Annotated in this window: 50 protein-coding genes (2 of these 50 running past the window's edge); 32 read left to right on the top strand and 18 right to left on the bottom strand. The window is 51.9% G+C overall.

Translation table 11 applies throughout. The annotated features are described in order from the left end of the window. On the top strand, positions 1-430 hold the final stretch of the coding sequence (locus ACFQ88_RS15185) for an AbrB family transcriptional regulator (RefSeq protein WP_379454649.1). It extends 695 nt beyond the left edge of the window; the window shows 430 of its 1,125 coding nt (coding positions 696-1,125); its start codon lies beyond the left edge, outside the window; it ends in the stop codon at positions 428-430. 2 nt (positions 431-432) lie between these two features. Here ACFQ88_RS15185 and ACFQ88_RS15180 read toward each other — a convergent pair whose 3' ends face one another. Continuing rightward, on the bottom strand, positions 433-1,281 hold the full coding sequence (locus ACFQ88_RS15180; RefSeq protein WP_239627336.1) for a helix-turn-helix domain-containing protein: 849 nt from the start codon (positions 1,279-1,281) through the stop codon (positions 433-435). A gap of 230 nt (positions 1,282-1,511) precedes the next feature. Between ACFQ88_RS15180 and ACFQ88_RS15175 the strand changes: the two genes are divergently transcribed. The 3 genes from ACFQ88_RS15175 (at position 1,512) to ACFQ88_RS15165 (ending at position 6,078) form a co-directional block, all read left to right on the top strand. Next, complete coding sequence (locus ACFQ88_RS15175; RefSeq protein ID WP_379454648.1) at positions 1,512-3,011, top strand: tagaturonate epimerase family protein; 1,500 nt, start codon at positions 1,512-1,514, stop codon at positions 3,009-3,011. Between the two features lie 135 nt (positions 3,012-3,146). Further along, positions 3,147-4,559 (top strand): glucuronate isomerase, encoded by a 1,413-nt coding sequence (uxaC, locus tag ACFQ88_RS15170; protein WP_379454647.1) that lies wholly within the window; start codon positions 3,147-3,149, stop codon positions 4,557-4,559. A 157-nt stretch (positions 4,560-4,716) separates the two neighbouring features. Further along, complete coding sequence (locus ACFQ88_RS15165) at positions 4,717-6,078, top strand: multi antimicrobial extrusion protein MatE (protein WP_379454646.1); 1,362 nt, start codon at positions 4,717-4,719, stop codon at positions 6,076-6,078. On the opposite strand, the gene ACFQ88_RS15160 is transcribed toward ACFQ88_RS15165, so the two are convergent. The 4 genes from ACFQ88_RS15160 to ACFQ88_RS15145 form a co-directional block, all read right to left on the bottom strand. Beyond that, positions 6,062-7,144, bottom strand: a complete 1,083-nt coding sequence (locus ACFQ88_RS15160; protein WP_379454645.1) for a Ger(x)C family spore germination protein — start codon at positions 7,142-7,144, stop codon at positions 6,062-6,064. The genes ACFQ88_RS15165 and ACFQ88_RS15160 overlap by 17 nt on opposite strands. Further along, complete coding sequence (locus ACFQ88_RS15155) at positions 7,137-8,225, bottom strand: GerAB/ArcD/ProY family transporter (protein WP_379454644.1); 1,089 nt, start codon at positions 8,223-8,225, stop codon at positions 7,137-7,139. The genes ACFQ88_RS15160 and ACFQ88_RS15155 overlap by 8 nt, the downstream gene beginning before the upstream one ends. Continuing rightward, a complete protein-coding gene (locus tag ACFQ88_RS15150; RefSeq protein ID WP_379454643.1) occupies positions 8,218-9,549 on the bottom strand; it encodes a spore germination protein in 1,332 nt (443 codons plus the stop codon). Before ACFQ88_RS15150 ends, ACFQ88_RS15155 begins: the two co-directional genes overlap by 8 nt. Positions 9,550-9,864: 315 nt before the next feature. Next, entirely contained in the window at positions 9,865-10,623 is a 759-nt protein-coding gene (locus ACFQ88_RS15145; protein WP_379454642.1) for a 3'-5' exonuclease, read from the bottom strand. Between the two features lie 223 nt (positions 10,624-10,846). Here ACFQ88_RS15145 and thrC point away from each other — a divergent pair, with 223 nt between their 5' ends. Further along, positions 10,847-12,238, top strand: coding sequence for a threonine synthase (gene thrC, locus ACFQ88_RS15140; protein ID WP_379454641.1), 1,392 nt, complete (start codon positions 10,847-10,849; stop codon positions 12,236-12,238). A gap of 144 nt (positions 12,239-12,382) precedes the next feature. Here the strand turns inward: thrC and ACFQ88_RS15135 are convergent, their stop codons facing one another. After that, entirely contained in the window at positions 12,383-13,630 is a 1,248-nt protein-coding gene (locus ACFQ88_RS15135) for a CynX/NimT family MFS transporter (protein WP_379454640.1), read from the bottom strand. Positions 13,631-13,743: 113 nt separating this feature from the next. Here ACFQ88_RS15135 and ACFQ88_RS15130 point away from each other — a divergent pair, with 113 nt between their 5' ends. After that, on the top strand, positions 13,744-14,322 hold the full coding sequence (locus ACFQ88_RS15130) for a helix-turn-helix domain-containing protein (protein ID WP_379454639.1): 579 nt from the start codon (positions 13,744-13,746) through the stop codon (positions 14,320-14,322). A 15-nt stretch (positions 14,323-14,337) separates the two neighbouring features. On the opposite strand, the gene ACFQ88_RS15125 is transcribed toward ACFQ88_RS15130, so the two are convergent. The 3 genes from ACFQ88_RS15125 to ACFQ88_RS15115 form a co-directional block, all read right to left on the bottom strand. Next, positions 14,338-15,486 (bottom strand): TolB-like translocation protein, encoded by a 1,149-nt coding sequence (locus tag ACFQ88_RS15125; RefSeq protein WP_379454638.1) that lies wholly within the window; start codon positions 15,484-15,486, stop codon positions 14,338-14,340. Between the two features lie 476 nt (positions 15,487-15,962). Beyond that, positions 15,963-17,417, bottom strand: coding sequence for a sensor histidine kinase (locus ACFQ88_RS15120; RefSeq protein ID WP_345774013.1), 1,455 nt, complete (start codon positions 17,415-17,417; stop codon positions 15,963-15,965). Beyond that, positions 17,414-18,112, bottom strand: a complete 699-nt coding sequence (locus ACFQ88_RS15115) for a response regulator transcription factor (protein ID WP_239627309.1) — start codon at positions 18,110-18,112, stop codon at positions 17,414-17,416. Before ACFQ88_RS15115 ends, ACFQ88_RS15120 begins: the two co-directional genes overlap by 4 nt. Before the next feature lie 174 nt (positions 18,113-18,286). Here ACFQ88_RS15115 and ACFQ88_RS15110 point away from each other — a divergent pair, with 174 nt between their 5' ends. Beyond that, positions 18,287-18,790 carry a hypothetical protein gene (locus ACFQ88_RS15110; protein WP_379454637.1) on the top strand — a complete coding sequence of 168 codons (504 nt, stop codon included), beginning with the start codon at positions 18,287-18,289 and terminating at the stop codon, positions 18,788-18,790. 165 nt (positions 18,791-18,955) lie between these two features. Here ACFQ88_RS15110 and ACFQ88_RS15105 read toward each other — a convergent pair whose 3' ends face one another. The 3 genes from ACFQ88_RS15105 to ACFQ88_RS15095 form a co-directional block, all read right to left on the bottom strand. After that, complete coding sequence (locus tag ACFQ88_RS15105; RefSeq protein WP_379454636.1) at positions 18,956-19,990, bottom strand: endonuclease/exonuclease/phosphatase family protein; 1,035 nt, start codon at positions 19,988-19,990, stop codon at positions 18,956-18,958. Between the two features lie 214 nt (positions 19,991-20,204). Continuing rightward, on the bottom strand, positions 20,205-21,467 hold the full coding sequence (locus ACFQ88_RS15100) for a hypothetical protein (RefSeq protein ID WP_379454635.1): 1,263 nt from the start codon (positions 21,465-21,467) through the stop codon (positions 20,205-20,207). A gap of 102 nt (positions 21,468-21,569) precedes the next feature. Beyond that, positions 21,570-22,478, bottom strand: coding sequence for an AraC family transcriptional regulator (locus tag ACFQ88_RS15095; protein ID WP_239627298.1), 909 nt, complete (start codon positions 22,476-22,478; stop codon positions 21,570-21,572). Between the two features lie 181 nt (positions 22,479-22,659). Here ACFQ88_RS15095 and ACFQ88_RS15090 point away from each other — a divergent pair, with 181 nt between their 5' ends. The 9 genes from ACFQ88_RS15090 to ACFQ88_RS15050 all read left to right on the top strand — a co-directional run bounded on the left by ACFQ88_RS15090 (position 22,660) and on the right by ACFQ88_RS15050 (position 32,716). Next, positions 22,660-24,465, top strand: a complete 1,806-nt coding sequence (locus tag ACFQ88_RS15090; RefSeq protein ID WP_239627296.1) for a cache domain-containing sensor histidine kinase — start codon at positions 22,660-22,662, stop codon at positions 24,463-24,465. Then, positions 24,443-26,026 (top strand): response regulator transcription factor, encoded by a 1,584-nt coding sequence (locus ACFQ88_RS15085; RefSeq protein WP_379454634.1) that lies wholly within the window; start codon positions 24,443-24,445, stop codon positions 26,024-26,026. Before ACFQ88_RS15090 ends, ACFQ88_RS15085 begins: the two co-directional genes overlap by 23 nt. Before the next feature lie 77 nt (positions 26,027-26,103). Beyond that, positions 26,104-27,438: an ABC transporter substrate-binding protein gene (locus tag ACFQ88_RS15080; protein ID WP_379454633.1), complete on the top strand. Its 1,335-nt coding sequence runs from the start codon at positions 26,104-26,106 to the stop codon at positions 27,436-27,438. Positions 27,439-27,457: 19 nt separating this feature from the next. Continuing rightward, positions 27,458-28,336, top strand: a complete 879-nt coding sequence (locus tag ACFQ88_RS15075; protein WP_239627288.1) for a carbohydrate ABC transporter permease — start codon at positions 27,458-27,460, stop codon at positions 28,334-28,336. Positions 28,337-28,367: 31 nt separating this feature from the next. Further along, on the top strand, positions 28,368-29,255 hold the full coding sequence (locus ACFQ88_RS15070) for a carbohydrate ABC transporter permease (RefSeq protein WP_379454908.1): 888 nt from the start codon (positions 28,368-28,370) through the stop codon (positions 29,253-29,255). A 92-nt stretch (positions 29,256-29,347) separates the two neighbouring features. Beyond that, on the top strand, positions 29,348-30,124 hold the full coding sequence (locus ACFQ88_RS15065; RefSeq protein ID WP_239627285.1) for a phytanoyl-CoA dioxygenase family protein: 777 nt from the start codon (positions 29,348-29,350) through the stop codon (positions 30,122-30,124). A gap of 191 nt (positions 30,125-30,315) precedes the next feature. Next, the gene (locus tag ACFQ88_RS15060; RefSeq protein WP_379454632.1) at positions 30,316-31,329 is read left to right on the top strand and encodes a ketoacyl-ACP synthase III; all 1,014 of its coding nucleotides are present in this window, start codon (positions 30,316-30,318) and stop codon (positions 31,327-31,329) included. A gap of 97 nt (positions 31,330-31,426) precedes the next feature. Next, positions 31,427-32,401: a peptide-methionine (S)-S-oxide reductase MsrA gene (gene msrA, locus ACFQ88_RS15055; RefSeq protein WP_379454631.1), complete on the top strand. Its 975-nt coding sequence runs from the start codon at positions 31,427-31,429 to the stop codon at positions 32,399-32,401. A gap of 105 nt (positions 32,402-32,506) precedes the next feature. Then, complete coding sequence (locus ACFQ88_RS15050) at positions 32,507-32,716, top strand: CLC_0170 family protein (RefSeq protein ID WP_239627277.1); 210 nt, start codon at positions 32,507-32,509, stop codon at positions 32,714-32,716. On the opposite strand, the gene ACFQ88_RS15045 is transcribed toward ACFQ88_RS15050, so the two are convergent. The 4 genes from ACFQ88_RS15045 to mgrA all read right to left on the bottom strand — a co-directional run bounded on the left by ACFQ88_RS15045 (position 32,709) and on the right by mgrA (position 37,506). Further along, entirely contained in the window at positions 32,709-33,854 is a 1,146-nt protein-coding gene (locus ACFQ88_RS15045) for a Ger(x)C family spore germination protein (RefSeq protein ID WP_379454630.1), read from the bottom strand. The two genes, ACFQ88_RS15050 and ACFQ88_RS15045, sit on opposite strands and share 8 nt — an antisense overlap. Continuing rightward, the gene (locus tag ACFQ88_RS15040) at positions 33,851-34,942 is read right to left on the bottom strand and encodes a GerAB/ArcD/ProY family transporter (protein WP_239627273.1); all 1,092 of its coding nucleotides are present in this window, start codon (positions 34,940-34,942) and stop codon (positions 33,851-33,853) included. The genes ACFQ88_RS15045 and ACFQ88_RS15040 overlap by 4 nt, the downstream gene beginning before the upstream one ends. A 2-nt stretch (positions 34,943-34,944) precedes the next feature. After that, entirely contained in the window at positions 34,945-36,354 is a 1,410-nt protein-coding gene (locus ACFQ88_RS15035; RefSeq protein ID WP_239627270.1) for a spore germination protein, read from the bottom strand. Between the two features lie 162 nt (positions 36,355-36,516). Beyond that, positions 36,517-37,506 carry an L-glyceraldehyde 3-phosphate reductase gene (gene mgrA, locus ACFQ88_RS15030; RefSeq protein WP_379454629.1) on the bottom strand — a complete coding sequence of 330 codons (990 nt, stop codon included), beginning with the start codon at positions 37,504-37,506 and terminating at the stop codon, positions 36,517-36,519. 265 nt (positions 37,507-37,771) lie between these two features. On the opposite strand from mgrA, the gene ACFQ88_RS15025 reads away from it, so the two are divergent. The 6 genes from ACFQ88_RS15025 (at position 37,772) to ACFQ88_RS15000 (ending at position 43,471) form a co-directional block, all read left to right on the top strand. Continuing rightward, positions 37,772-37,948, top strand: coding sequence for a hypothetical protein (locus ACFQ88_RS15025; protein ID WP_239627265.1), 177 nt, complete (start codon positions 37,772-37,774; stop codon positions 37,946-37,948). A gap of 308 nt (positions 37,949-38,256) precedes the next feature. Beyond that, the gene (locus tag ACFQ88_RS15020) at positions 38,257-38,619 is read left to right on the top strand and encodes a hypothetical protein (RefSeq protein WP_239627263.1); all 363 of its coding nucleotides are present in this window, start codon (positions 38,257-38,259) and stop codon (positions 38,617-38,619) included. Positions 38,620-39,004: 385 nt separating this feature from the next. Beyond that, the gene (locus tag ACFQ88_RS15015) at positions 39,005-39,412 is read left to right on the top strand and encodes a VOC family protein (protein WP_239627258.1); all 408 of its coding nucleotides are present in this window, start codon (positions 39,005-39,007) and stop codon (positions 39,410-39,412) included. 76 nt (positions 39,413-39,488) lie between these two features. Beyond that, entirely contained in the window at positions 39,489-40,457 is a 969-nt protein-coding gene (locus ACFQ88_RS15010) for an aldo/keto reductase (RefSeq protein ID WP_379454628.1), read from the top strand. Positions 40,458-40,479: 22 nt separating this feature from the next. Beyond that, positions 40,480-42,498, top strand: coding sequence for a GTP-binding protein (locus ACFQ88_RS15005; protein WP_379454627.1), 2,019 nt, complete (start codon positions 40,480-40,482; stop codon positions 42,496-42,498). Positions 42,499-42,592: 94 nt separating this feature from the next. After that, positions 42,593-43,471: an aldo/keto reductase gene (locus tag ACFQ88_RS15000; RefSeq protein WP_379454626.1), complete on the top strand. Its 879-nt coding sequence runs from the start codon at positions 42,593-42,595 to the stop codon at positions 43,469-43,471. 181 nt (positions 43,472-43,652) lie between these two features. Here ACFQ88_RS15000 and ACFQ88_RS14995 read toward each other — a convergent pair whose 3' ends face one another. Continuing rightward, the gene (locus tag ACFQ88_RS14995) at positions 43,653-44,507 is read right to left on the bottom strand and encodes a heparin lyase I family protein (protein ID WP_379454625.1); all 855 of its coding nucleotides are present in this window, start codon (positions 44,505-44,507) and stop codon (positions 43,653-43,655) included. A gap of 240 nt (positions 44,508-44,747) precedes the next feature. On the opposite strand from ACFQ88_RS14995, the gene ACFQ88_RS14990 reads away from it, so the two are divergent. The 3 genes from ACFQ88_RS14990 to ACFQ88_RS14980 are packed head-to-tail and all read left to right on the top strand — an operon-like array spanning position 44,748 to position 47,692. Continuing rightward, on the top strand, positions 44,748-45,476 hold the full coding sequence (locus ACFQ88_RS14990; RefSeq protein ID WP_345774079.1) for an FHA domain-containing protein: 729 nt from the start codon (positions 44,748-44,750) through the stop codon (positions 45,474-45,476). Between the two features lie 51 nt (positions 45,477-45,527). After that, on the top strand, positions 45,528-46,850 hold the full coding sequence (murA, locus tag ACFQ88_RS14985) for a UDP-N-acetylglucosamine 1-carboxyvinyltransferase (RefSeq protein WP_239627245.1): 1,323 nt from the start codon (positions 45,528-45,530) through the stop codon (positions 46,848-46,850). Positions 46,851-46,879: 29 nt separating this feature from the next. Next, positions 46,880-47,692, top strand: coding sequence for an inositol monophosphatase family protein (locus ACFQ88_RS14980; RefSeq protein WP_239627243.1), 813 nt, complete (start codon positions 46,880-46,882; stop codon positions 47,690-47,692). A gap of 133 nt (positions 47,693-47,825) precedes the next feature. Here the strand turns inward: ACFQ88_RS14980 and ACFQ88_RS14975 are convergent, their stop codons facing one another. Continuing rightward, positions 47,826-48,689, bottom strand: coding sequence for a helix-turn-helix domain-containing protein (locus ACFQ88_RS14975; RefSeq protein WP_379454624.1), 864 nt, complete (start codon positions 48,687-48,689; stop codon positions 47,826-47,828). 174 nt (positions 48,690-48,863) lie between these two features. On the opposite strand from ACFQ88_RS14975, the gene ACFQ88_RS14970 reads away from it, so the two are divergent. The 7 genes from ACFQ88_RS14970 to metG form a co-directional block, all read left to right on the top strand. Next, positions 48,864-50,246 carry a sulfatase family protein gene (locus tag ACFQ88_RS14970; RefSeq protein ID WP_379454623.1) on the top strand — a complete coding sequence of 461 codons (1,383 nt, stop codon included), beginning with the start codon at positions 48,864-48,866 and terminating at the stop codon, positions 50,244-50,246. Between the two features lie 257 nt (positions 50,247-50,503). Further along, on the top strand, positions 50,504-52,027 hold the full coding sequence (locus ACFQ88_RS14965; protein ID WP_379454622.1) for a sulfatase family protein: 1,524 nt from the start codon (positions 50,504-50,506) through the stop codon (positions 52,025-52,027). A 153-nt stretch (positions 52,028-52,180) separates the two neighbouring features. Continuing rightward, complete coding sequence (locus ACFQ88_RS14960; RefSeq protein WP_379454621.1) at positions 52,181-53,839, top strand: glycoside hydrolase domain-containing protein; 1,659 nt, start codon at positions 52,181-52,183, stop codon at positions 53,837-53,839. A 19-nt stretch (positions 53,840-53,858) separates the two neighbouring features. Continuing rightward, a complete protein-coding gene (locus tag ACFQ88_RS14955) occupies positions 53,859-55,268 on the top strand; it encodes a sulfatase family protein (protein ID WP_379454620.1) in 1,410 nt (469 codons plus the stop codon). Positions 55,269-55,454: 186 nt separating this feature from the next. Continuing rightward, positions 55,455-56,750, top strand: a complete 1,296-nt coding sequence (locus tag ACFQ88_RS14950) for an ABC transporter substrate-binding protein (protein WP_379454619.1) — start codon at positions 55,455-55,457, stop codon at positions 56,748-56,750. Between the two features lie 261 nt (positions 56,751-57,011). Then, the gene (gene yidD, locus ACFQ88_RS14945; protein ID WP_239627225.1) at positions 57,012-57,260 is read left to right on the top strand and encodes a membrane protein insertion efficiency factor YidD; all 249 of its coding nucleotides are present in this window, start codon (positions 57,012-57,014) and stop codon (positions 57,258-57,260) included. A gap of 364 nt (positions 57,261-57,624) precedes the next feature. After that, positions 57,625-57,671: the 5' end (the start) of a methionine--tRNA ligase gene (metG, locus tag ACFQ88_RS14940; protein ID WP_379454618.1), read on the top strand. The gene runs 1,969 nt beyond the window's last position; the window shows 47 of its 2,016 coding nt (coding positions 1-47); the start codon lies at positions 57,625-57,627; the stop codon falls past the right edge of the window.

The raw sequence follows: 57,671 nt of genomic DNA, 5'->3' as shown, positions 1-57,671 counted from the left end.
GGCTGCGGGAATTATTACCGTCGCGGGGTACGAGCCGCCGCATTTGCCTCCGTTATTCACCTTGCTGGCGCAATGGAGTCTGGGCATTTACATGGGGCTCGGCATTAAGCTGAGCAGCCTGTCCAACTGGAAAAAGCTGCTGCCCTATTCTATCGCGGGAAGCATTGCGGTCGTCGCTTTTTCGCTCGGCTTGTCGTACTTGTTCAGCAAGGTGCATCCGATGTCGCTGCTGACTGCTTTTTTGAGCACGTCTCCTGGAGGGATGACGGAGATGGCGGTTACGGCTTCGATGGTGGGAGCGGATGTATCGATGGTGGTCGCGTATCAAATGTTTCGCATTTTGTTTATTTTGTTCATCGTCCCTTACATGCTGCGCTGGGGATTCCGCCGCTTCAGCGGCGGAGCGAGCTCGCGGCCCAGCCGCGGCTGATTTTAGCGCTGGTGCTTGCGGTATTCGTGAGGCGTCATTTTCGTGAGCTTTTTGAACATGCGGCCGAAATGGGCGATATTCTCGAAGCCGACGGCATCGGCGATATCGATAATTTTGTAGCTCGTCTCCCTCAGCAGCTTTTGCGCTTCGCGAATGCGCGTCATATTGACGTACTCGATGAACGAGAAGCCGGTAATTTCCTTGAATGCACGGCTCATATAATACGGACTCATGAAAAATAGCTCCGAGATGCCGGACAGCGTCATTGGCTCCTGATAATGGATGTTGATGTGCTGGACGATCTCGGATATTTTTTTGTGCAGAGGGCTGGCATGCTCGAAAGGCACGCTTTCAATGCGCTCGGCGTAACGGCTTGAGAACAGGAGCAGCTCGACGAGCAGCAGCTTCACATACGTTTCAAAGCCGGTTTGCTTGTCATTAAGCTCTCGTGTCATCTTGTTCATGATGGTCTGCACGAAAATCTGGTCCTGCAAATTCAAGCTGAGCACATGAGCGGGCTGCTGAAACACTCCGAATACCGAAGGATGGTAGAGAGGGTGATCCGTTCCAACGAACGTATCGCTGAAATTAATGACGATTCTTTCGTGACCGGGCTGTCCGATATCGGTAGTTTTATGAACATCATGCTTGTTGATGAATACCAGATCCCCTGGCGAGATCATGTAAGAGCGGTCCTTGATGAAATATGCCCGCTGTCCCGACATCAAATAATAAATTTCGTACGTGCCGTGAAAATGATTCGTCCTCTCGAACGGCTCCGTCCGTTTAATATGCTGTATATAAAAGTCTCCTTCTTCCGCACCGTAGGTGAGGGAAACCGTCTCGCTCATGGAGATTGCGTCACATCCTGCCTGTTTGATTTCGTCTACAACATCTGCTGCACTTCCCTCAATGGAGAGCGGCAGAGTCCAACTTGCCTTGATTGTAACAGAGATTGAACCTTTTTCATAGCAAGATACGCATAGAAAATAGGAAATCAAGCAAAATCCGTAAAGAAACTAATATGATTTTGCGCTATGATCAGTATATTAAATTGTTCCTATATAAGGAGGCTTTTTTCATGAGCAAGTTTCAAGCGATCGCCCAAGCTGTGAAAGAAGGCAGCGTAAGCGGCCTCGGTTCTTCCGAAGGAGTTAAAGTGTATCCGCGTTCATTGGCGGAATCAGGCAATGTGAAGCTCATTATGGTGAAGGACAAGCAGACGAAGCTGATCTTGGCCGTGGGCGAAGGCTCTTTGTTCGACGAGCTGCAAGGCTCTGTTGAAGGCGGTATCAAAGCATGCCCGCTGACGCATGAAAACCGTTTGGTTTTAAATAAATATTTCGATTACACCGTGCCGCGCGCATTCGGAACGCAAGTGGCGACGATCGGTCTCGGCGACCGTCTCGGTATCGCTTCCCCAGGACATATCCAGACGATCCGCGGAAGAAACGTTCGTCCGATTCTGGCCCAACAAAGTATCCGCGAGCTGAACCTGACAGGCCGCGATTACAAGCAAGTGGTCGATGCAGCGTGCTTCGCCGTATTCCAGGAAGGCTACAAAGACGGCTTCGGCGCAGACGGCGACCATCTGAAGGTAGAAGCGGACATCGAGCTGGCGCTCGGACTTGGCTTCACGATGCTGACGCTCGATTGCTCCGAATATATCGACAACACTATCGAAGGCTTGACGGCTGCCGAGCAGGCTGCCAAATATAACGCGCTGTCCGCAGACATCCGCAATCATTATGAGTCCCGCTACTTGAACCAAACGTTCGAGGTAGCCGGCACTTCCATTACGTTCGACCAAGAAACATTGGCGAAAAACGTGCTGATCTACGGACCGGCCATCAGCTTCATGGAGCACATTTACAACAAATATATTAAAACCGCCGGCCGTGAAATCGATTTTGAAATTTCCATCGACGAGACGGCTACGCCTACAGCTCCGGAATCCCACTTCCTCGTTGCCAAAGAGCTGTATGCCCGCGGTTTGACGATCTACAGCATGGCACCTCGTTTCATCGGCGAGTTCCAGAAGGGGATCGACTACATCGGAGACATCGCGCAGTTCGAGCAAGAGCTCATTATCCACGCCGCGATTGCGGACGATTTCGGCTACAAGCTCAGCATTCACTCCGGAAGCGACAAGTTCAGCGTATTCCCGATTATCGGCAAATATACGAAGGGCCGCTTCCACGTGAAAACAGCCGGAACGAACTGGCTCGAAGCGGTAAGAACGGTTGCCAAAGTAAATCCGGGTCTGTACCGTAAAATGCATGCGTATGCGTTGGAGCATTTTGAAGAAGCTACGGTTTACTACCATGTCACCACGGACTTGAGCAAAATCGCTCCGTTGGATCAAGTGGATGACGCCGACCTGGCGGATACGTACATGAACGAGAACAATGCCCGTCAATTGATTCACATTACGTACGGCATTCTGCTGCAAGCGAAGGATGCTCAAGGCAATTCGCTGTTCAAGGACGAGTTCTATCGTACATTGAGCGACCAAGAAGAAGCTTTCGAGCAATCGCTCAAAGCCCATATCGGCAAGCATCTGGACTTGCTCGGCAAGTAAGAGGCATCGGGCCGAAGCGTGCGAACCGCACGTTTCGGCCACCTGTCCATTTCGCTATAATAGATCTTGTTGGATGCCAAGCGGCACCACTAGATCGCAATACTATTTCCAGTTAGAGAGGATTGAACCTGTCCCATGAAAAAATTTCTCGACGAGAACTTTTTGCTGTCGAACGAAACGGCGATCCGCCTGTACCACGACTACGCAAAGGATATGCCTATCATCGACTACCACTGCCATTTGAGCCCGCAGGAAATTTACGAGAACAAAACGTTCAAAAATATTACGGAGGCGTGGCTGTACGGAGATCACTACAAGTGGAGAGCGATGAGAGCGAACGGCGCCGAGGAGAAATACGTGACCGGCGGAGAAGGATCGAGCGACTATGACCGCTTCCTTGCTTGGGCCAAAACCGTACCTCAGACGATCGGCAATCCGCTGTATCACTGGTCTCACCTTGAGCTGCAGCGCTACTTCGGCATTTACGATTTGATCAATGAAAAGAACGCTCCGGCGATTTGGGAAAAGGTCAACGCCCAACTGAACGGTGAAGGCTTCGGAGCAAGAGATTTTATTACCAAATCGAATGTTAAGGTCGTATGTACGACGGACGATCCGACGGATTCGTTGGAATATCATATCAAGATTAAAGAAATCAAAGATTTTGACGTCCTGGTACTGCCTTCCTTCCGTCCCGACAAAGGGCTGGAAATCAACCGTGCAACCTTTGTTCCATGGGTGAAGAAGCTGGCTGAAGTATCCGGCTCGGCTATCGATACGTACGATCAATTGTTGGCAGCGCTGGATGCGAGAATCCGGTTCTTCCATTCGGTTGGCGGCCGCGTGTCCGACCATGCTTTGGATTACGTTGCTTATGCAGAGACGACCCAAGAAGAGGCGGCGGCTATCTTCGCCAAAGCGTTGAAAGGCGAAACGGTAACTCTCGAAGAAGAGAAGAAGTACAAAACTTATACGCTCGTATTCATGGGCAAACGCTATGCGGAATTGGGCTGGGCCATGCAGTTCCATATCAATGCGGCGAGAAACAACAACAGCCGGATGTTCGGCAAGCTGGGTCCGGATACAGGCTACGATTCGATCAACGACAGCTCCCTGGCGTATCCGCTTGCGAAGCTGCTGGATGCACTGGACAGCGAAGACGCGCTGCCTAAAACGATCCTGTATTCCTTGAATCCGAAGGATCATTATGTGCTCGGCACCATTATGGGAAGCTTCCAAGGCGGCGGCGTACCAGGCAAAATCCAGCTCGGTTCCGCATGGTGGTTCCTTGATACCAAAGACGGCATGCTTGAGCAAATGAAGGCACTTTCCAATCTGGGCTTGTTCAGCCGTTTCGTAGGTATGCTCACCGATTCCAGAAGCTTCTTGTCGTACACAAGACATGAATACTTCCGCAGAATCGTCTGCAACCTGATCGGCGAATGGGTAGAGAACGGGGAAGCGCCGGACGATCTGGAGCTGCTTGGCGAGATCGTGCAAAATATTTCCTACAACAATGCCGATCAATACTTTCAATTTTCTTCTTAATCGCGAATAAGAACTGTTCATACAAGCCGGTACTCCAATGGATGCCGGCTTTTTTTTTGCCATGAGATGGAAGGAAATGAGAGCACCGTGCAGAAATAATGGAGCATCCATAGCCGCAACGGCAGATGGCAGACAACGATAGGAGAGAGATTCTGCAATGCAAACAAGCCCAGTACCGCAGCGTTCCGGCGCAGCCCCGTTCCAAGCATTGTCCTTCAGACAGCTGCTGTTATTTTTCCTTCCTCTTGGCGCCTCGGCCAGTCTCGTCATGATATCGCATGTTATTATTAACGGGACGCTGGCCCGTTCGGCTCATCCGGAGCTGCTGATCGCAAGCTATACGATCGCTTTGAGCTTAATGGACGTAATAGAACGTCCGGCCATATTGCTGCGCCAGACCTGCTCGGCGCTGGTGCGCGACAAGGTGTCGTTCCGGGCGATGTCAGCCATAGCGGCTTATCTTCTTGTGTGCTGCTTGATTGTCGGCTCGCTGATCAGCTATACCCCTATGGGACCATGGGTATTCATCCGCTTGTTCGGGGCCGAGCCGTCGCAAGTGCCGGAAATCGTCAACGTGTTTCAATGGCTGAATCTCGTTATTCTATTTTCCGGCGTCCGCTGTTTGTTCCACGGGATTATTATCGTGAACCTGCGGACCAAATGGTTGACCATCGGCATGGGAATCCGGCTGATCGGCATGTTCCTGGTCGCTGCTTATTTTGTCTCCACGGACAAAGTAACGAGCGGTTCGGTGGGAGCGTTGATATTTTTGACCGGCATGGCGATCGAATGCATCATCAGCGTAATCGAAGGGCGCTCGCTGTTGCGGCGTGACATTCCGGAAAAGCTGGAAGGGCACCCGGTCACGAACAAAGCGCACATTTTCCGCTTCTACCGTCCTCTAATGGTCTCATCGTTTTTGGCCGTGATGATTGATCCTGCGATAAATGCCGCTCTAGGCACGACGGGCAATATGGAGCTCGCTATCGCTTCGTTTGCCATCGCATTGAATTTGGCTCATTTGATGCAGAGCTTCTTTTCGTATTTGCATCAAATCGTGTTGAATTTCTATCACGTCAATGCACGGAAAGTGTTCCGTTTTGCCGTCACGGTAGCGTTTCTCCCTGCTGTACTCGTATCGATCCTGGGCTACTCTCCGGCCGGTCCGTGGTTTCTCGAGCACGTAATGGGGGTGCAGGCCGGTTCGCCCTTGATGAAGGAAACGCTGCAGGCTCTCCGCTGGTTTATGATCATGAACCTGGTATTTCCATGGCTTGATTATCTCAATGGTCTGCTCATGCTGCGGGGCCAGACGAAGGTTATGGTATGGTCGCAGGCATGCAATGTAGCTGTGGCTATCCTTATGCTCGTAGTTCTTGTCCGGATTGTGCCCTATTGGAGCGGCTCCATCGGGGCGCTGGCGCAGTCTCTCGGGCTAGCTGCCGAGATAGGGGTTGTGCTCTACGTTCTGCGGGCAAGCAGGACAGCTTCGGGAAAAACGGCTAATCAAGCGTTCTGAGGTTACCTTGATTTTGGATGATCGTGTTGACCTCGAGATTAAGCTTCATGGAAGGATAATATTCGGATCTCCAGGAGGCCAAACGGTCCCTGGGGACTTTATTGCGGAAATATTGTCCGACGCCCAAAATATCCGCTTCCTTGGCTTGCAGCCTGCGGAACATCGACTGGAAGCGGGTTGAAATAAGCTGCTGCAGCTCGCTGCGTATTGAATCGAGGGTTATATTATCTTTTGTTTCCAGTATCGTGACCTTTAACTGAATGCGGCTGTTCAGCAGCGCCTTATTATCCTTTATAGAGCTTTTGTGGGACATCCTATTGTTTAGGATCAACACGGAGGCGTGATCCAGCACCTCGATTCTCCCTTGGGTGCTTAACCCTTTGAATGCGTTAAATAGCAGCGTTTCATCCATAGATATCCGGTCCACCATCTTGCCGTTCTTGATCACGGCGGAGCCGTCGCTCTCAATGGGAGTTGAGCGGCCTGCCTTTACTATCGGAATGGCAACGTCATGCGTGAAAGAGTGGATGCTGCGAAAGAGCTCCCAGACGCGGGTTTGAGCGATTTGCGGATTCCATCCGGCACTGTTCTCGAAGAAGTCGTACAGCACCGTACTGTTTCTTTTTGCCGCCTGATTCAACTGCTCAAAGAAGGTTTCCAGATTATCGCTGCATATGACTACCATCGTTTTCGCTGAAATATCCCGGGAACGCATGAAGCTGGCTATACTGTCATTGACCCCTTGCTGTACAAAGGACTTGTCCAGGAGAATGATTTTTAAGTGCAGCAAATCCACACTGCTTTCCATATTCGCGCTGATCCGGTCCACAATCTCACTGATGGTGGTTCCGGTGCCGCTGACAACCCGCATTTGCATTCCGCCCTTGTATGGTTCGGGAACTTGCAGATACACTTTATAATCTCCGTCTACTTTGGAAATCCCCATAACAATCGGCAAAGCCCGATGATTGATATCTTTAATATCCCAGCACCCGCTCAAGACCAGTAATGATGCCACGATAAGGAACGTTCGAACCGTCAGCTTCAAGCCAATTCTATTAGCCATGCCCATTGAAGTCCTTTCGTTTGTGACGAATGCCCAACACGAGTGTCATGATGGGGATTACTGTAATGACATAGAGTCGCAAAATGGTGTTCCACCAAAACAGCTGCTCTACAAGCTTCCAATCAGGAATTTGTAAGCAAACTACAAAAATGACGATCGCAAGAGCCAGCGTGATATAGATAGGTTTAACGGAAGGTATGCAGCGATGCAGTATTCGTTTCGTTTTCCACAATACGAGCGACATAAACAACATGACGAAGGTTACCATGCTAAGCAAGAAAAACATAGTAACCCGCTCGAACATCAACCAATCAATATGGAGAGTATCAATCGTCGTGATAAAAGGAAACTGTAACAGCGAAGCCGTATGCTGACCGAATGTAAGAACCGGCGCATAGACCGAGATGATAAATAAAGGGAGAAGCAATAGGCTAGCCCATACAATATTCCGGGAACGATACTTAACATAGGGCGTAACGAATCCGAGGAACAGGAAGCCTCCCGCGAAGGCGAATAAACCTTGTAAAAAAGACCGGTTCGCAACAAACGAGAACGATAGCGCTTTCCGGTCCGCCAAGGGCAGCAAATAATGCCAGTCGGCATTTTGGAACACGGTTAACAAGACGAACGCCACCAAAGGAAGGAACAGGAATGCCATCAATAATGCCGTACGAAACAGCGATTCTATGCCCAATACTGCCATGAAGGTGGATACAGCTACCAATAGGAGCATAATGACCCATAAGGGAGTATCGGAAAGGAAATTTAACGAAACGATCTCCGAATAAGCTCTCACGGTAATAATATTGACTGCCAGCAAATAAAAAAGAACCGGGGTTAACAGGGCTATGGCAGCCGCTTTGCCTGCAGTCAAATAAATATCGATCAAATCTTGCCTGTTAAAATAGCTCAAGCCCTTCATATACACAATCACAAAAATAATATGAATCGCGAACCCGACCGTAACGGCTAACCAATGGCCGATCTCCATACTGCAAACGATATCTGCGGGATATACAAAGAAGATGAGTCCCACATGAGTCAAAATATACATGAGCATGACTTGAATACTTTTATCCATTGGACTCATCCTTGGGTTTTGGTAATTGCAGATAAGGGACGCCGAATGAAGTAACGCTGGCCACATAGGCGCATATGAGCACCAATCCGGACAGCAATCCCAGCACACCGTATATAGCGGACAAGATCAGAATGACGTACTTAAACATGCGAATGCTGATTGAATTTTGGAATCCCGATACCGTCGAGCTGGCTATGAATGTCGCGGCCAGGATAATAATGAGAAGATTGCTGACCAGCTTGGCTGCTACTACCGCTTGTCCAAGAATAATGCCTCCTACCATCGTAATAGTTGGACCGATGCTCTTGGGGAGCCGGACGCTTGCTTCCAGAATCAATTCCAATACGAACAGCAGCAGGATCGTTTCTATAAATGCAGGGTAGGGGACCCCGGCGCGGCTCTCGGCAATGGACAGGGCGAGCTCAATCCGCAGCACATCGGGATTTACGGATACTAAGGCAACATAGAGTCCGGGCATGAGGATGTTGCCCAATACGCCTCCGATACGCAATAAACGCATTAGAGCCATAAAGACGATCGGGAAGTTACGGTCGTTTTGAACAGCGAACATATCCCATAAACTGCTTGGTAAAATAAGGGCATAAGGAAAGCGATCGAGCAGCAGGACGGCTTTGCCTCGCATGAGGGCGTTAGAAGCGTTCTCGGGAAGTTCGGTCGTATTGTAATTGGTAACGAGCGTCCAATCGGTAAACCCGAGCACTTTGTTCAACGATTTCAAATCCTGAACATCTTGCTCCAGGTGAGATTCGATACGCTCTACTATAGCATGAAGCAATTTTGAATCGACCCGCCCTTCTACGTACAGAAGAGCAAGTCTTTTTCGTTGAATGGTACCTAGCCAATACGATTTCGTATGCAGCTGGGGTGAATTGAGCTGTTTTTTCATAATCCCGATATTCGTTTCGATATCTTCGTTGAAGGCGCTGATAGAGCCGCGCATGACGTTTTCCGTGGTAGGCGCTTCGATAGCACGGGTCAGGACGGGATTCGTCGGAGTGACATTCACCCAGATTCCGCGATGTTCAATGAAGAGTAGGAGTTGTCCTTTGACCATTTCCGCAACAAGCGCCGATTCGTCGGGGTGAAGAAGGATATTCCCAATCCCGTTCAACAGATCATCGATCGGCTGATTAGAGGAAATGGCGTTCTGAACCTTCAACTGAAGGAGAAGCATCGTTTGAGGTAAATCGATCAGCGAATTAAATCCAATCAAGGTAATAGGGATATTGGCAAGAAAAGTCCGCTGGAGCAGTAAATCCGAATCATTTCTGTATTTGGCTTGCAAGCTGCCGATTAAATCCACTTCATGTCACATCCAGGCTGCGAGTTTACCCTAATTATTTCCTTGTCCTTCCTTTCTATACATGTTTCCGGCGCTATGACACTTGCGATCATGGAAGAGAGACTCCATATGTAAAATAGTGTGCAAAAGTAAACTTCTTCCTCGATACGTGCGAGCCGAAACCGAAGGTCGGGGAGCGGCTTTTCGGTACCCCAATCCGGAATATAACGTGTAAGTGCTTATAAACATGGCAAAACCGTCCTTGATCCAGGACGGTTTTTGACATTGCCTTTGTTTAGCCGGGGCAATACTCGGGCCGGACGGTATGATGAGAGCTTACGCGAGCTGCTGCTGTGTTTTTCTTGCTTTTCTTCCGTATTTGGCATGATAAAATTTGTTGAACAGTTCCTTTACCATCTCTTTTTCTTCCGGAACCAGTCTCATGATTCTGAAATAAGTACGGACTTTATCGTCGTCGGCAAACTGCTTCCAAGTCAGTAGTTCCTCTTTTTCAATAGCTTGATCCAGCGATAGCGTAATCCACTTTTTAATGCCGCCGGTACATAACTTGAACTGATTCGGTATAAAATAAGCGGTAGAAGCGGCGATTTCCGGTTTCAAGCGAAGCAATCTTGCCGTGTTCAAAGCATCGTCCAATGCCGAATGATGCTGTCCGACCGGTTCCAGCTGATGATCGGCCAAAGCCTGCTGAAGGCCGCCTTCGAAAAATGCCGTCACATCCAGCATATTGACGAGCCATTCATTGTTTTGCTGGTTGACCTTGCAATCCAGGAACAGGTGGAAAAAGTCGCCTCCGCCCCAAGCCAGAAGCTTGTACTCCTCGCCGCAAAAAGCCCGGAATTCTTCCATTACTTCTGAAAAAGAATTGCTTTGCTGCAGCGTTTCCTTGCTGATGCCGCAAAATTGCAGAGCGAATCTATTAATATAAAAGTTCGGTTTAATGTAGCTCTGAAACGTGTCTACGACTTCCAGCTGCTCGTCCAGCTTCACGGCGCCGATCTCGATAATTTCCATCGGGTAAATGTCGTAATGCTTCCGGCCGTTAAACTCCAGATCGATGACAATGTAATTCATTCGTTCACCTCCTTGTACAAGCATACCATGTTTATGCCGATCCGTTATGATGTTTTTGTTACCATCCGGTGAGATTTCTTCTAATTTTGGCGGCGGAAATCGTTCGCTGATCCATTCGGGGCGGATTTTCGCTGCAATACAAAAGTGTTTGTACCATTTTTCTTCATTAAGCGACAAGTTTTTGCTATAATAGAGTGAATTATTGTACGCGAAGGGGATTAGTATGGACTATATTAGCACGCGAGGCAAGGTAGAGAAATGTGGATTCATCGATGCGTTTTTGATGGGGCTGGCTAACGACGGAGGTCTTGTGATCCCGAGTGAAATTCCTCAGATCTCGGAGGATAAGCTGAAGGAATGGCAAAGCCTGTCCTATCAGGATTTGATGCTTGAAATATTCTCGTATTATACGAACGACGAGATTCCATATGAGGATTTGAAAAAGCTGGTCTATGACAGCTATTCCACCTTCCGGGATCCGGCTGTTACTCCGTTAAAGCAAATTAACGAGCAGCTGTACGTCCTCGAGCTGTTCCACGGACCGACATTTGCCTTTAAAGATGTGGCGCTGCAGTTCATGGGTAACTTGTATTCCTATGTAGCGACGCGACGCAATGAAATAATTAATATTCTTGGGGCAACCTCCGGCGATACGGGCGCAGCGGCAATTCAAGGCGTTCGGGGCAAGGAAGGCATCCGCATTTGTATTTTGCATCCGCACCAAAAGGTCAGCAAGGTTCAAGAGCTGCAAATGACAACGGTGCAGGACGACAACGTGCTGAATTTGTCCGTCAAAGGCAACTTCGACGACTGTCAGCAAGCGATCAAGGAGCTGTTCGCGGATATTGAGTTTAAGCAGCAATATCATTTGAGAGCGATCAACTCGATCAATTTCGTACGGATTTTATCCCAAACCGTTTATTATTTCTATGCTTACTTCCAAATTGCGAAAAAGCAAAATGTAGGCAAAATCAATTTCAGCGTGCCGACAGGCAACTTCGGCAACATTTTCTCCGGCTATTTAGCCAAACAAATGGGTCTTCCTATCGGCAAGCTCATCTTGGCTACGAACGAGAACAACATCTTGGAGCGGTTCGTCAAGGAAGGCATTTATATGCCGGGCGATTTCCACAGCACCTACAGCCCGTCGATGGATATTCAGATTGCGAGCAACTTCGAGAGATACTTGTATTATCTGAATAACAAGAATGCGGATAAAGTGGCTGAAATCATGAACCGGTTCCGCACCGAAGGCAAGATCGAATTCGGTCCGGAGGATCTTGCGAAGGTCGCTCAAGACTTCGTCTCTGAAGGCGTTCAAGGCCAACAATGCTTGGATGTTATCAGCAAATACGATAAAGATTACGGCTATTTGTTCGATCCGCATACGGCTTGCGGCGTCGCTGCTTATGAAACACACAGCGGCAAAGACGAAATTTGCGTCGTGTTCGCGACGGCTCATCCGGCCAAATTCAACGAGTCGATCGCATTGGTCGATATTAAGCAGCAGTTCCCTGCGGAAATTACTCAATTGTTCGATAAGCAGCAATTTCAGACGGTTATCGATAACGATAAGCAGGTTCTCGTGCAGCAGCTGGAACAATTTTTCGCATAAACAAGAAATCGCTCCTTGGCGCAGGGGGCGATTTTTTTGTGCTTTGGCAGCTGGGCATTCCCATGTAAAAAGCTGTACTGAGCTTTGCTGGAGGAAAAAGAAGCCCTTGTTCCTTCGGGCAGGAGGAACAAAGGGCTTGTTTGCTTACTGCTGCGACTGCTCGGACGATGAGCTTAGCTGCGTGTTGCGGCCGGCTCCGAGACCGACGATGAAAAACAAAACGATAACGGCGATCAGCACGAACAATGGACCGGTCCAGCCGCCGGTCAGATCGTGAAGCCAGCCGAACAAAATCGGCCCGAGGGCGGCGAGCAGGTAGCCGAACGATTGGGCCATGCCCGACAGCGCCGCGGCTTGCGGAGCGCTAGATGAGCGCAGGGCGAAGAATGCAAGCGCCAGGCTGATGCTCGCGCCTAGGCCGAGGCCGATAAAGACGATCCATACCGGCACCATCGCAGCGGCAGGGAAGAGCAGCAGCCCTCCGTACCCGATCAGGGATGCGGCGGCAGTAAAGGCGACGAGCCCGCGTTGGCTTGCCGTGCGGCCCGCCAGCACCGGCACGATGAACGAAGCGGGCAAGCTGACGAACTGCATGAGCGACAGCATCCACCCGGCGGCCGCCGCGCTCATGCCTCTGTCATGCAGGATGGCCGGCAGCCATGCAATCGTCACGTAGAACGCGAGCGATTGCAGCCCCATGAACAGCGTCACTTGCCATGCAAGCGGCGAGCGCCACAGACTCCCGGAAGCCTTGGCAGGCGCCGGCGCCGAGAGCGATGGTTTGGCGCCGCGCAGCTGCGGCAGCCATACCGCAATGCCCGCGGCGGCGAGCAGTGCCCAGCAGCCGAGGGAGCCGCGCCAGCCGAGGCCGAGCCCCTCGGCCATCGGCACGCTGATCCCCGAGGCAAGCCCGGCCAAGCCGCTCATGGAGACGGTATAGAGGCCGGTCATAAGCCCGACCTGGTGAGCGAAGTCGCGCTTGATCAAGGCGGGCAGCATGACGTTACTTACAGCAATGGCTGCGCCAAGAATCGCCGTGCCGGCATATAACGCCGCGGCAGAAGGGACGGAGCGGAGCACAATGCCGGCGGCGAGGGCGATCAGACCGCCGAGCAGCGTTCTTTCCGTTCCGAACCGGCGGGACAGCGCAGGAGCCAACGGGGAAATAAGCGCAAATGCTATTAGCGGAAGTGCGGTAAGCAGGCTTGTCATGACATTGGATAAACCGGTATCATTCCGGATGGATGCCGCTAAGGGGCCGACTACCGTGATCGACGCTCTCAGATTGGCGGCGATGAGCACGACTCCGGCCATGAGCAGCAATCGGCTTGAACGAAGCGATGCGGCATCCTTCGCATCGTCCATGAGCGATGGCTCTGTAGTTATTTTCATAGTGATTCACTCCTTCCAAGTGTGAAGCCGAAACCAAGATTGCTTCTATTAGTAAACTATAATATACTTATGAATATAAAAAGTAAACTATAATTTATTAGGGGGGCGGCATTATGGATACTACAAAGCAATCGGAACCGCAAGAAATGCTGCAGATGGTAAGAAGTATCGGATCGGCGCTCAGGCAGCTTCGCAAAGAGCGGAAGCTGAGCTTAGACGAGCTTGCGGATCGTACCGGGGTAAGCAAGCTGACTTTGGGTAAAATCGAACGGGGAGAATCGAACCCGAGCTTGTGCGTTATATGGAGAATGACGGACGGGCTTGGGGTTCCATTGTCATCTCTGTTTGCAGAGGAAAGCGGGGTATTGGTGTCCAGATCCGGAGAGGGAATTCAATTGACGGACGGACCGTGGAAGATAGAGCCTATGTTCGCCGAATCGGCCAATGGTACGGTAGAAATATACCGGGCGTATCTCGATCCGCACAGCGAATATTCCTCCGAGTATCATCCGACAGGCTTAACGGAGACGGTCACGGTATTATCCGGTTCCGTCCGCGTCATAGTATGCGATAAGCCTTATGAGCTTAAGGCCTTTGACGCGGTACGGTTCCGCGGGGATCACAAGCACTCCTACAATAACGATACGGATGAGGTTGCCGTCCTGCAAATATCTTTGGAGCGGCAGCCATAAGGGCGGCCGCTGCCACTACCGGTGTCCTTCATACCAGCTTAATACGCTGCGCCAATCCCATTGCTCGTAATAGTTGCTCCCTCTATCGATAGAATCAACCCATACGGAGGCCTGCGATCCGTCGGGCAGTCCCAGCATGACGCTCGCTTTCGTCCTGTCCGAGCGCACCCAGCCGAGCTTTTCCGATGAAGGGCCGTACCAGGGAGAATAATCGCCGAATCCTCCAGGCGGAGAGGAGATCTGCTTCTGCTCGGAAGAGCGGACCCGGACTTGGACAAGCACAGGAAGCGGCCGTTCGGACGGCTCTTGGGACCAGGAGCTTTCTTTGGATCGTTGCACGACGAGCGAATCGTCGTTCTGCCAGGTGAAATTCCCGTCCGCGTATCCGGGAGGTGTCAGCTGCGGGGGCCGAAAAGCAGGGAGCTCTTTGACCTTCAAGTGCTTGTTCTCCAAAGCCATTCGGAGTCCGCCTTGAATATAAGCGAGCTTGCTCGTTCGGGGTGCCCATTGAAACCAGCTGGAATTGGCCAGCATTTCGTCCAAAGTTTTGAACGTTTTGCCGTTCGAAGACAGCAAGCACAGCATGTCGCTGTCGGCGGACCAGGATGCCGTAGGGTGAACGACGAAGGCGATCCACTTGCCGTCGGCGGACCATTTGAACGTCGTGGTCCCGATGGACAGGACCGTGACGCCGCCATGCTTCAGCTCGGAAGGAAGAGTGAAGAAGCGGTGCATTTTGGACTCGTCCGTGCCCGCCCCAAGAGGAATTTTGTACAGGATAGGGCTGGTCCAGCCGTCCGGCAGCCGCTTCGCCGTAGTAGAGGCGAGATATCCTGTGCCGTCGGGCAGCCAGGAGTAATTGCCGATGCCGAATGCTTCGTTCTCAAACGGTTTCTCAGCCAAATTGGCCGTATCGGTCTTGTTCAAAACGCCATCATCGAGAAAGGCCGCGATATTGCGGTTCGGCGACCACTGCACATTACCTGCGCCGCCTTCATATACCTTGACGTGACGGTCTGACTTTGTTTCGTACAGCCACAGCTCTCTTGATTCTCCGTCCTTTGATTTGAAATAGGCAAGCCACGTTCCGTCATAGGACCAGACCGGGTAGGAGGCTTCGCCGTCTTTCGTCAACTGCTTTTCTTCGCCTGTATGCTGTTTCACCCATACATGGCCTCCCCTAACGAAAGCGGCTTTAAGCAGGCTGTCGGGAGCAGCCTGCACCTGCGTGACGTTTCCCCATATAGCGGCCGATATGAGTAGGGCGATCAGGAGAGTTCTCCCTATTGCAGTCGATTGAAATAGTTGAAGCGGTAGTCTCATGGTTAATGTTCCTTTTCATGGTGAATGGTGGATTGGATAATGATAATGTGCTCTGTTGATGGGCTTATCATTCGACCGTTTTCGGTCAGGTTCGGGTTGTTGAGCAGCATGGCTATTTAGAAAATGTAAGAGGGGGAAGGTGGGTGTCTTCTGGAGGAACGCTTGCGTGACCGCCTTTGTTATCGGGAAATAACAGCCGGGTGCGATGAATAAATAAAATGTCCCGATAACAACAGCGGCCGGAAGGAGATACCCATCTGGGTACCGTACACATTTTCAATCTCCTCCGAGTTTCTCAACAAACAAAAACCTGGCCGTCAACCGGTCAGGTTTTTGTCCTGCACCATTTCAACGCCAGGAATCCAAACGTTGAACGTAGTGCCTTTATCGATCTCGCTTTGAACCTCGATCTTGCCTTCGTGCAGCATGACCAGCTCCCTTACAATGGCGAGGCCGAGCCCAGTGCCTTGATTTTTTTTGGAGCGGCCGCGGTCCACCTTGAAGAATCGCTCCCAGATCATTTCCAGATCATCGGGGGATATGCCGATCCCCGTATCGGAGAAAACGATTCGGATGTACGGCTCCTCATAAAAGGCGCGGATCACAATGCTTCCATTCTCCGTGAACTTGATTGCATTTTTGATAAGATTGTTCGCTATTTGCTCCAGGCGGCTCAAATCGGCGTACGCTTTGGGCAGTTCGGTGCTGATTTGCAGGCCGATAGACGTGCCTTTGGCCGACGCTTCCGGCTCGAATTTAAAAGCGATCTGGGTCAGTAGCGATTTGACATCGACAGGAGAGCGAGACAAGATGATCTCGTTGTTTTCCAGCTTAATGAGATCCATAATGTCATCGACCAGCCGGTTCATATGAAGCGTCTCGTTATAAATAATGCCATAGTAGCGGGGCTTGGCGGATTCGTCGATCAACCCGTCCTGCAACGCCTCGAGAAAGCCTTGCATCGCTGTCAGCGGAGTCCTCAGCTCATGCGACACATTGGCCAGGAAATCCTGGCGGATTTGCTCCAGCTTCTTTTTCTCCTGATCGACGATCTCCAGCTTCTCGACCATATGGTTGATCGTGCCGGCCAGATCGCCGATTTCGTCCTTGGACTGGATCCGGATTCGTTCGCTATAATCGCCCATGCCGATTTTTGCGGCGACCCGGTCTATTTTTTGCAGCGGCTGAGAAATCGTCCATGATAAGTACGAGGCAATGACGGCAGAGAGGAGGAGGCCGAATAAGGTGCCCCACAGGATCGTCTCCCGCAGGTTCGTTATCGTCTCATTCATCCCTGTCACTGGAGAGTGCAGAACGATTCCGCCGAATACTTGATTATCTTTGCCCCACGGGACAACGACGGACAGCATCGATTCCTTCATGCCCTCGAATTCCATGTTCAGAATGGTATTTTCGCCGTTTTTCACTTTTTTGACGATGGAAGCGTCGACGGATTTGCCGATATACACCTCGTCCTTGGAGGAAGTGGCGACAATTTTGCCTTGGAGATCGAAGATCCAGATTCTAGTTTCATAGGACTGGTCAAAAAAGATCAGCAAATCTTTGACGCTGTCGTCCAGGACAGTCGCGTTCTGCACCGCCAGGTTGACCCGTTTTGCTTTGCGCAGCAGCTCTTCTTTTTTTGAATCGATAATGTAGCTTTTCGTCAACAAAGAGATGAGCAGCCCAACGACGCACAGGCCTAACAGAACCGTCAGCATGGAGCTGAACAAAATGCGGCGGAAAATGCTTTTATTAATGCCGAGAATCATGGGTCCACCACAAATTTGTAGCCGATGCCCCACACGGTTTGGATGCAGTCGCTTTTATGAGGATTCAGCTTCTCGCGGAGCTTTTTCACGTGAACGTCAACCGTACGAATATCGCCGATATAATCATAGCCCCATACTTGCTCGAGCAGCTGCTCCCGGCTAAATACGCTGCCCGGCGACTTGGCCATATGCGCCAGCAGATCGAATTCCTTCGGCCGGAGCGTAACCTTCTCTTCGCCGGCAATGACTTCACGGCGGTCCATATGGATCGACAAGCCCTCGAAGTCGTACGATACGGGAGCCTCAGCTTCCTCGCTCGGCTTTCTCGGCTGCATCCGCCTGAAGATCGCTTTGATTCTGGCGATAAGCTCCCGCGGGCTGAACGGCTTCGTCACATAATCGTCGGCTCCGAGCTCAAGACCTAGCACACGGTCGAACTCCTCGCCCTTGGCCGTCAGCATAATGATAGGGGTATCGGACCGTTTTCTAATTTCCCGGCAAGCTTCATAGCCGTCCATAACGGGCATCATGACATCGAGAATAATGATATCGGGCGATTCTTTTTCGAGCAGTTCCAGAGCGGTCATACTGTCCTGGGCTTCCAGCATATCGATATGCTGCTTTTCGAAATATAAGCGAATGATTTCGCGAACGTTAGGGTCATCATCTACAACCAATACTTTCCAAGGGTTCATAAGTCCATCCTTTGTATGTTTTTGGTATAGAATTTGGGCATAACGTGCCCTGCATCAGGTGTACCTATACATTTCGGAGCAAGAGCATGGTTTTGCGGGGGCAAACAGGAAAATGGCCCTTCTCCGATCGGAGAAAGGCCTATTGGAATGGGTTGAATCAACGATTATGGTTTGGTGGTCGAACCGCTTGTAGAGCCACCTGTAGAACCGCTTGTGGAGCCGCCTGTAGAGCTGCTGCCGGAGCTGGAATCCGTCGATTTGCTTCCTGTCGAGCTGGAGCTGCTGCTTCCTGTAGAACCGCTCGTGGAGCCGCTGGTAGAGCTATCGGAGCCGGTACTGGACGACTTGCTTCCGCTTGAGCTCGATCCGCTGCCGGAAGAGCTGCCGCTTCCGCCCGGTGTCGTCGAGGAGGAGCCTGACGAATCCGATCCCTTCGGCGTACTTGTGGTCGGTACGCTGGAATCCTTGGAGCCGGTGCTACCGCTATCTTCAGCCCCGCTTGAACACCCCGTAACTAAAGCAAAAACTAGCATTACGCCTAAAGCCCACGTCAAAGTTTTTTTCATGTTTCTAGTCTCCTTTCACTCTTCGGAATCTCATTATGCCGCAGCCGCTTGGGCTCTGTCGGGCACATCAACAATGTACAATAAAAACATGATCGTTCTATGTGAAATCTGAGACCGGTATATTAAAAAAATATGAACAAGTATGAACGCGCCTCAAGGGGAGCAAGAACGAAAAACCCGCCATCCGTAATAGGGATAGCGGGTGAGCTTGTCGAGAAACCTGTGAATTGAATCAAATAGCCCCCACTTTGTTAGAAGATGAGGGCTGAGTTACGTGTTATTTTAAAGTAAGAGTGCCTACAACTCCTGCATGATCAGAAGGCCATAGTGCCGTTGGTGTACGATCCTTTTGATCCTCTCCAATAACCTCCACTTTCTTAACTTTGAAATCGCCTCGAAAGAGAATTAAGTCTATTCTGACAAAAAGCTGCGAAATCAAATTCAATACATCAGCATCCTGGCAGCATGTTAATCCAGCGCCTTTTCCTGCGATAGTCCATGTATCTTTAAATCCGGAATTAACTAACAAGTTGTAAGTTGGGCCATTGCCGTCAGTATTTGAGTTGAAATCTCCTATGAACACTAAAGGAAGTTCAGTAGCTCCGGGGCCCTGTAAAAGTTCATTGGCTTGAGCGAGTTGTATTTGAAGTGTCTCGGGAATTAAAGGTGTAACGGGTTGTAAATGAGTATTTACAAGTCTAAATTTCTTCCCGCATATTTTGACATCAACAGACGCCCAACCAAAAAGGAGTCTTTCAACATTTCCGCCAACTGGAACGGGAAGAAAAGCTTCAAAATTCTTTGTTTGTATATTTGAGAACTTAAGTCCTGAATTTTTTCGCACCAAAATCACGTCTCGATCTAAAAATCGAACGTTGAAGCCGCTACTACTAGGTAACGTAAGATCCGTAGTGTCTACAATGGCTAAAGCCTGATAATGTAATCCTCTTTTTTCTAACTCTTTGAGAAGGATCGAGACAAAATCATATGTTACTGCTGCTTTAGAATTTTGAGGTACCAAAAGTTGCCATATTGCTGCTTCTTGAAGACCTATTATATCTGGTTTTTTTCTAGCAATTTGATCGGCAATAGCCCTTGCTCGCACGGGGAAATTGGTTGCTTGAAACTGTCTAAAGATCTCAGTAACGCGTTGCGGTAGTTCCTCAGGAGTGCTTCCTACTGCAATCGATAATTCAGCTCCAAAATAGATGTTCCATGTCATGATGGTTAGCTTCGACCTCGATTTCTTCTTTTTACAAACGATATTCATTTTCTTTTTAAAGCGCCTTGCTTTTATAGCCAGACGTCCCATCAGCCAAACACCTCCCATGATTTTAGCACATCTCATCCTATGCTTAGAGACTATGGGGGAGGTCGGACAGATAACTAAATATGGACTAGACTGGAATCTATTTATAAAAAAAAAATAGGCAAATCCCATACTCAACTACTAAGACGGATACGGATAAACCGAGTTTCTCGATAATAAAACCCGCCATCCGTAATAGGGATGGCGGGTTCTTTAGTCAGCTTGCGCCTTCGTTCCACTGCGCTTGAGCCCGGCGCACTTCCGTCCAGAAGTGATCCAGCTCGTTCTTGGCGATTTCCCGGACGAAGCTGATATCCTCGCCGATCAAATCCGGCGACCATTTCCTTCCGAGATTGGCGTGCACCACTTCATCGGCCCAGTCGTAATCCTGAAACTGGGTCATCAGCGGGTGCTTTGCCTCATCCCGGCAAAATTCGAATTCCCCAGCTTTGCCCGGACGCTTCATCGCACCTTCCTCGATGCCGATCGCAAGCCATGCGTACTGTGCTCCGGGAATTTTCGGCGCGTTAACATCGTAATCCGACGTGTATTGCGGCCGGCTCATCCAGTCGATGCCTTCGCTTTCCAGCGCCGCCTGGCCGAACAAGGCATGACGCACTTCATCCCACAGATGGCGGGCCAGATCGCGGTAAAATTCCCACGGCATGTTTTTCTGCGAGAAGAGAACGGCTGCAATCAGCTCGGCCGCGGTCATTTCTTCCTGTCTGACGCGCATTTTGGCCAATAGGCTGCGCTGTACCGGATCCTCTGGCGGGTTAAGCACGCTGGTCCGAGCCCACGTAACCGGCCCCATCTTGCGAGGATCGCGCACCGATTTCAATGGGATCCGGTATGGCTCATGGGAGCGGATCCGGTGCGGCAGTACAGCCGTCTTGGGCTGCTGCCCGTCGATGCCGCCGGCCGCAGCCAGGAGCGAGGCGATACCGGCCTTGAACTGGTCGCCGTTGTCCCCATAGATGCCTGATTGCTGAAGGCTCACAATCATCTGCTCTCCCCAGCTCAATTGATCCTCCAAATCGAGGATCATCGACCGCAGCATGCGAATCGTCGGCTGATCGACAATTTGCTGGGTCGTCGCCGTGTGGCTGCGGTAGGCATCCAGCAGAGCCGGCTTGATGACGCCGTAGATGCCGACCATGAGCTCCAGATCGTTGCGCGCATGAATCAGTTCGTCCATCAGCAAGGACAACGCTGCATCCGGCTCCTGGTTCAGAACGGCGGAGGACGTCCGCAGCTCCGTAATCCGCGCTCGCAGCCGGTCGGCGGCCTCTGCGTCCTCGTACAGATGCTTGCCGAGTGCAACTTTGATATCCCAGTCTTCACGCGCGGGCAAATGACCTGCGGCAATCCGGAGCAGGCTCTCGTGAATGAACCGGTAGCGCTGCATGACCTTCGCATTTTTTTCCACGCTGTACTTGCCCAGAGCATAAGGATTTTGAATTCCTGCATAACTTAACATGGAGAACTCCCCCTCAAAGGAACAGTGAATGGAACCGCTTGTATTTATTATGGCAAATGCAGAAGTCGGGCAGCAATAAAGCGAACCGCAGCGTTGGTGGATTTATTTGATAATCCGGTTTAACGGGTAGGCTCCCTGATAATCCTCCACCGGAGCCAGATGCCGGACTCTCGGATCTTCGTAGCGATCGCGGTACTCCGAAGCGGTCACTCCTTTGACCTGGATGAAGCAGCGCGAGAAATAATGCTCGTCCCGGAAGCCGACCTCGTAGGCAATCTGTTTGATGGAAGAGGCCGTCTGCAGCAGCAGCTGGCAGGCCCGCTCGATGCGGCGGTGAGAGATGGCTTTTTGCGGCGTAATCCCCATATGCTGAACGAAAACGCGGGTAAAATGCTCGTGAGTCCATCCTACATGATCGGCTATTTGGGCGATGGATAGGGGAAGCGGAAGATGCTTGTCGATATATTGAAGCGCTTTCGTTACTTGCATCGGCAAGTTCCGGCCAGACAGCGGATCCGGTTCGGTAGCGGCCAGCCCTTCTATTTCTGCCAGGATAGTATAGAGGAGAAGATTCCCCCGCTGCTCCCAATGAAACGGCTTATAGGCGGCCAGATGGAGCAATTGCTTGAACAGCGATGGAACGAGCGAAGTATGACCGGCGCGCAGCCAGGATAAGCCTCCAGGAGACAGGAGCGGAGTGAGGTCGTGGCAGCCCGTCAACGAATCTGTCATGAAATGAATGAACAAATGCCTTGTAGGATGGGAGGGATCGAATAAGTACGTATGCTCCTCCGACGGACGGGTCAGGATGAAGCAGGGTTCGTCCAGCACATAGAGCGTATCTGCCACCTTGTATTGCGTAGCGGAGCCGATGGGAAAATAAACGAGCTCATAATCGTGCAGCTTCCTGGGGCCGAGTGTCCACCCGGCTTTGACGGTGAAATCACCGGCAGTAACGATATGAGGCGCCGGATAACGGCGCGCGGATTCCGACGAAGAATGATCATACATGGAGTCGGCAGCTCTCCCTATCATTTGAAATTGGATGTAATTTCACCATAGCAGATAGGTGGCGGAGGAAGCAATCACGTATTTTCCTGGAAAAGGAAGTACTGGGTTCCTAACGCAGGACAGAAGGAAATAATAGGCGTTTACCGAATAGAGATTTAATACGAGGATGGAGGGGGTACGAATGAGGGATAGTCAGAGCGCTGCTCAAAACGGCGGTTTATATAACCGCTTACATTCGATAGCCGTACAGCTGTTTCTATTATTTTTCGTCAGCATCATCGTGCCGGTGCTAATCGGAGGGTATTTGTCCTATGAGAAATCGGCGGTATTGATCGAGGAGCAGGTCAGCAACGTAGCGACGTTAACGATCCGGCAGGTCAGCGACAAGCTGAACTTTATTTTTAAAGGCTTGGATAACACCTCCATGAGACTGGTCGGCAGCAAGCTGATCCAGGATGCGCTGCAGGGCAAAGATGCGCCTACGCCGTATGAGAACGTAAAGCTGAATAACGATGCGAAAGATCAGATCATCTCGCTGATTACGAATTCGCCCGAAATCATGGATATTTTCATACTGGATGTCAATAAAAATAATTCCTTGGTCAGCTCAGGATTCCAAGGCGTTCTCGATCCATGGGAGACGGAATGGTACCGGAAAATTATTGAAGCGAATGGGGCGGCGGTCTGGTTCGGCCTCTCCAATATTTCGTATTTGAAAGGAACCGATATGGGGATTCCCGTGTTCGGGCTCGGGCGCTCGGTGAAGGATGTCGATACCGGCAAAGTCCTCGGCGTCATGTTCATTGAAGTGCGGGGCAAGGTGCTGAAGGAAGCGATGGCCGATCTCCAATTCGGTCAAACCGGTTACACCTACGTCGTGGATCAGACCAACAGCTTTGCCTATCATCCCGATATGACCATGTATGGAAAAAGCTCCGAGCTGGAGCTGCCTGCCTATACGCGCGTCGTGAAAATCAACGGGACGGATACGCTCGTCATTCCCGACAATTTGAGCAACGGATGGCAGGTAGCCGGCATCGTACCCATTCAGGAGCTGATTGCCGATTCGAAAGTAATCCGCGATCTGACGGTTTGGATCGCGCTGGCCTCCGTACTGGTCGCTGTCGTGATGGGCTACTACGTTGCGTACAAAATCGGACGGCCGCTTGTCTATTTGAGCAAGCTGATGAAGCGCAGCGAAGCCGGCGATCTGACGGTTAGGGCCAACATTGCCGGCAGGAACGAAATCGGCCAGCTCGGGCGCAGCTTTAACAAAATGATCCGGCAGATCGGCGTTCTCATCCACCGCATTGCCGAAGAGGAGAACGAGAAGAAGAAGGCGGAAATCCGCGCCTTACGCTATCAGATCAATCCGCACTTCTTGTACAATACGCTCAATTCGATCCGCTGGATGGCACGGCTGCAGCGTACGGATGACGTGGCCGACGCCATATCGGCATTAGTTCCTCTGCTGGAGGGAAGCCTGGAGCGGAACGGCTCGTTCGTCAAGCTGGGCGAAGATTTCGATCTATTGAACAAATATATGATCATTCAGCAATACCGCTACGATAACAAGCTCACGCTGACGATTCATTGTCCTCCGGAGCTGAATGACATTCCGATTCCCCGGATGCTTCTTCAGCCGATTGTGGAGAACGCGATCTTTCACGGCATCGCACCCAAAGAGGAGAAAGGCTGCATCGAGGTTACGGTCCATCGGGAGCAGGACGACGCGGTCATCGTCATTCGGGACGACGGAATCGGTATCGACAGCGCTAAGCTGCCCCACCTGCTGAACGGTTCAAGCAGCACTAGAGCGAGCGGGATGACGCGCATCGGATTGTCTCATGTGCATCAAACACTGCAGCTGTATTTCGGGATCGGATACGGCGTCGAGGTTCATAGCGAGATCGGGCAAGGCACAAGTGTCCGGCTCATTATTCCCATTCGAAAGGAAGATGCTTATGTACAGAGTGCTGCTGGTTGATGACGAGCCCATTGCCCGTATTGGGCTAAGAACGACGTTTGACTGGGAGGAGAACGGGTTTCAGCTTATAGGAGAGGCCTCCAACGGCCAAAAGGCGATGCCGTGGATCGAGCGCAACGAGGTGGACATTCTCATCACGGATATAGCCATGCCGGTTATGGATGGACTGGAATTAATGCGCGCAGCCCGCGAGCACTGCTCTCGCATCAAGGTAGTGCTGCTCAGCTGCCATAACGACTTCGAATATGTCAGGGAAGGCATCCGCCTAGGCGCTTCCGATTACTTGCTGAAGCCGACGCTGGAAACGGCCGATTTGAAGAACGTTCTGGACAAATTGAAGGAGCAGATTACGGAGGAGCGCAAAAAGCAGGAGCACTACCAGCGCCAGGAGCTGAACGGCAAGCGGCTGGAGATGGAGAAAGCGCTGATCAAGCTGCTGGTTAGCGAGGAGCTGCCTGCCGGCTTGGAATCGGACTTCTCGTGGCTTGAGGAAGGCTACAGGATGATCGTCTGCCTGTTGGACGGAGCGTCCAAGCTTCGCACTGAGGAAGGCGGGATCTTCATTGACATTATGCTGGACGAGGTGCAGGCCGGCTTCTATGAATGGATGGACCGGGGCATTGCCTTCCGGGTCGGCGCCGACCAGCTGATACTGGCGATACCCGAACGGAATCAGGAAGAAGCGTTGACGAGGCAAAAGCTGCACGGCTTCCATTCCCATTTGAAGGCCAAAGGCTATTCGTTCACGATGGGCGTCAGCAGCCGCATTCACGGCAGCGGTTCATTGAAGCAGGCTTACCGGGAAGGGGAGGAAACCGCCCGGCTGCGTTTTTACATGGGGCCAGAGTGCGTCCGGTTCTACAGGGAGGGATTGCTTACCCGGAAGGCGCAGGGAGAAGATATGGAATGGGTGAAGTCGGCGCTGAAGAACGCGCTGACCGAAGGGTTCCAGGACAAAGCGGCTCAATATGTGGAGAAGGTTGTCCGCTGTTGGACTTACGAGCATCGAACGCCCGTCGAGGTGATGAGGGAAGCGCAGGAGCTGCTGTCGTTATTTCAGCTGTGCAGATGGAACAAGCCGCTGCCCCTGGAGCAGGCCGAGGCGCTGCGAATGATGGAGTCGGTTGAGGAAATGCGTGCGCTCTTGTGGACCGCCTTCGAAGGAGTATGGAAATCGGAGGATGAAATCGAAGAAGAATCCGGCTTCCATCGGAGAATAATCGAGAAAGCGGTGGAGTACATGAAGCAGCATTTTACGAAAGCAATCAGCCTGCAGGATGTGGCCGACCATGTCTCGGTGAGCAAAAATTATTTCAGCGAAATGTTCAAAAAGGTGACGGGACAAAATTTTATCGACTATCTCATTCATCTGCGGTTGAAGCGGTCGAGCGCGCTCTTGCAGACAACAACGCTGAAGGTGTACGAGGTTGCGGAAATGTCCGGGTTCAACGACGTCAAATATTTCAGCAAGCTGTTCAAGAAAATGATGAAAATGTCCCCTGCGGAATATAGGGAGAAAAAGGCGTGCAACATCGGAATAGGCAACACCTTTTCGGAATAAAAGCGGTTTCATTCGCAAAATCTGCAGCCTATAATGTAAGCGTGTACATAACAATTTGTTGGAAAGGGATGAACGATATGAAGATGAGGGGCAAATTTTCACTTGCAATGCTCGCTGGCGTAATTTCATTAATCCCATTAATGTCGGCATGCAGCAACGGTGCAACCCAGGGAGACGGTAAAACGGCGGCGCCCAAGCCGGGCGAAAAGATCAAGCTGAAATGGTCGACCTGGGGCAATCCCGGAGAGCTGGGCCGATTTCAGGAATTTACGAAGGATTATAACGCCAAGCATCCCAACGTTGAATTTGAGTTAATTCCAGTTCCAAGTGACTACGAGCAAAAAATATTGACGCAGCTAAGCGGGGGAACGGCTCCTGACGTCTTTTATTCCGGTGACAGCACGATCGTAAAGCTGATTGAGAATCAGACGATCGCCGAGCTGACTCCATACATGGATAAAAGCGCGGACAGCAAAATCAAGGAGAGCGATTTCTTCAAAGGCCTTTGGGGCGCAGCCAAGAAAAACGACAAGGTGTACGGAGTTCCGGTCGACTGTAATCCGTTCATTCTGTGGTACAACAAAAAGCTGCTGAAGGATGCGGGAATCGCCGATATGCCTGCGGATCTGTATGAAAAAGGTCAATGGAATTGGAATTCATTTAAATCGATGCTGGAAAAATTGCGGGCCAACGGCAAGCACGGCTTCGTACTGGACAACGATTGGGGCCGGTATTACAGCTTTGTGAGCAGCAACGGCGGGACGATGTACAACGATAAAGGCGAGTTTGTCGGCGATAAGGACGCCAAGGCGCAGGAAGCGTTCAAATTCCTGTACGATAACGTGCAGTCCAAAAATATTACGTTCGCCGGAACGCTCCCTAAAGGACAGGGCGGCGACGCGATGTTCATGTCCAATCAGGTCGGCTTCGTATCCGCCGGTCGCTGGTATCTCCCGATTTTCAAACAAAACAAAGATCTTCAATTCGATATCGTGCCTTATCCTACCAACACCGGCAAGAAGATTGAGCCTGCCGGCGTAGCTACCGCTTATATGGTAATGAACAAAAATACGAAGCATGCCAAGGAAGCGTACCAATTCATCAGCGAGTTCGTATCGAAGGAAGGTCAAGTATTCCGTCTGCAAGGAGGCGGCAACGCCGTACCGTCTGTAGAAGGTGCCGACCAGGTCGTTATGGAGGGCAACCTGCCTGAGCACGCCAAATATTTCCTTGACGCACGCAACATCGGATATGCGCTGACACCGCACGAAGCCGGCGTTCCGGGGTTGAGCCAAGTGATCAAGGATGAGATGGAAGCGCTGTGGCTGAAGGACGGCAAGCTTGATGAAACAATGAAAAATCTGGGCGTGAAGGCGAACCAGAAAATAGCCGATTTCAAGGCCGGCAAGTGATCAGGAAGGGCTGATAGCTATGAACAAACGAATTTCGGACAGCATTTGGGGCTTTACATTTATATTGCCCCAAATGCTCGGCCTTCTCGTCTTTGCCTTCATCCCGCTCGTTTCCGCCTTCGTTCTGAGCGTGATGAAATGGGACGGCTTCGGAGAGAAGCAATTTATCGGACTGGACAATTTTATCGGACAGCTGCAAAATCCGGATTTCAAGCTCGCGCTGTGGAATTCGGCCTGGTATACGATCCTGGTCGTGCCTACGGGCATTTTGCTGGCGATTCTAGTAGCGGTAGCCTTGAATAAAGTGCGGGGCAAAGTTGTATACCGGTTGTTTTATTACATGCCTGTAGTAACAAGCTCCATAGCCGTATCCATCGTATGGCTGTGGCTGCTTAATTCGGAATTCGGCATCATCAATGTGTACTTGAAGCAATGGTTCGGCATTCAGGGACCCGATTGGCTGACGAACCGCAAGCTGGTCATACCGTCGATTGCAATGCTCAGTGTCTGGTGGGGGCTCGGAGGCAATATGGTGCTGTTCTTGGCCGGCCTGCAGGGCATTTCCTCCTCCTATTATGAGGCGGCTCAAATGGACGGAGCGAGCAAGTTCCGGCAATTTTGGCACATTACGCTTCCGCTTCTGTCACCCACGACGTTCTTTGCCACGATCATGTCGATCATCGGCTCGTTTCAAGTGTTCGATCAGTCGTTTGTCATGACGGGCGGCGGACCGGCGAAGGCAAGCTATACGATCGTGTATCACATTTACCAGCTCGCTTTCGTCGAGTTTACGTTCGGCAAGAGTGCGGCTGCAGCCGTAATTCTGTTCGCGATTATTTTGGCTCTTACTTTGTTCCAGATGCACATGTCCAAGCGGTGGGTGCATTATGGCGGCTAACTACAGCGGGAAGGGAGGGAATGGTTTGGAAATGAAGGTTGAAAGCAGAGCGGCAAGCCATACGTCGGTGTCGGCGCTCAGGGCGGACAGAACAGGCACTTCGCTGATAGGCAGAGTGCTCCTGCATGCGGTTCTAATCATAGGAGCCATCATTATGATCGGTCCGTTTATATGGATGGTATTAAGCTCGCTTAAGCAGTTTTCGCAAGTATTTCTAATTCCGCCCAAATGGATTCCGGATCCTTGGGAATGGGGCAACTACAAACGCTCGTGGGAAGCCCTGCCGTTCGGGCGCGCTTATGTGAACAGCTTCTATATCGCTTTGGTATCCGTAACGATCAAGCTGATTACTTGCTCGATGGCGGCATACGCATTTGCGAAGATCCGCTTTCCGCTTCGCGAGCCGATATTCGTCCTGTTTCTGGCGACGATGATGGTGCCGCATCAAGTCACGATTATTCCGTTGTATTTGATGATGAAAGGGCTCGGCTGGCTGGACACCCACCTGGCTTTGATTGTCCCGGCATCGTTACTCGATGCGTTCGGCGTATTTTTGCTCAGGCAGTTCATCAAAAGCATTCCCGACGAGCTGGAGGAAGCGTCTATCGTGGACGGGGCCAATCGGTGGACGATCTATTCACGCATTATTATTCCGCTCATTCGACCGGCGCTTGCAGCTTTGGCCATCTTCACATTCCTCGGCATGTGGAACAGCTTCTTCGGACCGCTCATCTTCCTGAACAGCCCGGATCAGTTTACGGTACCGCTGCTGCTGAATTTGTTCCGCGGGATGTACATTACGGATTGGACGCTGATGATGGCCGGGTCCGCCATCGCGGTAATCCCGGTGCTGTTCGTTTACATTCTTGGTCAAAGATATATTATTGAAGGCGTCACTTTGACGGGGATCAAAGGGTAAGCAAAAGCATGCCTTGCCATGTCAAGCCATGGCAAGGCATGGGATGACGTGATTTTGCCAATCAATATGAATAGAGAAGGATGGGGAGATCCATGATTACTGCCGATCAGGTAAGCTTTTATCAGGAGAACGGGTATTTGCTGGTCAAAGGTGTGTTCAATGCCGAAGAAGTGGAAGTAATGAGAACGGCAACGGAAAGCATCATTTCCCGGGCGGCGAAATCGAGGAACGATAAGAACCATGCCTGGCAGGGAGACTATTTGCCCCCGGACGATTTGAAGAAGCTTGTGTTGAAAGGCTTTCATGACGTTCACTACCATGACGCCGCCTTCGCGCGTGCGGTCATTCATCCGAATATGGTCGCTGTTTTGACCCGGCTGATCGGCCCGAATGTGCTGCTCCATCATACAAAAATGCTGGTGAAGCCGCCGGAGAACGGAGCGGCGTTCCCGATGCATCAGGACTATCCTTACTTCCCTCATTCCAAGCATACGATGCTGGCGGCAAGCGTTCATCTGGATAACGCGAACGAGGAAAACGGATGCCTCTGCGTCATTCCCGGCTCCCACAAGACCGGCGAGCTCCCTCATGTCGGCACGTATTATTTGGACCATAAACAATATCCGCTTTCTATGGGAACGCCTTGTCCGGCTGAAGCGGGAGACGTGCTGTTCTTCAACTACTTGACCATTCACGGCTCCGACTGCAACCGCAGCGCCAACACTCGGAGAAATGTGCTGTTCCAATATCGCGACGCAGCGGACCAGCCGACTCGAAATGTTCATTTTGACTGGGGAATGGGGCTTATGGTAAGCGGACATAATGAGGATTTCGATCATGTGAAGCCCGACTTTAAGATCGTTGGATGATAACAGCAAAGAGCTAATTAAAGAGTCAGGCCTTCCGGTATCTATCCGGTGGGTCTGGCTTCTTTATTTTGACCGGATGCTCTGTGCGATACCAAACGGAACGGTGTGCCTGGGATTGACAGGGAAGCTGGTGAAGTATATATTTTAATTAGTACTAGGTACTAATACTTGATAGTAAAGGTTGGTGCGCTATGATGCTTTATCATGCACGGATTACCGCCATCGGAACCTACGTCCCTGAACGGCGTTTGACGAATCACGATCTTGAGAAAATGGTTGATACGAGTGACGAATGGATTGTGCAGAGAACCGGGATCCGGGAGAGGCGGATCAGCGAGCCGTGGCAGTACACAAGCGATTTGTGCGCGGCGGCGGTGAACGACTTGACTCGCCGTTACGGCAAGTCCGTGTCGGATGTAGATATGATCATCGTTGCCACCAGCACGCCGGATTTTCCGTTTCCAAGCACAGCGTCGCTGCTGCAGCATCGGTTAGGCATCCCTGCGACGGGGGCTATCGATATAAGCGCTGCTTGCGCCGGATTCGTCTATGGTCTGCACTTGGCCAATAGTCTGATCGCTTCCGGGCAGCATCGCAAAGTTCTCGTTCTCGGTGCGGAGACGCTGTCCAAAATAACCGATTATACCGACCGTACCACCTGTGTCCTGTTCGGAGATGGAGCCGGTGCCGTTCTGGTGGAGCGGGATCCGGACGAATCAGGCTTTTTGTCCTATCATCTCTCCACGGATGGAAGCGGAGGACCGCATATTTACCAGACTCGCATTGCCGATAAGATGAACGGCATAGAGCTGATCGACAAGCAATTGCTGGTGCAGAACGGAAGAGAAGTGTTCAAATGGGTGGTCAGGACCGTACCGGACGGAATGCAGCAGGTCGTCGATAAAGCAGGCCTGAGCTTCGAGCAGGTCGATTGGTTCGTGCCTCACAGCGCCAATCTGCGCATGATCGAACCGCTGTGCGAGCGAAGCGGCTTTCCGCTAGAGAAAGCATTGTACAGCCTTGTTCATTTCGGCAATACGTCGGCGGCAACGATTCCCTTGGCGCTTGATATCGCCATCAGGGAAGGCAAGATCAAGCCAGGCGACCGCGCGCTGCTGTATGGCTTCGGCTCCGGTCTCGTTCAGGCTGGAATGCTGGTTCGCCTGCAGCTGGATCCGCAAGTGAATGCTCCGGCAGCATGGTAAAGTTCAGCCGGCCATTTGGTTGCTTGCCGATTTCTTGATATGATAGGAGAAAGGAGCTTTTGGCAAGGTTACCTTGAATGAGAAGGAGTGAGCAGCAATGGAATCAAATACAAATCGGGAACAGCTGGCGACATTCGCCGGAGGATGCTTCTGGTGCATGGTAACCCCGTTCGACCAGCTTCCCGGCATTAAGCGGGTCGTATCCGGCTATACCGGAGGGCATAAGTCGAACCCGACCTACGAAGAGGTATGCTCGGAGACAACAGGGCACGCCGAGGCAGTGCAAATCACCTTCGATCCGGAGCTGTTCCCGTATGAGAAGCTGCTGGATACGTTCTGGCAGCAGATCGACCCGACCGATGCCGGAGGGCAATTCCATGACCGAGGCGAGTCTTACCGGACCGCTATTTTTTATCATAACGAAGAACAGCGCTTGAAGGCGGAAGCATCGAAGCAAGCGCTCGAACAGAGCGGGCGCTTTGACAAGCCGATCGCTACGCAGATCGTTCCAGCAGGCGAATTTTTCGAGGCGGAAGAATATCACCAGGACTACTACAGCAAAAATCCGCTGCGCTATAAAATGTACCGGAAAGGGTCCGGCAGAGACGCTTTTATCGAGCAGCATTGGAATACCGCTCAGGATAAGGAGAAGCGCAGAAGCCAGCTCACCCCGATCCAGTATGAGGTGACTCAGAACAATGCGACGGAGCCTGCGTTCCGGAACGCATTTTGGGATCATCATGAGGAAGGCATCTATGTTGATATCGTATCCGGAGAGCCGCTGTTCAGCTCGCTGGACAAATTCGACTCCGGGTGCGGCTGGCCGAGCTTCACGAGGCCGCTTGTCGGAGGCAATGTGAAGGAAAAGTCAGATTACAGCCATTTCATGATCCGCACGGAAGTACGCAGCCGCGAAGGGGATTCGCACTTGGGACACGTGTTCACGGACGGCCCGAAGGATGCTGGAGGATTGCGCTATTGCATCAATTCCGCTGCACTTAAGTTTATTCCGAAAGAGAAGCTGGAGCAGGAAGGCTACGGTGCTTATCGCGCATTATTTGACGGGCGCTGAGTTCGCGTACTTTGTTTCAGAGACCCGTTAGTGACCCGGTTGAGATTCTCCTGTCAGGGAAGAATAGAATGAACAGGAGAATCTGCAGCCGGAGGATACATTGATATGATGATTGTCATAGGGTTTGTTGAATCGCTTTCCTCGTACTATCTAGTAGCCATGTTTCTATTGATAGGACTCTATCTGAGGTTTCGATATTATATCAGCTACCAGGACCGCAAGCTGCAGCGTGACGCCAAGTTTGCCAAATATGGCGGCTATGTATGCATGCTGCTATCCTGCGTCGTGCTTGTGGCGCATTTCTTCGTTATTTGACATGGCCGATCCGGCGAATCGATGCTTCAACCTTGACGTCAAATTCCACCGTACGGAATATCTCGTCCCAGTTGTCTCTATGCTTCTTCCAGTAGGCATACTCGTATCTTCGCAGCTTTTCCCCGAATCCGAATATATCCACCCCGAATTTCTTTTGCACTTTCTTTATGATGTCCTCAACATCTTTTTTTAGCTGTTCGTTCAAAAGCTGCTCGATTTGGAGCAAATCTTCATTAGTCGGCTCGGGCGGGAGTCCGTCTTCCCCGACGTGCCCTTCCGTACGGATCGAAATCGTAAATGCAGGCTTGCCGTTTTGTACATGCGGTTTAATGATTGAGCGCATGCTCTTCACTTCAAACGTCGTATAATTTTTTGTAACCTGCGAGTGTTTTTTCACAATGACGTAATTTCCCGCTTCTACCGTTCCATTCACCCATCGGTATGATCTCACATCCAAATCGGAGAACCAGCCGATAAATTTATCCATTTTTATTACCGCGCCCCCTTCCATGAGCACGTACTGTCCTTTTGGCTCGACCCGGGTCAATATAGTGTCCCTCCCGGCACGGAAATCAGAGGAGAAGTGACCGACCGTAGAATCCTTCGGCATCCTGGCCGTTTTTCTCAGTGATTCTTTCGTAAGAATACTTAAGTAAATTCCGGGTACCGGAATAAGTCGATGTTGAATGTTCAGCACCTTTTTGGCAGGGCCTTCCGTTACGACAAGAGCAATTTTGCGACGCATCTCATGGTCCCGCAAAAAAAGGTCCATAGGCCTGGAAAGGCCCTCTTTAGCTAGTTCTTCACTGACAACAATTACCTGGAGATGCTCGTAAAACGGGACTCGGGCGACCTTAGTCGTCAGAGCTCTCATACAATCGAATAAAGACGGGCCTGTGGCACTAACGTTCCAAACGGGCTTCATATTCGTGGAGGGAGTTTTTCCTGACAACGCTCTCGGTTCGGCAAGCTGTACGGTAACTTCATAATCCGGCAGGCTGTCCCCCTCCTGCTTCGCTTTATCGATAGCGACAGCGAGAACGAAAATACGTTCCTCGACTTCAAGCCGGTCCCAGCACCCTGACAACAGCGGAGCAACCAGTATGAGGAGCAGCAGGCAGTGAGGCCATTTGTTCATAGGCTGCCTCTTCGTTTCTTCCAAATATAAGCCCCCCATAACAGAAGCGGGGAGGTGCAATTGATTATCATGCCGCCCATGCCTACGGTATTGCTCCAGGTATCTACTTGGAGGACATTTTTGGGCAGTAAGGCAGCCAGAAATACAATCGGCATATACAACAGCGAGATGACTCTATGCTCCTCAAGCTTCAACAGTTTGGATGTTATTAAGCTGGCGCAATAATGATAAAGAACAATCGTTGTCAGAGCGAACGGAATCCATGCAAGCATCATGACCGATTCCAGCCGTTCGACGAATGATCCCGGGAGGATAATGTTTTTGGCAATGGCCAGGGTCGGATAATTGACGTAGCTGACTTCTTTAGCTCCCAGGATGCCTACACAAACAACGACGATAATCACATAGAGAGCCGTTACGAAAGAAAAAACGCGGATAATCGATGTCGTGACGCTGCGCTGATCATCCATGAGCGGCAGAAGGAACAGGATCATTTCGAAGCCAAGAAACGAGAAAAAGGTAGTGGGAATGCTGCGCAGCACAGGCATGAATCCGTCCCCGAGAATAGGAAGGTTTTCTCCCAGATCGACTTCGCCAAACGTGAGAATGAGCACCATGAACAGGAGGATTACGGCAACCGGCTGTACGAGCTGATTGAACCGAGCAATAGGGTTTATCCCGAGCTGTACGATGTAGGTGCTTACGAGAAAGCTCACCATGATGATCACTTCGATCGGTGTCTTATCAAGCAGGAACAGCTTGGTTACATCGGCATAAACACGCACCACAATACTTACAAAGCACAGGAAATAAACAATAAAGATGATGCATAGAAAGGTTCCGCCTATACGGCCTAGCAGGATCGGTCCATATTCGGTCAGTCCTTTGTCGGGAAAACGCACCCCCAGCTTGGCCATAACGATAGTGATCGCTGCAGCCGCAATGCCGCCGATGATGATAGACATCCATCCGTCGACACCTGATTTTGTAGCAATGGCTTGCGGAAGTGACAGAATGCCGACGCCGACCATGATAGAAAATAGCAGAAAGCCCATCTGTCCGTTGGTGATTTTGTCCTTGATATTCATCTTCACCACCCCTTTTTCCGTTTGGTATTGTTAGCCCGCTTTCCGTCCAGCGTTTGCAATACAGCAGGCCGGGTCTTCAACAGGGGCAGAGGCGCCCGGATGGCCGTATCCTTCCAATCCCTAATATGGTAAGGAGCAAACGGCGAGAAGTAATTGATGCCGAACGATTTTAAAGAGACGAGATGAGCGGCAATCGCCATTAATCCAAGGATTAATCCAAGCAAGCCCAACGTGCCTGAAAGGAACATTAATGGAAAGCGGAGCAGCCGGATTGCGATCGCCGCATTGTAAGCCGGCAGAAGGAAAGAGCAGATTGCCGTCAGAGCTACGACGACGACCATCGCTGGGCTGACTATGCCCGCTTCGACAGCAGACTGACCGATAACCAAACCGCCGACGATGCCGATGGTTTGCCCGATAAAGCGGGGAAGACGCAAGCCCGCTTCGCGCAGCATTTCTAGCGTAGCTTCCATCATAATAGCCTCCATAATGCTTGGGAAAGGCACATCCGCTCTTCCTGCAGCAATGGAGAGGGTGAGACCGGTAGGGACCATGCCCGGGTGAAACGATAGCAGCGCGATGTACAAGGAAGGAAGCATGAGCGCAATAAAACCGGCAATGAACCGAATCAGCCGTATGGCGCTGCCGACCATCCACCGTTCGGAGTAATCGTCCATGGCTTGAAACAGCATGGAGAATGTTACGGGGACAAGAAGAACGATGGGAGTGCCGTCTACCACGATGGCCATTCGGCCTTCGGATAGGGCTGCAACCACTCTTGCGGGCTGCTCCGTATACTGAGCTTGCGGAAACGGAGAATACCAGCTGTCCTCGATCCATTGCTCGACTGTTCCGCTGTCCAGCACTTCATCCACATCCATCGTATCGAGCCGTCGTTGAACCTCCTGCAGCAGCTCGGGATTGACTATATCATCTATGTAGATCAGAGCTACCTTGGTTTGGGTTCGCGTGCCTTTCTTGGAAATTCGCACTTGAAGATGGCGGCTAGGGTAGCGTCTGCGGATCAGGGAAAGGTTCGTTGAAATCGATTCCACGAATCCGTCGCGGGGTCCGCGCACCGTATTTTCACTGCTGGGCTCCTGGATGGAACGCCCTTGCATTCCTTGGCCGTTCACCTGGTAGGCGAAAGAGCTCGTTTCGGAGACAACTAGAATGAATCCATAGAAAAGGGCTTCTATCGCCTCATCCAATTGGGTTTTATCGAAGGCCTCGAACGTGTCGAAAGACTCGTCATGAAACAGCTTCGGGATAATTTTCTCCTGTACGTAGCTGTCCTCAACGAGTCCGGCAATATAGACCAACGTCATTATGCTGCCATTTACAATTATCGGACGAAACGTCATGTCGGAGTTCTGTGACAGGTGCTTGCGTAATTCTTCAACCCATATCATCTATATAAGTCCTCCAGCCAATGATATGGGGTAGTATGAGGTAATGCCGCCCATTTTATGCCATAAAGCTTAAGAAATGTTTAGCTTATTGGATGGAATTGGAACTAATGGAAAAAGAAAAGGCAGATCAAGCGATATGCTTGTCTGCCGTAATGGATGATATTAGTTTACAATAGCGTCGATCGCCGCCAATTCTTCGCTCGAAAATTCCAGGTTGGCCAAAGCGGCGACATTTTCTTCGATTTGGCCGGGGCGGCTCGCTCCGATCAATGCCGAGGTGACGCGTCCTTCCCGCAGTACCCAGGCTAGAGACATCTGGGCGAGGCTTTGACCGCGCTGAGCAGCAATCTCGTTTAACTTGCGCGCTTTGGCGACTTTGTCCTCCGTCACGTCGCCTTCCTTAAGGAACGTAGATGGCTTTGCCGCACGGGAGCCTTCCGGAATCCCGTTCAAATATTTGCTGGTGAGCAGGCCTTGTGCCAGAGGGCAGAAGGCGATGCTGCCGACGCCATGCTCCTGAAGCACATCCTGCAAGTCATCCTCAATCCATCTGTTGAGCATGGAGTAGACCGGCTGATGAATCAAGAGCGGGGTACCAAGCTCTTTAAGAATACGGATGGCTTCCTCGGTTTTATCCGGCTTGTACTGGGAAATGCCGACATAGAGCGCTTTGCCTTGACGGACGGCCTGATCCAGCGCCATCATGGTTTCTTCCAACGGAGTGTCCGGATCGAACCGGTGCGAATAGAAGATGTCTACATACTCCAGTCCCATGCGCTTCAAGCTTTGATCAAGGCTCGAGAGCAGGTTTTTGCGCGAGCCCCATTCGCCGTAAGGTCCGGCCCACATCCGGTGTCCGGCTTTGGTGGAGATGATGAGCTCGTCACGGTAAGGCGCGAGGTCCGTCCGGAGAAGCTTGCCGAACATCTCTTCCGCCGAACCGGGAGGAGGTCCGTAGTTGTTGGCAAGGTCAAAATGCGTGATGCCGAGATCGAACGCTCTTCTGACCATGGCGCGGCCGTTCTCGAATGTATCGACGCCGCCGAAGTTGTGCCAAAGCCCTAACGAGATAGCCGGCAGAAGCAGACCGGATCTTCCGCTCCGGTTATATTTCATTTCTTTGTATCGGTTTGTATCCGCTTGATAAGTCACGTTGAAAGTCCTCCTAATCAATTTTCGCTGTTGGGAATAAGGCTTGGCATGGATGTACTGCATCAAGTGTTTCGTTAACAGTATATGAAAAGATAGGCGACAGGAAAAGTACGCACATTGTTTTGACTAAGTAACGTTTAGGTAACTGAGAATCAGCGACAGCGTCGTCACACGTTTGACTTTGGATTTTTACTTAAAAGATGGTAAAGTAAGATAGATATGGTTGCCATTCGATAGATGAGAGATTAAAGGAGAATTCCCTGCAATGATTGTATTGTTCATCTTGTTCATCCTTATTATGGGGTCGCTTTTTAGCGGTGCGCTGGTCCTGTTTTTCCAAAAAAGAACGAAATTCGGGGTCCTCATGCTGCTGCTCGGATTCGTAGCCTCCTTCCTGTTCTACTACTCGATCTATAAAGGTTGGGTAACGCTTCCTTCGTAAGGATTGCGGGGAGTTCCTGCATCCGGTTGTATACATGTTTTCTCTTCGGAAAGAGTGGCCGTCGTCTGACGAGCCGCTCTTTTTTTGGGGCTAAGGACACCCGCACAATTACCGGACAGAAGGACAGGAATCCATACGCTTGTGCCCGCCGCTGCATAGTCTATCCTGCAGAGACAAGTAGGATGGAGTACAGGTTGAAGTCGTGGAAAACAAGGATAATGTAAAGGAAAGGGATCCGCATGAAAAAAACATCCTTATCCAAAACGAGGAAGGCAATGGTATTGTCAGCGAAAAAGAGCCCTAGCAGCATGAAGCAAAAGCGGAAGGTGCGAAGAGGCTCCATTATCGAAGACAGTATGATCATGTCATCTGCCGGCGCCAGGAGGATATTGATTGAAGAGAGGGACATCCCGGTATCGGTAAGCGAAGGCCCTTCGGCGGCTTCAGCCGCTGCTGCCGAACCTGCGGCACGTGCCTCTTTATTAGGCGGTTTCGGTGGAATTGACGGCATTATTTCCTTTATGACTAAAGCGCAGCAGATGTTCAAATTGTTTCAGCAAATGGGCCCGATATTCAAGATGATCGGTGCCTTCGGAGGCGCCAAAGCAACGACGTCCAGCTTGAGAAGCGGGAAGAAGCTCAAAAAGATAAGCCGCAAAAAAATTCGTTAACCGTTTGTACGGTTGGATGATATATCATGGCGCCCCCCCGTGCGCTGAAAGCCTGTTGATTAACTCAACAGGCTTTTTTTTTCAAATCCGGGCTTTCTGCGGGTACCCATACGATCAAGCTAGTCAAGACAAGCGGGACGTGGATGCTGGTCCATGCCTTCAGAACGGAATCTTAATTAGGGCTGTGTTATTTGAAAAAGATTGAATGAGTTGGCTGCGAAGATCGTTCTCTTCCTTGGGCTTATGTTCCCAGGGGATAGAACGGTCTTTTTCTTCCCCTCCTTACCTGAAAGTAACTTAATGTACTCTTTTTCACTCCTTATATTTCAGGCGATTTTTTTATATGATGGGAATGAAGTGACAAGCTGAAGGAGGCGGAACGGATTTGATCAAGCAAATCGGTCATTTGGCGCTTACGGTGGAACATATGGAACGATCGCTGCATTTCTACTGCGATGTGCTCGGCTTTACCAAGGCGTTCGAGCTGCACGATGCGGAGGATAAGCCGTGGATCGTCTATTTGAAAGTGTGCGAAGGGCAGTTTATCGAATTGTTTTACGGCGGATTGAATAAGCCGGAGCCGGTCCAGAAGCCGATCGGCTTCAACCATCTTTGTCTTGAGGTTGAGGACATATACGAAATCGCGGAGCATCTGAAGCGCAACGGCGTCCCGCTGGATGTAGAGCCGAAGCAGGGGAAGGATACGAACTATCAGTGCTGGGCGAAAGACCCGGACGGCAACCGGATCGAGTTTATGCAGATGATGCCGGGATCGCCGCAAATGAACAGTTAATCATTGCAACCGCTTTTTTGGGATAGAGCAAGATCATGATATAGTAAACAAATGGAGAATTAGGAGGAGTCGGATCATGGAGTATCGGACATTAGGAAAAACCGGCATTCAGGTGTCCAGCCTATGCTTTGGTACGATGTCTTTCGGAGGACCGGCGGACGAAGCCGAGTCGAAAGCGATGTTCCGTCGCGCGCGGGAAGCGGGCATCAACTTCTTCGATTGCGCGAATGTATACAACAAAGGCGTGTCGGAGGAAATATTGGGCCGGTGTATCGCCGACTGCCGGGATGAGATCGTGCTCACTTCCAAAGTGAATTTTCCGGTAGGACAAGATGTCAATCAGCGGGGCTTGTCCCGTAGGCACATCATGCTCGCTGTAGAGCAAAGTCTGAAGCGGCTCGGTACGGATCGGCTCGATTTGTACTTCGTGCACCATTTCGACCCGCGTACGCCGATGGAGGAGACGCTGCGCGCGCTCGACGATTTGCAGCGCCAAGGCAAAATATTGCATCCCGCTGTGAGCAACTGGTCCGCATGGCAAATTGCGAAGGCGCAAGGCATCGCGGACAAAGCGGGACTTGCCCGGTTCGAGTGCATCCAGCCGATGTACAATTTGGCGAAGCGGCAAGCGGAGGTTGAAATATTGCCGTTGGCCGAATCGGAGCAGATAGGCGTTATTAGCTACAGTCCGCTTGGAGGCGGCTTGTTGACAGGGAAATATACGAAGGACCGCAAGCCTGAACAGGGCCGGCTGGTCGAGCAAAAAAATTACATCCAGCGCTACGGGGATCCTGCGTATTACGATATCGCCGAAAAGTTCGCCGAATACGCGCTGGAGCGCGAAGTACATCCGGCTACACTAGCCATCGCTTGGGTCATGAGCCATCCGGCTATTACAGCGCCAATTATCGGGGCTCGCAACGTGGAGCAGCTGGAGCCTTCGCTTGCTGCGCTTGAGATCAACATGACGGAGGAGTGGCGCAAGGAAATATCCGCGCTCTCCATCGAGCCGCCGCCGGCTACCGACCGCAGCGAAGAAAGATGAGGTGACGCCGGCTAGCGGCAGCATGAGTACACAGACAACCAACACGATTCGAAATGTGGGTATCGTCGCCCACGTAGATGCCGGCAAAACGACGACGACGGAGCATATGCTGTTCGAAAGCGGCCGCATTCGCAGCCTCGGCCGGGTGGATGCCGGAACCGCCCAGACGGACTGGCTGGATGTCGAGCGGGAGCGGGGCATCTCCGTGCGAGCCGCTTCGACGGCTTTCCGGTGGAAGGACTGTACGATCAACCTGATCGATACGCCGGGCCACGTCGACTTCTCCTCCGAGGTCGAACGATCCCTACGCATATTGGACGGTGCGATCCTTATCGTCTCCGCGGTGGAAGGCGTTCAGGCGCATACCGAGACGCTCTGGAACGCAATGCGTTCGCTCGGCATACCGACCTTGATTTTTATTAACAAGATGGACCGGATCGGCGCCAGTGCCGAACGCGTCATGGGAGAGATCCGAAAATACTTGTCGGCCGACATCGCTGTCATACAGCGATTTACGGGCGAGGAAGCCGATTTTCATGCCGTGGACCGGCTTTGGTATAGGCAGGAAGGCGGAGCATTGACACGCGGAGAGCAGTCCAGGCAGGAGGATTACGACGCCTTATGGGAAAAGCTTGCTGAGCACGACGAGCAGCTGCTGGACGATTTCGTCAATGGCCGTCTCGTCCCGGACGACGAGCTGTACGACCGTCTGATCGCCCTAACGGCGCAGTCGCAGCTGTTTCCCGTAATGTTCGGCGCAGCGAGCAAAGGAATCGGCATCCCCGAGCTGATGGATGCCATCGTAGAGCTGCTGCCTCCGCCCGCAGGCAGGAAGGATGATCCGCTGTCCGGCATCGTATTCCGGCTGGAGCGGGATAAGGTCATGGGCAAAATCGCGCTGATCCGGCTGTTCGGCGGAACCGTCCGCAACCGCGATGTCGTCCGCAATTCGACGCTCGGTGTTGACGAGAAAGTAACGCAAATCCGCAAAATCCATGCAGGGCAGCACGAGGATGTCGGGATGCTGGAAGCCGGCGATATCGCCGGCGTTTGCGGACTAAGCCAGGTCCGCATCGGCGACATCATTGGCAGCGGGGAAGGGATCGCTCCCGGACACCGGTTGACGGAGCCGCTTCTCACGGTCCAGGTGCTTCCGGCGAACGGCGCGGAATATCCGCAGCTCGTTGCGGCGCTGCAGGAGCTGGCAGAGGAAGATCCTCTGCTGGATTTGCAGTGGCATCAAAATGAGCGGGAGCTGCACATCAAGATCATGGGACCGATCCAGCTGGAGGTGCTCACGCATGTGCTGCACAGCCGCTTCGGACTTCATCCGGTCTTCGGCCAGCCGACCGTTATTTACAAAGAGACGCCGTCCCGCGAAGGGATCGGCTTCGTAGCCTACACGATGCCCAAGCCCTGCTGGGCGATATTGAAATTCCATATCGAGCCCGGGGAACGTGGGAGCGGGCTCGTCTATTCCTCGATGGTCAAGCCCGAGAAGCTGCTGCCGAGCTATCAGAACGAGGTGGCACGGAGGGTTCCGGAAGCGCTCCAGCAAGGCCTTAACAACTGGGAGGTTACCGATCTCAAGGTGACGCTGATCGAAGGGGAGCATCATGTCTGGCATACGCACCCGCTCGACTTCGTACTCGCTACGCCTATGGGCATCATGGACGGCTTGGCTCGAACCGGAACGGCGCTTCTGGAGCCGTATATCCGCTTTCGCCTTACCGCTCCGGAGGAAGCGAACGGCAAAATTATGCATGAGCTGACGCTCATGAGAGCTATTTTCGACTACCCGGTGATTACGGGGGAACGATTCATGGTGGAAGGCACCGTCCCTGTCGCAAGCTCGCTGGAATTTCCCGTGAAGCTGAGCACGCTTACCGGCGGCAGAGGCACGTTCGCTGCACGGTTCGACGGCTACAGGGAATGCCCTCCGGGTACGGAAGCCGTACGTCCAAGGAGAGGCGTTAATCCGTTGGATACGTCCAAGTATATCCTAAGCATGAGAAACGCGTTAGGCTCGCAGCGATCGTAATGATCATAGAGATCGTAGTGATCGCTCTCAATGAACAAAGACCTTTCTGCATTCCGCAAAAAAAATTGAATCGAACTTAAGGAGGCTACCTATTATGCTGCAACGTCAAGTAGGTCGTTTGGGACATCTAAGCTCAGTCGTCATGTTCGGTGCCGCAAGTCTCGGCTCCGTTAGCCAGGAGGAGGCCGACGCTTCGATTTCGTACGCCTTACAGCATGGCGTGAATCATTTCGATACGGCGGCAAGCTACGGCGAGGCGGAAGTCAGAATGGGTCCGTGGATGCCGCGAATCCGCAATGACATTTTTTTGGCGACCAAAACCGGCGAACGGTCGAGGGAGCAGGCCAAAGCGCAAATTCACCGCTCGCTGGAACGGCTCCAGACCGATAGTGTCGATCTAATCCAGCTGCATGCCGTCGGAACGATCGAGGAGCTGGATAAATGCACGGCGAAGGGAGGCGCACTCGAAGCGCTGCTGGAGGCGAAGGAGGAAGGTATTGTCAAAGCGATCGGCATAACCGGTCACGGCCATCTTGCCCCGGTAACCCATTTGGAGGCGCTGCGGCGGTTTCCGTTTGACACGGTGCTGCTGCCGCTCAATTATTATTTGTACTCGCTGCCTGAGTACCGTCAGCCGTTTGACGAGCTTGTGGAAGAGGCGGGGCGGCAGCAAACGGCAGTAAGAGTTATCAAGGCGATTGCCAAAGGTCCGTGGGGCGAGCAGCAGCAGCGCTCGTACGCGACCTGGTATGAGCCGTTTGACAGTCAGGACATTATTGACGCCTGTGTTCATTTCGTCTTGTCGTTCCCGGGTATTTCCGGATTCGCCAGCGCCGGGGATATCCATTTGTTCCCTCGCATTGTCGATGCGGTAGAACGGTTCGGGGGAATGAGCGATGAGGAAGCGATGCGGATACTGAGTGCGATTAGCGGATACAGCTCGCCCTTCGGTTCGCCGACTTCCATCGCGTAAATCTTGGTCCGCTCCAGCCATCGGACGATCAACGACGCATGCGATTGCAAGCTGCGCTGACGATCTTATAAAAAAAGCCTCCTTTCCGCCTGATAACGGGCGATGGGGGCTTTTTTGCTGCTTCCTTTCCATAAATCGAAGCCAAAGCGAAGCACTTTTAGGAATGGTTAATTAGCATGACTTATTGATCCGGATCGACGTCGGCATAGCTTGTACCGAACTTGATTTGATCGAACATGGCCTTATGGTGCTTCATCTGTCTATCGCGGTACAGCCCGAAGAAGATATCGAATTTCGGATTGGAGCGGTAATACGCGTCCTTATAGTAATAATCGACCGTGGAATCATAGCCGACATCCCCGTCCCAGTCTTTGACGAGCGTGCCGTTCACCCAAATTTTGATCTTGCCGGTTTCTGTGTCTGACGTTGTGCTCATGCGGGTGTAGACGACGAAGGTGAGCCACTCGCCTTTGGTCATGGTCCCGGTATACAGTACCTTAGCGGCGGTCGGTCCTCTGCCCGTTGTATCGTTGCGGTAGACGAACTCATAGTCGGTTGAATTCGGCTTCACTCTCAGTTCGAGAGGCGGCGAGAACGGGCTGCCTTGCCACCATTGGAACAGCTGCACCGGCTTTTCGGGCAAATCGAAATTGCTCTCCAGCTTGACAGCAAATCCCGTATATTTGTCTTGCAAAAATCCAAGCGCGTCCGCCTCGTTCCCGGCAATGACCCGGTAATTGCTCTTGTCCATCGACTGGCCGTCAGGCGCCGTACCCGAGGTCGGATTCATCTCGAACCCGATCGCATGCGTTCCTCTATAGTACTGGCTCGGGCTAATCCACGGAGTGACGAATTCGCCTTTTTTGATATGCACGTAATTTTTCCCGTTGTCCGTCAATGTCAAGGTGGTGCTGTTGATGCTTGCGCTTTCGGCGTCGATGTAGCGGTTGGGTGCTGCTGACGCAACTGTATTGCAAGCGCTTACCAATCCGATTAAAGTCATGATGCTTAATGATTTTTTGGCTTGTTTAAGCATGGCTGGATCCTCCCGTTCCCGGAACCTGATATGATAACGATTTGATTATACCGTTGAAGCGTTTCCATCACTATGTCTCTTTTGCTGACTATTGTCACTGGATTGCTTACTTACATTAGAGCTGCCTAACTCGCGTCAGTCAGTTGTTACTGATCTGTTAGTGAAGGGGCATTATCAAAAACGGCTCAAATGAGGTAAAATAGAAAGGGTACATATCTTTACTTATACTTTACCAATGCAATACAACAGCGTTTCAAGGAAGACAAAACGGAGGGAACTCAGCTGGAAACTTACGCTTGTCTATACATCATACGTGGAGAGCCTCATCGCGCAGGAACCTGTATTAATTTAGGCCCTAATGAGTGGGTTGTCGGGCGTTTTTCCAACGACGATACCCCGGACCTCGCATTTACCAATGCTTTTATTTCCCGCAAGCATCTGATGATTCGCAAAGAAGGGGAGAAAGCCATTTTATACGACATGGGCAGCAGGCATGGAACGGAGATTAACGGAGTGCTTATTGAGCCTCATAAGCCGTATCCGCTGCAAGCCTTCGATATTATTAAGCTGGCGAAGGGCATGGTCGTCATCCATTTTTCCTACCTATTCGCCGACCAGACGCTCGAGTTCGAGCCGATCAGTTTAACTCAGCAATTCAACTTCCAGGATTTAGGGTTCTCGATCAATTGGGAAAAAAGAGAATGCACGGTGGATGGACAGCGGATCGCGATGTCGGAAAAAGAGTACGGTCTGATTAAGCTGCTCCATGACCATGCGAATCAGCTGGTTCCTTTTGAAGAGATCAAAAAGACGGTATGGCCGGAAAGGACGTCCGATTCCGATGGCATTCCGGATGTCAGCATGGATGAATTAAACGCACTAATCTACCGAATCCGTAAAAAGTACGGAAAAGACACATTCACCATAAGCGCCGTTCGCGGCAGCGGGTATGTACTGGAGAAGGATTGAACGGAGCGGCTGCCGCTTGCTTTGCAAAGGACCAAGAATCGCATCCCATATATGAAAGTAGGAACGACGGTGAAGGTTATCCAGGTACAAACGTCCGGTCCCCTTAACGGATCGGTGTCCATACAAGGCTCCAAAAACAGCTCCCAGGCGCTGTTAGCCGCTTGCTGCCTTGCGGATGCAGCGGTGACAATGGAAGGGATTCCCAACAACAACGATTTCCGACTTATTCGCCAAATCGGCAAAGATATCGGCTTAACCATAGATCGCGAGCCTTCGGGCAGCATGAGGATCGACCCCCGGTTTATTCATAGCGCTACCATCGATCCGGGCAAATCTTCAGCCTACCGGTCCTCCTATTATTTCGTAGGGGCATTGCTGGCCAAATTCGGCAAGGTTACCGTAGGATTTCCCGGGGGCGACGATTTCGTATCCAGACCCATCGATCAGCATATCAAAGGGCTGCGGACGATGGGAGCGGAGTTTACGTTCCACAACGATCATTATGTAGTCGAGGCAAAGGAGCTTCGCGGGGCGGACGTTTATTTCGATACGATCACATCTGGCGCCACGATCAATCTCATGCTGGCCGCCGTGCGGGCCAAAGGAAGAACGAGGCTGATGAACGCTGCTATGGACCCGGAGGTTGTGGATACGGCTAACTTCCTCAACCAGCTCGGAGCCAAAATTGTCGGTGCGGGAACCGATCAAATCCGTATCGACGGTGTGCCGTATCTGGGAGGCGGCTTGTATACGGTCATTCCCGATCGGCTGATCGCCGGCTCCTTTCTAATGGCGGCCGGGATGAATGGTGGCAGCGTCACCGTGACGAATGTCATTCCCGAGCATATGGGCTCCTGCCTATCTAAATTAAGAGAAATTGGATTAGACATTGAAATAGGCGATCAAAGCGTTACTGCTGCTTCCTTCGGGCGTTTGCGTGCGACAAGGGTGAGAACCGGCATGTATCCGGGCTTCGCTACGGATTTGCAGCAGCCGCTCACCGCGCTCCTGACGCAAGCCCACGGCAAAAGTATCGTTACGGAGCGCGTCTTTCCGCAAAGATTCAATCATATTGCACAGCTGAAACGGTTGGGTGCGGAGGTGTCGCTGCGCAAGGAAAGCGCCTTTATTAAAGGCGGTTCGCCGCTCACCGGCAGTTGGGTGCACGCTACCGATGTACGAGCGGGCACTTGTCTTCTGCTCGCCGGTTTGGCGGCGGAAGGGACGACAACGATTACCGGTGTAGAGCATATTGAGCGGGGGTACGAAGACCCGATTGGCTTATTCCGCTCTCTCGGAGCGCGCATCTCGTACGCGGAGCTGTCCGACAGCTCGCAAGAGCTGGATACGTTTCACCAAATGCGGCAATCATGATGCTTGGTTGAGGGAGGATACGTTTGCATATGGAATCAACCTTGTTATTGGCTGAAGAAGTTGCGGTTCAGGCGGCGAAAGCGGCGGGGGCCGTGGCGCGAAATCTGTTTCAGCAAGGCATTGCGGTGAAGGAGAAGGATGAAAGCGGGGATTTGCTGACGGAGGCCGATTTGTTGGCGGAACAGATCATCCTGCACAGCATTCGCGCGATATTCCCGGAGCACCAGATCCGCAGCGAGGAGTCGGGATGGTCCGGAGTAGAGGGAGACTGGCTGTGGCTTGTCGATCCGCTGGACGGTACGAACAATTTTGCGATAGGGCTGCCGGTATTCGGCGTGTCGATTACGCTGATTTATCGATCCGAGCCGGTATTGGGCGTCATCTACGATACGATGCAGGACAAGCTGTATGTGGCGAACCGCTCCAGAGGGGCGACATGCAACGACACGCTGCTTGCGATCCCGCCGAAACCGGTGCCTTCACGGCTCACTATCGGCTGGATTCAAGGGCATAAGGTCCAGCACGATATGCGTGCCTCCGGCTTGCGCCACCATTTGGAAAGCAGCAGCAAGCGGCTGCTGCGGCTGTGGGCTCCTACCATGCAATGGGCGATGCTGGCCCAAGGGCAGATTGACGGCATTGTGCTGTACAATTCGGAAGGGGACGACCTGTATTCCGGCGTGCTGCTCGTCCGCGAGGCGGGAGGACTGGTGATGGACTTCGAGGGCCGTCCTTTTGAAGGCATGAACCCGGAGCCGTATATCGTCGCTTGCCCGCCTGACCGCAAGGAAGCGATGCTGAAGCTGGTGCAGGAAGGGCTGGCAGTGGAAACACCGCTATAATCCATCTCATTGGCTGCGCAAAGGTTGCTCAGCTCAACCAAACACAACGGCAAGCGCTCAGGAGCGCTTGCCGTCTTTTTTTCACCATATAGGAATAGTCCCTGAAGGTACGGTATCGCTGTGTCACCAGTCATCACTTCTTGGATGTTGAAGTCTGCTTCCGATAATGGGTCGGAGGATTCCCGAAGTAGAGGCTGAAGGAGCGGGAGAAGGAAGCCGTGTCCGAATAGCTCAAGCTCAGGGCGATTTCCGTCACGGTAAGCGGCGTTTCCTTCAGCAGCTGCATCGCTTTATTCATCTTGAGCTTCAGCAAATATTTCAGCGGCGTAATGCCCAGATGCTCGGTGAATACTTTGGAAAAATACGTCCGATGAATCCCTACGAGCTTGGCAATATGGTTGACATCGATATTTTCGGAATAATGGGTGTTCATGTAGTCAAGACTCTTGCGGATCCATTCCTTCTGCGTGTCCCGCTGCGGCGCGTGATTGTCTTTGCGCGGGTCCAACTGATCGAACAGCTGATACAACAGACTGAGGAACTTCAGCCGGGGCTTGCCGGTGCGGAGCGCTCCAGCCGACCAAAAATGCTGCAGCGTCAATTCCACTTCCGTCGACAGAACGCTAGTAGCATAAGGGACGCCGGGATGAATGCCGACTAGGGACAGCAGCCCTGCCGCCTGCGAGCCTGCGAAGCCGACCCAGGTCATTTCCAGCGGGACGGCGAAATCGGCGGGACGGTAATGATAGGAAAGATGGGGGAAGAGGCAGAACACATCGCCTTTCTCCAGCCGGATCGTCTGATCGTCGTATTGAAACAGGACAGAGCCCGCCCTTATAAAATGCATGCTGTAATGTCCGAGCGTTCTCGGGCCTGCATTGTAATTCGGCTTGGCGATATTGCGTCCCGTCCGCATCAGCCAGAGTCCCAGCGACAGATCGGTCTCGTCGGGAGTAAAGTATAAATTTTCGGCAAACTCCTGTGTATATTCCTGCATGGGCTCGTTGCTCCGTTTTTTAAGAGATTCATACTTCCGGTATAAGCTTAGTATATAAGCAACCTTACAAAATGCAAAGCGGATCGGACATATTGTCATTGTCCATGCCCGGGTATAGCGCTATAGTGGTGCTAGACAACATACCCTATGCAAAAAGGAAGGGACCCTTACACGATGAAGCCTACCAACGTTTTATTCATTCTTTCCGACGATCAGGGAGCCTGGGCGATGGGCTGCGCAGGCAACAGCGAAATCCGAACACCCCATATGGACCGGCTGGCTGCGACCGGCATCCGTTTCGATAACTTTTTTTGTACGTCCCCCGTTTGTTCTCCCGCCAGAGCCTCGCTTCTGACGGGACGCATCCCGTCTCAGCACGGCGTGCACGACTGGATTCGCGAAGGCAACATGGGCAGCGACGCCATTGCCTATTTGGCGGGGCAAACCGCCTATACCGAAGTTTTGGCCGCCAACGGCTATACCTGCGGGCTTAGCGGCAAATGGCATCTCGGCGACAGCATGACGCCGCAGATGGGCTTTACCCATTGGTACGTCCATCAATCGGGAGGAAGCCCGTACTACAATGCACCGATGATTCGCGACGGGCAGCCTGTGCAGGAACCGGGCTATTTGACGGAAGTGATAACGGACGATGCGCTGCAATTTTTGGACCGGCAGACCGGTGAACAGCCGTTTTATTTAAGCGTTCATTATACCGCACCGCACAGCCCGTGGATCGGGAACCATCCTGAGGAGATCGTAGCGCTGTATGACGATTGCGCTTTCGAGTCCTGCCCGCAGGAACAACCGCACCCATGGACGATTCCAGATGCGCCGTGGGGCAGCGATTGGCGGGAAAATTTGAAGGGCTATTATGCCGCCGTGACGGCGATGGATATGCAAATCGGCCGATTGATCGACAAGCTGGAGCAAAAAGGGATGCGCGAGAATACGCTGATCGTATTCATGGGCGATAACGGCTTCAACTGCGGCCATCACGGCTTCTGGGGCAAAGGCAACGGCACGTTCCCGCAAAATATGTACGATACGTCGGTGAAGGTTCCCGCTATTTTCAGCCAGCCGGGCACGATTCCCGCAGGAGAGGTTTGCCCCGCTATGGTAAGCGGGTACGATTTCATGCCGACGCTGCTTGACTATCTCGGGTTTGGCTGTGAACCTGCCATCGACCTGCCGGGCAGCAGCTTTGCTCCCTTACTTCGCGGGGAGCCGTTTGAGGGACGAGAGCATGTCTTCGTCTTCGACGAATACGGTCCCGTCCGCATGATCCGCAGCAAGCAGTGGAAATACATCCACCGGTACCCGTACGGCCCGCATGAGCTGTATGATTTGGTGAACGATCCGGAGGAGCGGCACAATCTTCTCAAAAGCGAAGAAGGCATTACTGCAGAGCACCGCGCACAATTAAAAGCGGAGCTTGACGCCTGGTTCGTCCGCTATGTCAATCCCGAGCTGGACGGCGTCCGCGAGCCGGTACAAGGGGGAGGTCAGCTGACGCTGGCCGGTACCCGCGGGAAAGGGAAGCAAGCCTATATGTAATAAGGTTCTAATGCCGCGCGGAGCGTAAGTAGGCTGGACCTTCGGAACAAGCCTCCAAAAGACTCGGTTAAGAGTTATGGAGGCTTGTTTTCATGCAAGCCTTTCTTTATTCCAGAAGGCACAATGTATTTGTCTTTTGCTGTATACCTTACAAAATGCAAAATAAAAGATGACAATACGTCATTGTAGAATACGGATCATACCCGATATAGTGGTAGTAGGAACTACAAACTATCAAAAGGAAACGAGGAGGCAGCATGAGCAGTACGAACAATCGCCCCAACATCCTGTTAATAACGAGCGATCAGCAGCATTGGAATACGATCGGAGCCTTCAACCCGGAATTGCAAACGCCGAACCTCGACCGAATGGTAAATGAGGGGACCATGTTCAGCAGAGCCTACTGCCCGAATCCTACCTGCACGCCGACCCGGGCGTCCATCGTGACCGGCATGTACCCGAGCCAGCACGGCGCCTGGACATTGGGAACGAAGCTGCTGGAGGATCGCCAGACGGTAGGCGACCTGCTGATGGATGCCGGATACCGGACGGCGCTGATCGGCAAAGCCCATTTTCAGCCGATCGGTTCGACGGAGCAGTATTCGTCGCTGGAGGGCAGGGAGAAGCTGCACGATTTTGACTTCTGGAGGCAGTTTACGGGACCGTACTATGGGTTTGAGCGGGCGGAGATGGTCCGCAACCATACGAACGAGTGGCTTGTCGGCCAGCACTACGCATTGTGGATGGAGGAGCGGGGCTGTGCGAACTGGCGCGATTATTTCACGCCTCCGATAGGCACGATGGATCCGGAAGCGATGTTTCATTGGCCGATTCCGGAAGAGTACCACTACAATACGTGGATTGCCGAGAGGACGAACGAGCTGCTCGGCGAGTACAAGGACAAGGACGACGCCTTCTTCCTGTGGGCGAGCTTTCCCGATCCGCACCCGCCTTATCTCGTTCCCGAGCCGTGGGCGAGCATGTATGATCCGGAGCAGTTGACGATCCCGCACATGACGCCGGGTGAGCACGAGCACAATCCGCCGCATTTCGGCTTGACGCAGCAGCGCGAGCCTGACTTTTCCGCTTATAAGGAAACCGGCTTCGGTATCCACGGCTACCACTCCCATGTCAAAATGACCGAGGAGCAGCACAAGAAGGCGGTGGCTGTCTATTACGGGATGATCAGCTTCATGGATAAATACATCGGCTCCATATTGGATCGCCTCGATGAGCTTGGATTAAGCGACAACACGATCGTCATTTTTACTACCGATCACGGCCATTTCTTCGGCCATCACGGTCTGCAAGCCAAGGGCGGCTTCCATTACGAGGATTTGATCAAGGTGCCGTTCCTCGTCAAATACCCGGGGCACGTGCCTGCCGGCGAAGTATCCGATGCGATGCAGTCTTTGGTGGATCTCGCACCTACGTTTTTATCGTTTGCCGGCCAACCGGTGTCTCCTGCCATGACGGGAGTGGATCAGACCGAAGTTTGGACGGGTAAGTCCGCCGAATCGCGAGACCATGTCATCTGTGAATTCCGCCACGAGCCGAGAACCATCCATCATAAGACGTATGTAGATCGGCGGTATAAATTGACGGTGTATTACAACCAAACGTACGGAGAGCTGTTCGACCTTGAGGAGGACCCCGGGGAAGTAAGAAATCTGTGGCATGACGAGCGGTATCACGAATTGAAAATGGAGCTCATGCTGAAATACATTTGGGCCGAGCTTGGCAAGGAGCCGATGCCGATGCCGAGAGTTTCCCACGCCTGACAACGGATTTCCGGCATAACAGCAAATATCGCATATGCCGCTAAATATAGCATATAGACAAAGAAAGTCCATTTCATTAATCTGACAACAGGCGTCCGGCAGCTGCGCAAGCAAGCTCCGGCGTCCATGGATGTCATAGGAGGGTAAGGTTCTATGTCTCTTGTATTGAAAACCAGAACGTTAAGCTCATTGTCCAAAGTATTTGCCGATGAGGAGCTGCTGCAGCCTTCGTTCACAAGTGCAAGCGCATTCGGCAATGAAACGTATTCTTTTCAGGTGGCGTACCGCTCCTCGATGCTGCTGAAATCGGTACAGGTTCAGGTGCGTTCCGAGCTGAAGGAGATCATTTCGCTTAGAACGGTTGAGCTTGTTCCGTCGGAGATGCCTTGGATGCACGATGCGGATCACCATGTGCTGCGCACGACGCCCGGGCTGTATCCCGATCCGCTATTTCCGTTGGACGGTACGGAAGGGCTGGTCCTGTTTCCGGGTCAGTGGCGATCGCTGTGGGTAACGGTAGCGTTGAACGAGCAAGTGGCGCCGGGGGCGTATGAGATCGCTATCGATTTCCTAAATGCCGATGGTGGAGTGCTCAGCTCCGAACGACTGGAGCTAGAAGTGTTGCCCGCTTTGCTCCCGGATCAAAAGCTGAAGCATACGGAATGGTTTCACGTGGACTGTCTGGCTGTCCATTACGGCGTTGAAGTCTTCTCCGAACGGCATTGGGAGCTCATCGATCAATTCGTCGATACGGCGGCTCGTCACGGAATAAACATGATTCTGACGCCGGTGTTCACTCCGCCGCTTGATACGGCTATCGGTGCCGAGAGGCCGACCGTTCAGCTCGTAGATGTCGAGAAGACGGGATCTTCTTACAAGTTCGGCTTCGATAAGCTGAAGCGCTGGGTCGATTTGTGCACGGAGCGGGGTATTCAATACTTTGAATTCTCTCATCTGTTCACGCAATGGGGGGCTAAGCATGCACCCAAAATTGTGGCTTCCGAAAACGGCGAATACCGCAAGCTGTTCGGCTGGGAGACGGATGCCAACAGCGAGGAATACCGCAGCTTCTTGACGCAATTTATTCAGGAGCTCCTCGTGTTTATTAAAGATAACGATCTGACGGAGCGGAGCTACTTCCACAACTCCGATGAGCCTCGAATTCAGGATATGGAGCAGTACCGCAGTATCAGCGAATTTACGAAGAAGCATCTCGGATCGTTCCCGATTATCGATGCCTTGTCGGACTACGCATTTTATGAGCAAGGGCTCGTGCAGCTGCCCATACCGGCGAACAATCATATCGAGCCGTTTATTGAAAACGGTGTCAAGCCGTTATGGACGTATTACTGCGTTTCGCAGCGCAATTTAGTTTCAAACCGTTTTTTCAATATGCCTTCCGCACGCAACCGGATTATCGGAATGCAGCTGTATAAGTTCGATGCCGAAGGATTTTTGCATTGGGGCTATAATTTCTGGTTTTCGCAATATTCCAAAAGGCCGATCAATCCGTTTCAGATTACGGATGCGGACCATTCGTTCCCGTCGGGAGACGCATTCCTTGTGTATCCGGGTGAGGACGGTCCTATCGAATCGATCCGGATGGAAGTATTTTACGAAGCGCTTCAGGATTTGCGGGCGCTTCAGCTGCTCGAGAGCTTTATCGGCCGGGATCAGGTTGTAGCTATGCTCGAAGAGGGCTTGGATCAACCGATTACATTCAGTGAATACCCGCGGTCTATGGAATGGCTGCTGGAAAAAAGAGAGCAAATCAACCGTGCGATTACGCAGCACGTGGCCGCAGTTCAATAAACAGCTTGGAGACGATACCATGAGTGCTACAACGAATACGAATACAAGTACGAGTAAGAAGAACAAGCCCAATTTACTGTTTGTGTTCCCGGACCAATGGAGAAAGCAGGCGGTTGGGTTCCGCAATGAGGATGAGGTGATGACGCCTGTCATCGACCGGTTCGCGCAGGAGAGTCTGGCTGTGAACAATGCTATCAGCTGTTTTCCGCTCTGCTCTCCTAACCGCTCGGTCATGCTGACCGGACGGTACCCGCTGTCGACAGGGGTAACGTCGAATTGCAAATTAGGCCTGGACGTGAAAATGAATGACGACGAGAGGACGATAGGCAATATCTTAAAGGAAGAAGGATACCAGACCGGCTATATCGGGAAATGGCATCTGGACCTGCCGGAGCAGTGCTCCGACCCGGAACCGGCATCGGGAGCAAGGCATTGGGATGCTTACATACCACCGGGGCCGCGCCGTTTCGGTTTCGATTACTGGTACTCGTACAACGCCTACGACCGGCATATGGCTCCGCATTACTGGCGTGATACGCCGCAGATGACAGAGCCCGGCGAGTGGTCGACGAAGCATGAGACGGACGTAGCGATCGATTTTATCAAAAACCGCAACCAAGAGCAGCCGTTCTGCCTGTATGTGTCCTGGAACCCTCCTCACCAGCCGTTCGAGCAAGTGCCTGACAGTTACAAGGAAATGTATGCGGACCGGCAAGTCACCTTCCGACCCAATGTACAGGGAGAGGGTACGGCTCAGGCGGAGCAGCATCTGCGCAATTATTTTGCCGCGGTGACGGCGACGGACGACCAGTTCGCAAGACTGCTTCAGACGCTGGAGGACGAAGGCTTGGCCGACGATACGATCGTCGTGCTGACGTCCGATCATGGCGAGATGATGGGGTCTCACGGCTGGCTCGAGCACAAAAACATATGGTACGAGGAATCGATCGGCGTGCCGTTCCTGCTTCGGTACCCGGGCAAAATTCAGCCGGGAGCGGACAACTGTCTTCTGAACAGCTCAGATCTGGTGCCAACGCTTCTTGGATTAATGGATATCCCGGTTCCGGATCGGGTACAGGGAACGGATTTATCCTCCGTGCTCCTCGGCAAGGGAGACAGCAGGCCGGAATCGGCTTTCATCTGCCACTATCCGGGCGGTTTGGAGGAGCATCGGAAAGCAGCGGAGCAGGGCTTGAACGTTAACGCTTTCGGCTGGAGAGGGGTCCGGACGGAACGTTACACGTATGTAGCCAAGCGAAGCTTCGGAGACGCTGCCCTGCAGCGGCTGCTGTACGATAATGAGCAGGATCCGTATCAGCAGCATCCGGTTCGGTTCGAAGCGTGTCCTTTAGAAGGACCGGCCGTGCAGCTGGAGCAGCAATTGAAGGGCTGGCTCGAGAAGCTGGAGGATCCTTTTGTACTAGAATAGCGGAGTCAATTAGCCATTAGGAAATAGGAATGTGCTCGGCGCTTAACTTTCCGAAATCATAGCGTATTGCAATGGAGCTGGCGGGTGCTGCTGTCGTTCGTCAGCTTCAGGGTAATAGGTCTGCTGCTATGTTTGAATATATCAAATTAAACATATAGAAAAACTAAATTATTGGGGGTAGTACATATGAATAGAAATTATGTGGCAAAACGGAATGCAGTGTTCGGGATGGGAGCAGCGACGATTATATTTGTAACCGCTTGCAACGGGGCGTCGAGCCCGCCTTCTCCCGAAGCGGCACCGAAAAAAGACAGCAAAGAGCCCGTGGAGATTGTCGTCTATAACGCATCGAATTCGACGGCTACGGCGGAAGCATTTATGGAAAGCGATATGGGCAAAGAAATTAAGGAGAAATTTCCTCATGTAACGATCAAATTCATTGCCACCGGAAAAGGAACGACGCCGAACGAGCTGATCGTCTCCGGGCAAGATGTCGATCTGATCGTCAACTCCGTATTCTCTTATCCGCTGCTGGCGGAAACGAATTTGCTGTACGATATGAGCGAGCTGATCAAGAAGCACAATTACGATATTAGCCGTCTCGTCCCGAATGCCATTGAATTTCAGAAACAGTTCGGCGGCGGTATCTACGGCTTCCCGGTGGCGAGCGCTCCTACTGCTCTCTTTTACAATAAAGATATATTCGATAAATTCGGCGTGCCCTATCCGAAGGACGGCATGACGTGGGACGAAACGTACGAGCTGGCCAAAAAGCTGACGCGCGAGGATAGTGGTACCCAATATTACGGGTTTGCAACCCGTTATCCGTTTATGTACAACACGAACCAGCTCTCGCTTTCTTACTATAATCCGAAGACGCAGAACGTGCAGATCGCCGACGACAAGTTCAAGCTGTTTATGGAAAATTTCACCAGGTTCGCGCAAATTCCGGGCAATGCGAAGGCGAACACGGATATGTTCGGCAAGGAAAAAACGGTCGCGATGATGGCTTATCAGATCGGCCGCTGGGATTTCGACAGCTGGGACATGGTCACGATGCCGACCTTCAAGGAGGCTCCGGGAATCGGTACGCAGGATTACGCTACCTATATGAACTTATCGAGCACGAGTAAGCATAAAGATCAGGCATTCGAAATATTGGCCGCGCTGACGTCGGACTCCTATCAGATGAAAATTTCGAAGGCGGGGACGCTGCCGATCGTACGAAGCTCGGATGTGATTCAGGCGTTCGGGCAAGCAGCCGATCCGGCCAGCGGTCGGAACTTCAAGGGCAAGAATGTCCAAGCTTTTTTCCCGAAAGAGCGGGCGATGCCTTCCTTCGTAACCAAGTTTGACGATGTCATCGCAAAACGAATGAACACGGCTTTTAATGCCATCGCAGCAGGCGAAAAAGACGCCGTTACCGCATTGCGCGAGGCGCAGGAAGGGGCCGTCAAGGATGTAGCCCCGATGAAAAAGTAATCGAGGGTTGCAAAATGCTGCGTCAGTTTACAGTGTTGGAGTAGACAGCAGTTGAGAGTGCAGACGCACAACAGGAGAGACCGGGATTGGTAAGGCGCAGGAAGCTTTTAGCCATGGACAGCTGTGTTCGAGTAAGTTGAGCGAAGACTGTCTAGTGCCGCTGCAGCTGCTGCTTGACTCCCGCATAACGTTCAGGCATCATTATGAGACAGGATGTGCGGGGCTGCATCCGTGATGTCGATGAGCGGAGGGAGATTTAATATGAAACGAGTGCTGATGGGCGGCGTTACGTTTTATCGCAAGTTTATTTCACCGTTGAAGCCGCCGACGTGCCGGTTTTATCCCACCTGCTCCCAATATGCGCTCGACGCCTTGGAAATCCACGGTCCGCTCAAGGGCAGCTGGCTGACGGTCAAGAGGGTATGCAAGTGCCATCCGTTTCATCCCGGGGGCATCGACTACGTTCCTCCTGCAGCCGACAAAAGCACCACGGAGCACGGACCAACTTGACAGAGGCCGGTTGAATTCGATATATTTTCTTTAACCTTATAGCATTGCAACCGATGAACGGATGAGTACTTTGCAGCGGATTACACAGAGAGCCGGAGAAGCTGAGAACCGGTTAATCCAAGCGGAGGAATATGGTCCCGGAGGTATACGATGGCGAGCGCTGCAGAGTGAAGTGCGTCTGCATGCAGATGAGCCGTCGTCGCTGTTCCGGCGTTAACGGAAAGTCGCTATAGACTGCTGAGCCTTGCTTCGTGCGTGACATGAAGCGTGGGAAGTTGGGTGGTACCGCGTGAGTTCAAGCTCTCGTCCCAAGTTGGACGGGGCTTTTTTGCATTCATTTGATGATGAAGGAGAGAGATGGAAAATGACGAATCAACAAAAATCGTTTTACATTACCACGCCGATTTATTA

It is taken from the genome of Paenibacillus sp. NPDC056579 (genome assembly GCF_042793215.1).
Taxonomy (GTDB): domain Bacteria; phylum Bacillota; class Bacilli; order Paenibacillales; family NBRC-103111; genus Paenibacillus_S.
Note: the sequence above shows the minus strand (reverse complement) of the source record. Positions and strands in the feature narration are given on the sequence as shown.

What these genes read in the sequence shown, in the direction of transcription:
- ACFQ88_RS15180 (WP_239627336.1), bottom strand. Translation starts at nt 1,281, where the DNA reads ATGAGCGAGACGGTTTCCCTCACCTACGGTGCGGAAGAAGGAGACTTT.
- ACFQ88_RS15175 (WP_379454648.1), top strand. Translation starts at nt 1,512, where the DNA reads ATGAGCAAGTTTCAAGCGATCGCCCAAGCTGTGAAAGAAGGCAGCGTA.
- uxaC (WP_379454647.1), top strand. Translation starts at nt 3,147, where the DNA reads ATGAAAAAATTTCTCGACGAGAACTTTTTGCTGTCGAACGAAACGGCG.
- ACFQ88_RS15165 (WP_379454646.1), top strand. Translation starts at nt 4,717, where the DNA reads ATGCAAACAAGCCCAGTACCGCAGCGTTCCGGCGCAGCCCCGTTCCAA.
- ACFQ88_RS15160 (WP_379454645.1), bottom strand. Translation starts at nt 7,144, where the DNA reads ATGGCTAATAGAATTGGCTTGAAGCTGACGGTTCGAACGTTCCTTATC.
- ACFQ88_RS15155 (WP_379454644.1), bottom strand. Translation starts at nt 8,225, where the DNA reads ATGGATAAAAGTATTCAAGTCATGCTCATGTATATTTTGACTCATGTG.
- ACFQ88_RS15145 (WP_379454642.1), bottom strand. Translation starts at nt 10,623, where the DNA reads ATGAATTACATTGTCATCGATCTGGAGTTTAACGGCCGGAAGCATTAC.
- thrC (WP_379454641.1), top strand. Translation starts at nt 10,847, where the DNA reads ATGGACTATATTAGCACGCGAGGCAAGGTAGAGAAATGTGGATTCATC.
- ACFQ88_RS15135 (WP_379454640.1), bottom strand. Translation starts at nt 13,630, where the DNA reads ATGAAAATAACTACAGAGCCATCGCTCATGGACGATGCGAAGGATGCC.
- ACFQ88_RS15130 (WP_379454639.1), top strand. Translation starts at nt 13,744, where the DNA reads ATGGATACTACAAAGCAATCGGAACCGCAAGAAATGCTGCAGATGGTA.
- ACFQ88_RS15120 (WP_345774013.1), bottom strand. Translation starts at nt 17,417, where the DNA reads ATGATTCTCGGCATTAATAAAAGCATTTTCCGCCGCATTTTGTTCAGC.
- ACFQ88_RS15115 (WP_239627309.1), bottom strand. Translation starts at nt 18,112, where the DNA reads ATGAACCCTTGGAAAGTATTGGTTGTAGATGATGACCCTAACGTTCGC.
- ACFQ88_RS15105 (WP_379454636.1), bottom strand. Translation starts at nt 19,990, where the DNA reads ATGGGACGTCTGGCTATAAAAGCAAGGCGCTTTAAAAAGAAAATGAAT.
- ACFQ88_RS15100 (WP_379454635.1), bottom strand. Translation starts at nt 21,467, where the DNA reads ATGTTAAGTTATGCAGGAATTCAAAATCCTTATGCTCTGGGCAAGTAC.
- ACFQ88_RS15095 (WP_239627298.1), bottom strand. Translation starts at nt 22,478, where the DNA reads ATGTATGATCATTCTTCGTCGGAATCCGCGCGCCGTTATCCGGCGCCT.
- ACFQ88_RS15090 (WP_239627296.1), top strand. Translation starts at nt 22,660, where the DNA reads ATGAGGGATAGTCAGAGCGCTGCTCAAAACGGCGGTTTATATAACCGC.
- ACFQ88_RS15085 (WP_379454634.1), top strand. Translation starts at nt 24,443, where the DNA reads ATGTACAGAGTGCTGCTGGTTGATGACGAGCCCATTGCCCGTATTGGG.
- ACFQ88_RS15080 (WP_379454633.1), top strand. Translation starts at nt 26,104, where the DNA reads ATGAAGATGAGGGGCAAATTTTCACTTGCAATGCTCGCTGGCGTAATT.
- ACFQ88_RS15075 (WP_239627288.1), top strand. Translation starts at nt 27,458, where the DNA reads ATGAACAAACGAATTTCGGACAGCATTTGGGGCTTTACATTTATATTG.
- ACFQ88_RS15070 (WP_379454908.1), top strand. Translation starts at nt 28,368, where the DNA reads ATGAAGGTTGAAAGCAGAGCGGCAAGCCATACGTCGGTGTCGGCGCTC.
- ACFQ88_RS15065 (WP_239627285.1), top strand. Translation starts at nt 29,348, where the DNA reads ATGATTACTGCCGATCAGGTAAGCTTTTATCAGGAGAACGGGTATTTG.
- ACFQ88_RS15060 (WP_379454632.1), top strand. Translation starts at nt 30,316, where the DNA reads ATGATGCTTTATCATGCACGGATTACCGCCATCGGAACCTACGTCCCT.
- msrA (WP_379454631.1), top strand. Translation starts at nt 31,427, where the DNA reads ATGGAATCAAATACAAATCGGGAACAGCTGGCGACATTCGCCGGAGGA.
- ACFQ88_RS15050 (WP_239627277.1), top strand. Translation starts at nt 32,507, where the DNA reads ATGATGATTGTCATAGGGTTTGTTGAATCGCTTTCCTCGTACTATCTA.
- ACFQ88_RS15045 (WP_379454630.1), bottom strand. Translation starts at nt 33,854, where the DNA reads ATGAACAAATGGCCTCACTGCCTGCTGCTCCTCATACTGGTTGCTCCG.
- ACFQ88_RS15040 (WP_239627273.1), bottom strand. Translation starts at nt 34,942, where the DNA reads ATGAATATCAAGGACAAAATCACCAACGGACAGATGGGCTTTCTGCTA.
- ACFQ88_RS15035 (WP_239627270.1), bottom strand. Translation starts at nt 36,354, where the DNA reads ATGATATGGGTTGAAGAATTACGCAAGCACCTGTCACAGAACTCCGAC.
- ACFQ88_RS15025 (WP_239627265.1), top strand. Translation starts at nt 37,772, where the DNA reads ATGATTGTATTGTTCATCTTGTTCATCCTTATTATGGGGTCGCTTTTT.
- ACFQ88_RS15020 (WP_239627263.1), top strand. Translation starts at nt 38,257, where the DNA reads ATGAAGCAAAAGCGGAAGGTGCGAAGAGGCTCCATTATCGAAGACAGT.
- ACFQ88_RS15010 (WP_379454628.1), top strand. Translation starts at nt 39,489, where the DNA reads ATGGAGTATCGGACATTAGGAAAAACCGGCATTCAGGTGTCCAGCCTA.
- ACFQ88_RS15005 (WP_379454627.1), top strand. Translation starts at nt 40,480, where the DNA reads ATGAGTACACAGACAACCAACACGATTCGAAATGTGGGTATCGTCGCC.
- ACFQ88_RS15000 (WP_379454626.1), top strand. Translation starts at nt 42,593, where the DNA reads ATGCTGCAACGTCAAGTAGGTCGTTTGGGACATCTAAGCTCAGTCGTC.
- ACFQ88_RS14995 (WP_379454625.1), bottom strand. Translation starts at nt 44,507, where the DNA reads ATGCTTAAACAAGCCAAAAAATCATTAAGCATCATGACTTTAATCGGA.
- murA (WP_239627245.1), top strand. Translation starts at nt 45,528, where the DNA reads ATGAAAGTAGGAACGACGGTGAAGGTTATCCAGGTACAAACGTCCGGT.
- ACFQ88_RS14980 (WP_239627243.1), top strand. Translation starts at nt 46,880, where the DNA reads ATGGAATCAACCTTGTTATTGGCTGAAGAAGTTGCGGTTCAGGCGGCG.
- ACFQ88_RS14975 (WP_379454624.1), bottom strand. Translation starts at nt 48,689, where the DNA reads ATGCAGGAATATACACAGGAGTTTGCCGAAAATTTATACTTTACTCCC.
- ACFQ88_RS14970 (WP_379454623.1), top strand. Translation starts at nt 48,864, where the DNA reads ATGAAGCCTACCAACGTTTTATTCATTCTTTCCGACGATCAGGGAGCC.
- ACFQ88_RS14965 (WP_379454622.1), top strand. Translation starts at nt 50,504, where the DNA reads ATGAGCAGTACGAACAATCGCCCCAACATCCTGTTAATAACGAGCGAT.
- ACFQ88_RS14960 (WP_379454621.1), top strand. Translation starts at nt 52,181, where the DNA reads ATGTCTCTTGTATTGAAAACCAGAACGTTAAGCTCATTGTCCAAAGTA.
- ACFQ88_RS14955 (WP_379454620.1), top strand. Translation starts at nt 53,859, where the DNA reads ATGAGTGCTACAACGAATACGAATACAAGTACGAGTAAGAAGAACAAG.
- ACFQ88_RS14950 (WP_379454619.1), top strand. Translation starts at nt 55,455, where the DNA reads ATGAATAGAAATTATGTGGCAAAACGGAATGCAGTGTTCGGGATGGGA.
- yidD (WP_239627225.1), top strand. Translation starts at nt 57,012, where the DNA reads ATGAAACGAGTGCTGATGGGCGGCGTTACGTTTTATCGCAAGTTTATT.